The organism is Paenibacillus sp. 79R4 (assembly GCF_013393165.1).
Taxonomy (GTDB): domain Bacteria; phylum Bacillota; class Bacilli; order Paenibacillales; family Paenibacillaceae; genus Fontibacillus.
Window position 1 is genome coordinate 57,672 of record NZ_QJOT01000010.1, and the last position, 57,671, is coordinate 115,342.

Genomic DNA, 57,671 nt, shown 5'->3' on the forward strand with positions numbered 1-57,671 from the left:
ACCGCTGACCACCCAATAATTGACGTCATACAACTCAATCGCTCCGTTGACAGAAATTCCTGATGAGCTTGACGCTGTTCCTCCGCCATTAATAATCGGCCGTTGGTTAGGGTCGGTCGTATTATATTTAGTAAGCGTTATCGGATTTCCTTCTTCGCCGTTGCCACGCAGCCTGATTGGTTCATTCCATATACTGTTTGCATCCAAATAAATGGTAGAACCCGGTAAAAACACATATTCATTTATTTTGGAGATTGATTTCCAGGCTGTCTCCGGTGTGCGTCCATCGGCATGATCATCACCGTTATTGGAGATATAAAAGTCACGGACTTCACGAGGCGTAATAGTCAATTCGAATGTGATTTCGGCAGGGTTAAGGTCAAGTCGGATGATATATTTTCCAGGCACAATGTTGTTTCTGGCAAATGCATCTTTTTTGATCGTCAGCACATTGCCATTGACCGTATAATCCACGGCATGTTCAAGATCCACATCTCCGATTTTTACGCCCGCTAGATCTGCTAAATCAGGGTTTACAGTAACTTTATAATCATCCAGACCAATAACATAAGTGCTGTCCTCTGAGTGAGTATAGACTTTAGGCAAGAGCTTTAATGTTACCGATGCGGTTGCTGCCCGGGCTGTCACCTCACTATCCATGACATACACATCATCGATAAAATGCTTGTTCTGCATATCCTTGATCGTTCCGGCTTTATTGCCCCAGTTCGTAGCAAGCTGCAACCCATTAATATTTTTGATGCTGCTCACTACAGCTGTGTCGAATGGGCCGCCTTCTACGGTTTGTCTGTATATTTCTTTTCCATCAATTTTATAGGTTGTTCCCGCTGAGGTGACGAACCATTGGAATTTATGCCAGCCTTTGCTGCGCTTGGCGTCTACGGGATAGAATCTTCCGCTGGACCCGAACCTGACGGAATAATTCGTCATATTTTCCACCCAATTGCCATCCGTATTGCCATAATTAATTACGATATGCTCATTGGACGACGGAGTGAAGCCAAATACCGCGTGGTCACCGGAGGCCACTCCTCCATCATCGTAGTACCAGGCGGTAACAATCGTGGTCTTCCCATCAGCAGGAGCATAATTATAGGTGCCTGGGACAGTAGCCGCCTCGCCAGCCCCACTCGTTGTCGCCGCCTGCGTTCCGGTACGGGACATCACGCTGCTTTGAGCGTATCCGCCCACACCGGTTGTAAATTTCTTATCCCCTTCAAACCCATCGTAAAACATCATGTCAGACTTCTGGAAGTAATCGACCCTGACATTTACGGTGACCTCTTCGTTTTCTGTCGGAACATAACCTTTCTTAACCGTTACAAATCCGGCATCATCAATTTCAATTTTATCTTTGTCTTGATCCGCTGGACTGAAGCTGATGTGATCTGCAACGAAAACATCCGCCGTGTCGACGATGAGTCGCGCACTCTCTCCTGCCCGCAAGGTTTCATTCTGACGTACTAACGCAACATTGGCTGAATAAGCCGCACTCTCCCCTGATTCCTCAGAATCCAGGAAGCGCGTCGTTGCGCTGCCAATCGCCTTGACTTTAAACGTATCATTCAGGCTTGGAGACAGAGCCGCATCAGTTCCTGTTACAGCAACAGGGCTTCCATTAGCCGCTCCGCCACTGACAAGCTGAACCGAATACGCCGAAGCATTAGCGACGCGATCCCAGGTAGCATAGGTACCGTTCCATCTGACATTCACCGGTGCAGATAAGCTCTCGATCGTCAATATGCCGGCTGCCGCAGCTTCTTCACTGATATTTCCTTCCGCATTAATGACAATGGCTGTCACGGTGTAGTCGCCTGCCCCCATTGCCCTCGCATATGGCAGAACATGATGCCTTTCATGATTGTTAATCTGATCGAGTCCTCCATTTTTGGATAAATAATAACCAACGGGTTCGCCGTCTTTGAACAACGTGACAAGGGTATCACCGTAATTGGAGCCACCGGTATAAATACCCGTGTTCGGGTCAAGTATCGGATGAATTGGCGCATTCACCTGTGTATTTGTATGAATTAACAACGGTGCCGCTTGCGATTTCATCACGACCCCCTCGGCCGAAGACACCAGGCAATAATAAAACTTGCCTTGTTGTGCAGCCGAGTCCACGCTTGGCAGCGTTAATGCTGCAGCATTTCCTCCGGCGACCTGCGTCGCATTCAAACCGGTCTCATCATCAGATACATACCATTGGAATGCTGCGGCAGCCGCCGATGCCGCAACGCTAAATACAGCTGTTTCGCCTTGGTTCACTTTTGCCGCTGTGGGCCCAGTCAGAATCTCCAAATCCGATAATCCGCCCGGAGGCACTAAGTTCAATGTGAGCGTTCTTGTGCCTGTAACGGTGGGAGTATCTTTAACAACATAAAAGTCATCTATTAGATGCTTGTTATTAACATAAGCATTGTTGCCTGATTGGTTATTCCATCCTCCAGCTATTTTAGGTTGAATGGTGGTACCGCTCTTCATCGCTTTATAAATATCATGCTGGGCCGATTCGGATACTCGATTTCCGTCAATTTCCAAGGTCGCACCATTGGGTGTAATAAGCCACTCAAATTTATGCCAGCCTGTGGAACGTTCAACTCCGCTGTCTTTCCAGCGTTTCGCCGCTGATCCTGCGGATGATGGCGCATACGCCCAAGTATATTTGGTTGGGTTATGGATAACATCAGCCTGTGAACTTTGATAGAAGGTCCCGGCATAGGTGGCATTTTTGCCATCAAGAATGCCAAATTGGGTTCTGGCAGTCGCTGTCTGTTCCTCATCCGGATAAGGGTCGTAATACCAAGCCGTCATTTTATAATTGCTTCCAGCCGGTAAAGCTACGTCTTGGTTTACATTTTCAGTATTGGTTGTGCTCGCCGGTGTAATCGCTTTCAATCCGGAGCGGGATTGAGCATCGGATAGGGAAAATGATGTTCCTAGCTTGCTCGTTGACGTTAGCGGACCATTGTTGTTCTCGAAGTCCTCCATAAATAACACGTCAGCATCATGATAATAACTCGCTGTGGCTGTGAGTGTTACAGGAATGCCTGGATCCCCCGGGGCAGCAAAGGTATAACCGTTAGCCAATGTCACGTTTCCGTTATCATCGATGGTCAGCAGGCTTGGGTTGCTCGAATCATAGCTAAACTCATCGATCACCGGTCCTTTGACAAGACTGCTTACTGGCGAGCCTTTATAAGTAAGGTTCACTCGGCCTGCAAGCTCTGAAGCTTGCGTCAATTCCAGTACAACAGAGTCAAATGATTCTACTGATCCCCCTGCAGCTGAAACTTCAGCTGTAGACACCAAGCCAGGCAGACCAGAGAATGTCAAAGCTGCTGCAGTGACGATGGATAGAGCTTTTTGCATCCATTTTGATCGTCTCATTTGGCAATCTCCCTTTCTTAAATTAATATTTATATAATCAATCTGCATCTATGAAATAGACACAGAATTATATAAAGATAAGGACATAAGGATTTTATCTCATCGCTAATTCTCCGAAATCATTGCCGTTATACACGATCTTCGCTTTCTCAGCCCTGGTTGCAATGAACGTTCGCAAATCGGATTCTGCCCGTCCGTAAATGATCGAATCTTTCACTTCCTCTGGGGTAAGCCTGGTTATTTCCGGCTTGGTCAGCAAAGTGGCAATCGCATCCTCGCCCATATATTTGCCGGTGACCGTCTCGCCGACAGAAATCGCTGCTAATGACTCCCAGAAATCAAGAGATTCCGTATCCTCTTTGGAGATGTCCCAGCGATTTAATATTTTCTGCTCCATAGCCTGTCCATTCGTTGCAAACATTACCGCTAATTCATCTGCTATGCGAACGTATTCTTCGCTCCTTGAAGCATATTCAGCTTGCAACTCAGCAGCGCTCATTTTAGTTTTTTTGACCTGGGTTTCGACCAAATCCGGCCAGCGGGCGCTGCTTACATATTGCATGTATTGGTATTGATCAAATGCAGGCAATCCGTAGTAGGTCTCCCCTGTGTCTTCCAGGCCAACCCGCTTCTTGTTTTCGTCTTCCATGGCAGATTTCAGCTCAGCGAAGCTTTTGTACTGGGCAATCTTCCGTTCGTCGGCTATAATCTGCTCCTCTTTGGCCCTTAGCAAAGCGGTCATTGCAGCTTTTTTGGCATACTCGGATGGCGTTTCGTTATTATCGCCGTACCGACGTTCCCAGAAGCCCTGGTCTACTTCGGCCCCATAGGTTCTGTAGAAATAATCCACAGTGACTGCCCGCTGTTCGTTCAGATAGGATTGAAACTCCTCGTCTGTCACAGCATATCCATCTACCGTAAACAACCAATTCTCAGGCAAGATCTCTTTTTTGTTCGTGAACAGCATCATCAAGATAGCAAGCACGATTAGCATTACTGCGATAAGCAAAATAACTACGGTTGGTTTTCGTCTGATTACATCCATTCCCCCACCCTCCTAGTAAGATGAAGTTTGTTGATCATATTGATTGGATATTATAGAATGGGCGCTCCACAAATGTAAGCGCTTATTTTGACTGAAGAAAAACATATTTGACCAAAAAAATACCCCCAGTTCGCAATTGTGCGAATAACTGGAGGGTAACACTGAAATAAGTTGGCTACTCTTCTCCCTGAGCCTCCGGGGAACCCGAGTGATCGGCAAGACGATTCAGCCGCTCCAACTGGTAACCATATTCGTAAATTTCCGCAGATACAATCGATAACCGCAATGCCCCGTCAATGCGCTCCGCATATCTCTCCAGCATCTCTGATAGGAACCGATCGTTATTCTCGGCGAATTCCTTCGCTTCCAGTGAATTAGGCTTCAATTTGTTGTCAAATTTCAGCATAATATGCTCATGGAATTTAATCATTTGCTCCAGATGCGCATCAAACGCCTTGTTCAACTCGGCAGAGCGAACGGCCTGAAAATAATGCTGCTCAATCGCGTCCAATACTTCATAGCCTTTATGGAGCGTCTTCAGCATTTGCTTGTAAATGACCAGCTGGCGACTTTCACTAAACTTGGGCTTCCGCAGCCTTTTCTGGTCTTCCTCCATCAGCTTGTATTTCTCGCTCAGCGAGTTGACCGCATCCTCCAGGGAGCGCTTCTCCTGATGAATTACGGTCTCCTTGATCTCATCCGAGACGGCTGTTCGAAGCAGGAGGGAGAGCTGTTCAAAAGCTTTCCTGATCAGCCCTTCATATTGGACCTTAGGTTTCGGCGGAATAATAAGGATATTGATAATAAACGCCGATAAGATGCCAATCAAGCTGAGCGACAGACGATTCAGAGCAAACACCCATTGTCCCGAGGCCTCCATCACGGATATGACCGTTACTAAGGTAACGCCAATGGTCTCGCCCATTTTCAGTTTGAGACAGATCATGATCACGATAATACATACGAGTCCAACCGCAATCGGTTCATTGGAGAACAGCATCCCGCCCAGCATCGCTAATACCGCGCCGAGCACGTTCGTCTGCAGCTGATCGATTAGATATCGCCAGGAGCGATAAATCGACGGCTGCATTGCAAAAATAGCTGCGATCCCGGCCATCAAAGGCGGAGATAAATTCAGCCACATTACGGCATATAGCGCGAGCGTAACTGCGAGTCCTGTCTTGAGCATTCTTGCGCCAAATGTCATTTATATTCCTCCCAACGATGGCAACATCTACTTACATCATAAACGTTTTCATCGACATCATTCTTCTTTGCATTCAGTTTGCGGCAATTTTTTAGCTGATATTAAGCTTTCTTTCAGATATCATTCAGTTTTTTTGTCAAGACTGAGCAATAGCAAGACCCAAAATATTCTATACGAAGGGATGAGAAAAGTCTATGAAACAACTGCTTACCTTAGCGTTAAGCGGAGTGACAAGCATGCTGCTGTTATTCGGCGCTTTTGTACCTCTGGCATCTGCCGCATCTGCGGAAGGCGCTGCTGATCCGAATGCGACGCAGATCTCGCAGGACCACGGCAAGCATGGCCATCACCATGGCTGCCGCGGCGGACATATTCTTGGCGATTCCGCCAAGCTGCTTGGCATAGAGCCCAAAAGCCTTGTCCAACAATTAAAGCAGGGTAAGACATTGCTCCAGATTGCCCAGGCGAATAAAGGCTGGAGTGAACAGGAATTCATCAAGAGATTGACGGAGTCCGCGACGCTTCATATCGATCAGGCCCTCGCGCAGGGCAAAATTGATCAGGCCAAAGCGGATAAGCTGAAAGCCGGCCTTCCGGAAAAATTGAAGAAAGCCGTAAATCGTACCTGGAAAGATAAGCCTCGCAGCCAGCCAACTACAGATTATCAGAATAACAAAATTAACTGGATCCCGCCACAGGCTTAAGCAACAAAAACAGGAGTGTCGATCTTCTCATCGGCACTCCTGTTCTAATGGTGCATTTTATTTCAATTTCATGTCTAATTTACTTAGTCTTGGCAACCTTGCTTCTAAGCCGCTTCGGTGAAATATCCTCTACAGGAACCTCTAACACGTCCAGCAAAAACATGAAGACCGGTACGCCAACGATAAGGCCCCAAACTCCAAAGAAATGCTCGGATACAAGCAGGATCAAGAAGGTGTAGAAGATCGGTAAATGCGTCTTATTGGACATAAACTTCGGATTCAGGACATAAGTCTCCGCCGCGTGTACGATAGCAATCATGATCAGCACATAGATGATCTTGACCAGCCCGCCAATTTTAAAGGCAATCGCACATAGTGGAATCAAGGAAATAATAACCCCCATGACCGGAATAAGACCGAGCAGGAAGATCATAATGCCGAGGGCGAACAAATTCGGGAAACCAAAAATCCATAGAAATATCGTCGAAAGCAGTGAGTTCACCAACGCAATCAGAAATTGCACTTCAATTACTTTACCGAAGGAATGAACAAATTTCTTTCCGAAATACTCCAATTCCACGAAAAGACCAGACAGACGGCTCTCTTTGAATTTGGAAGTAAAATTCGTCACCTTTTCTTTTTCAAGCAGGAAGAACAAGCTTAAAATGATCGCGATGAACAGATTCAGGCTCCACTGGCCGATATCGGTAGCGGTCTTGAGCAGGAAATCAAAGCCCTGACCGAGATACTTCGTAATGTCGATGTCCTGGATCGATTCCACCAGGAAGTTAAGAATAATATTGTCCGGCAGATTAGTTGGAGGGTTGCTGTAAAAAGAGAGCACCTGGTTGACCAGATCGGTAAGCTCCTCAACAAAAACAGGCAGGTAATAATAGATCGTAGTCGCCAGCCCGCCGACCATTAGCACGTATATTAATAATACGGTAATTTTTCGATTAATCTTGAACAATTTGTCCACATGTCTCGTTATGAACCGATGCAGGCGATTAATCAAATAGGTGAGAATAAATGTAATGAGAATCATGTTAAGCATACTGCGGGATACGTAGAGCACGAAGATGGCGACCATTAGTGCCAGTACCCTGCGGAATCCGGGCATTTGAAACAACTCTTTAAAAAATGTCATTATAAGCGACCTGCTCCTTCATCAATGGACTAAAGCAAAATATAGATTAATCTTAAGCTAGCGCCTGCTACAAAGCAAGAACCAAGCTGTAATTTTACATTTTGTTAACATCGTTCTATATTACTTTAAAGTTATAACGCGTCTCCGTGTACGCTTGCCATTTTATAATCTCAGGCATATAATTTCGTAAATAACTTTTGAATATACTGTTAACCATGACAATGATGGAGAAAAGTAAGTGGATGCGTCCTGACAGGGACGGCGGTGCCGAAGATTGAGAGCACCCCGCGGGAGCCGCGCTGCTGAAGTTCACTCCGGAGTTGGTTCCTGAGCGCTTGCAATCGCAGGTAGGGAATTCCGGCCGCACACCGTTATCTGTGTCTAGAGCTGAGAAACAAGAAGGTTGTCTAACAAGGGTGGTACCGCGGAGAAATCCGTCCCTTGATGGACTGCCTTTTTTTGTTTAGAGAAGCGTTTCACGGGTTATCAGAGGACTCGCAAGTAAAAACATTAATCAAAATAAGAAAATGAGGAGTGTCGAAAATGAATGCTAATTTAGAGGAATTGCGCACTAAACTGGATACGGTCAACAAGGAGCTGCTGAGACTGCTTAATGAACGTGCAGAAGTCGTTCAAGCCATCGGAGAGATCAAGGAGAAGCAAGGCGTGCCTAAATTCGATCCGGTGCGCGAAAGAAAAATGCTGGATGAACTGACCGCTCTTAATCCCGGACCTTTTAGAGATGCCTCGATCAAGCATATTTTCAAGGAGATATTCAAAGCTTCTCTGAATTTACAAGAGGAAGAACACAAGCGTCAACTGCTTGTCAGCCGTAAGAAACAGCCGGAGAATACCATCATCGATGTTAAAGGCAATCTGATCGGCGGCTCGGCACAGGTGATGATCGCGGGCCCTTGCTCCGTAGAATCTTACGAGCAATTGCGTACTGTTGCCGCAGCTTTAAAGGAAGCTGGCATCAAAGTGATGCGAGGCGGCGCGTTTAAGCCAAGAACTTCCCCTTACGACTTCCAGGGCTTAGGCGTTGAAGGCCTGAAGATGCTGAAAGAGGTTGCCGATGAGTTCGGTCTGGCGACGATCAGTGAAATTGTTCATCCCGGACACATTGAGCTTGCTGAGCAATACATCGATGTCATTCAGATCGGCGCTCGCAATATGCAGAACTTCGAACTGCTGAAAGCAGCTGGCGAAGCAAAAATTCCGGTTCTGCTCAAGAGAGGCATCGCGGCTACGCTGGAAGAATTCGTACATGCAGCCGAATATATCGCAGTTAAGGGCAACACCCAGGTGATGCTGATTGAGCGCGGGATCCGCACTTACGAGAAATGGACTCGCAACACCCTGGACATTTCCGCTGTTCCGCTGCTTAAGCAAGAAACTCACCTGCCAGTGCTCGTCGATGTGACCCACTCCACAGGACGCAAGGACATACTGCTTCCATGCGCCAAAGCTGCGCTGGCGGCCGGTGCAGACGGGATCATGGTCGAGGTGCACCCCGATCCGCAGACCGCGCTGTCCGATGCCGCTCAGCAGCTTGACATTCCGCAATTCCAGCAGCTGTGGGAAGGAATGCGCACTTCCGGGTTGTTCACGGAATAAGTATTTAAGAAGTCCGCTTGTCAGCACCAAAGCTTATGGCATCCAACTGAAGCGTTGTTTTATACGCCTCAGTTGGATGAAGCCAGGGCCTGAGGAGCGAGCTCCAAGTTTTGCAGCAGTCCACAGACCACTTCGGATCATTCATTTCAGCCGTGCTGATGAAATTCTGTATCGCCAGAAAATCGGCCTTTGGGTCACGCTGCTGCTTGAAGGGCTCGATCGGTTTTCTTATCAAAATTGGACAGGTTTTACGCAGACCGGCTTGGATACTTCAGCCGCATGTCCGGTGAACGTCAGCTTGCCGCTGCTGCGATCGATTCGAAACAGCACCAGATTGTTAGAATCCCGATTCGCGGCAAGCAAATGCTCACCGTCCGGCGTAATCGCAAAGTGACGCGGATGTTCTCCCTCTGAGGAGATGAATTCAACCAAGGTCAACTTCCCGGTCTCCGCATCAATGGCAAATTGAACGATGCTGTCATGACCGCGGTTAGAACCATACAAGAAACGGCCATCCTGTGAAATTGCTACTTCAGCTGTCGTATTCTCTCCTTGGAAACCAGCCGGCAATGTCGATACTGTATGAAGTTCAGTCAAGCTTCCGCTTTCCGCATCAAAGCTAAACGCCGAGAGAGAGGAACCTACTTCATTAATAGAATAAAGCCACTTCCCCTTCGGATGGAACGCCATATGACGCGGACCGCTAGCCGGCTGCATCACAGCTTCATTTCGATACACCAGCTTGTCCTGTGCTTGATCCAGCTCATATACTTTAATTCGATCGAGTCCCAGGTCGGCCACCAGCGCAAAACGGTTATTCGGGCTGAATTGAACGGAATGCGGATGCGGGCGATCCTGCCGTTCTGGATCCGCTCCATGACCTGTATGCTGCTGTACATCGGACACGCCGCCCACCGTACCATCCTCTGCTATCTTCACCAAGCCTACATTACCACCATGATAGCCTGATACAGCCAAATAGCTGCTGTGATGATCCAACTGAATATGAGAGCTGGAAGGCTGGATCGTAAATCGACGATTAAGCTCTGTCAGCTTGCCCAACATAGGATCAATGGAATAACAGACCACTTCCCCAATCCTCTCTTCGTTCTCATTCTTCGTCTCCGCAATTGCATAGAGCTTCTTCCCCTGCTTGTCCACGCTTACAAAGGTGGGGTTCTTCAACCCGGCTGCCCTATCCAGACACTTCATTTCACCATTGGCCAAATCCAGCTCATACATATATATTCCAGGGTCGGTTGACTCGGCATAAGAACCGACGAATAACATTAATTTCTCTGACATCAAGATACACTCCTTCTTCTATAAATAACGTCTTGATATACGTCTTCTTATTTTTTCTTACTTTAGTCAAAAAGTCCAGCCCTATTCCCGGTTTGCCTCAAGATCGCTCAAAAAGTCCGCTATCCATGCTCATAGCATTGCAGCTTCAACAGGATAAAACCTAAAAAATTAGAGCTAAAAGCCCATAAAAGCAAAAATCCCCTGTTCAAAATAATTAAAATATGATATACTGTAAGCGCTTCCACAACATCTTCTGAAGGGGGTTTTAGAATGATGACTGTCGGACTAGAGGAACGGGATGTTTATGAGGATCTTGATCCGCATGACACGTATTTCTTCAAAATTGGGGGTCATGGCCTAGTTTGTTTTCATGGCAGAAACTACAGTATAAAAAAGAGACTCTCTGCCGAGCAAACCTCAACAATGATCTCGGATACTTCGTTTTATCGGATTAGCACGAACTGCTATGTGAACCTGTTCAAAATTTCTGAAATTCGAGACAACATGCTCTTATTCCGGGATGAAATCCATGGAATCAAGACCATTACGGTGCCACGCAGAAATTTGGAACAAATCCGGCGCTTGCTTCCTCACAACAGAGACACCCAAATCGATCCGATCCATCGGGTTGGATAGTGACTCTTGTGCTTAGGCACCGGGAAGCAAAGCGCAAAATAACAAACAGCCGGAAGGCGTCGCAATGACGCTCCGGCTGTTTGTTATTTTGCCACCAATATTGCCTGCCGATAATATAGTCCTTATTTGACCATATCCTTCAAATAAATTCTTGTCGTCTCTTCCCAAATCTCGCCTGGGGCGAGACTGAACAAGCCAACTTCATCGGCAGGAAGATCCATATTCGGCGCGTTCACCAGATTGATCTGCGGCTCAGGACAGAAGAACTTGCCAGAGGCCCCATTATTCCAGATCATCCATTGCTTATAAGAGGTGCCTACATCATATACCAGCGTAGTACCCAGCTTCGTATCGGTAAGCTCCATCCGGTTCCTTCCGTTTTGCGGCACAGCCGTATAGTGGTTATCCATGGACATAAAATAAGGCGATACGCCGCTGCTCTTCATCTTCAGCTCGCCGTCCGAGAGTGTCTGATATTGGCCGGTTGGCAATTGTCGTTCATTCAGCTCCCAGCGCTCTCCGATCGTCAGCTTCAAGGAGCAATCAGCCTCGGTGCTGCCCGGCGCAAATGGCGCGTTTATGGCCGTATGGAAAGCAAACAGGCAAGGCATCTCCGTCTCCCCGTCATTCTTCACGAACAACTGCTGCGACAGCCCTTCCCCGCTTAATGCATATCTCAGTTTAACCGTAAATTTAAACGGCAAATACGAATACATCATATGCTGCTCATCGATCGTCGCCTTAACAACAACATAGCTCTCCTCGGGGGTCTGACCCAGGTCTACAACTTCCCAAGCGCTTGTATGTAAATATCCATGCAGATGATTGCCGGTTGCCGGCTCATTAATCGGAAGCTGGTGTACCTTTCCTTGCCAAGGGAACCTGCCATCCTCATAGCGATTTGGCGGATAAAGCACCGGAATTCCGTGAACACCCGGATTGCTCTTAAACGCCTCCATCTCGGCTTCCTCAGGCTCGCGCAAAAAACGGTAACCGTTTTCTAAATCTCGAAATGCTATTAAGTTGCCGCCGATTCCCGGCAATAATGCCGCTTCATAGCTGCCATATCTAAGCCATACTGCCGGCTCTCCATGAAATTCCCCTTTAAAGGCTTGATGATTCATCATTTACGAAATCTCCCTTCCCTGCCAACTTGTCTGATTGGTAAGGATTATACAGAATCGATCCATAAAAGTCACCATCAATGCGCATAAAAGTCACTAATAATTACATACTTCAAATGACAGATATATCACCTCGCCCCAATGACGGTTCTTTTACCAACATTACTATCAGAAATGGAGGGTTACACCGCTAATGATCAGACCTGCTAGTCAAAAAGCTCTTCTCTGTGCAGCGGCATTGCTTCTGCTTACCGCTTGCATAGGCTGCTCCAGACAGCCTGCAGGACCTAAGGTCTCCTCTGTACCAAACCAGGCTGCCCATGAACATCTGATTCGGGCCGATCTGGTCAAGGATACGAACGGGATCAATTGGATTCCACTGCAATCCGTTGCCAAGGATCTTGGACTGCGAATTAAGGAAAAGGATGGGAAAGTCAAACTTGGCTATACAGATGCCATGTATGAACTGATGCCGGATCACTCCAAAGCTCTCTCTTACGGCAAAGAGATCATCCTCCCTGACGCGCCTATCCGCCAGAACGGAAGCATTTACGTTACAGCAAACTCGCTATCCAAGCTGCTTGGGACAAAGGTGCAGACCGATGGGCGGGATGGCCGTCACGTCAGGGTCGGGGCTTTAGGCAGCGCCAATCCGGTTCCCCATGCGACTGGTACGGACGAGCCGCAGAAAATCAACCGTTACAATATTTTTAGCGTTGGCGGAAACAGAGATGAGCTCGTTGCTTATGCCAAGAAATTCATGGGGGTTCCTTATGAATTTGGGGCGAAGCCCTATGAAGAATCGAAGAAATTCGACTGCTCCTCCTTCACCCAGCACGTATTCAAGCAATTTGGAGAATCGCTGCCAAGGCTAGCCAGAGACCAGGCTCAGCTCGGTTCATCCGTCACTCGCGACGAATTACAGAAGGGCGATCTTATCTTCTTTAGCGTACCAGGCCGATTCGAAAATGATAAAATCGTCGGACATGTAGGCATATATATCGGCAATGGCCAGATGATTCATACTTGGGGAGATCCCGGGGTGCAGATCAGCTCCGTTGATAGCGGATACTGGAAAGAACATTTACTGTCGATGCGCAGAGTTTCCTAAATTATCATTTCTTGAGTATGCGCCAGGGGGCTTATGAATCAGAGTCCCCTGGCTCTTTTGTGGAGGAAGAATGAATATTATGACCAGCATTTCCATTCCCGCACAATACACAGTATAATAATTAATAGAGTTAATCTCGCATTTACATAATCATAGTTCATAATCAGAGGAGATAATCATGAGTGATTTGAAGAAAGCCTATGAATTGCTGGGTCTCCCCGAAAATGCCTCGCGGGAAGAAGTTGAGCGGGTCTTTGATATCGAATTGAGGAAATCGCGCTCCAAATCTTCTGAGCAAGACTTCGATATGAAATTGAAGGCTTATAAGCTGATTACCGGTTCAGAAGACCGCCAGAAGATTGAAGAGAAAAGCCGCGAAAGGTTTCAGAAATGGGGCAGATTTGCCGGCACTGCAGAGAAGGTTGAAGAATTTTTCCGCATCTACAGAACCCATGTTATCGTTGGAATTATAGCTGTCATTGTTCTTACCGCTGCTACTGTCACCTTTGTCAATCATCGTCAGGAGCAGAAGCGCCTGGCTGCGCTGCCTCCGATCGACCTGTCGATCATGTATCTCGGCAACTTTATGAGCGATATGGATAAAGGCGGTGATGAAGGGCTCGAACAGGCGATGCTGGAGCAATTCCCGGAATGGAAGCGTCTCAAGCTGACGATGACTTACCTGCCTTCATCCGATCAGTCTATGGGTGGAGCGGATATGGCTTACCAGCAAAAAGCGATGGCCATTTTGGCTACGGAGAAGCCAGATATCTATATTCTTGATCAGTCCTCCTATGACTGGATCGGCGGCAGCGGTGTCCTGGAAAAGCTGGACGAGGAGGCTAACGGCATTCTCAAACCGTTGTTAAATGAAGAAAACCAAATTATCGGTCGCGGTGAAGAAGATACCGAGGACCATGTGTATGCGATTGACATCACCAACAGCAAGCTGGCCGATCAGCTTCCGCTCGGCAAACAGCAGATGATCGTTGGCCTCCGGGGAGGCTCGGAAAATCGTGATAATGCGATTCATTTCATAGAGCGTTATTTACAGGAAGCCACAACCAAATAATCATCTGCTAACATCCCGAAGTCACAAAAATTTCCGACTTCGGGATATTTTTATGCTAAGGTAAAATACGAGATTGATTTACAGTCGTTCATCAACTAAAATAATGGTATAAACGCGCGTTTATAGAAAGTAGGGATTACTAATGCGCAGCGAAGATATCGCTAAATTAGCTGGGGTTTCCCGCAGTACCGTATCACGGGTGATCAACAACTATCCCAATGTTCCGGAGACAACCAAAGCCAAGGTACTAAGAGTAATTGAGCAATATCAGTATGAGCCGAACAGCTTCGCTCGTGCGCTTGCCGGCAAACGGACGGACACCATTGGACTATTTGCGATCAGTATGAACGAGAAGGAGAATGCAACTCGCATTTATCAGAATAGCTATTTTGCTCCGATCGTCGATCTGGTTGTTGATACCGCCAACGCACGCGGCTTCTACGTACTCATTCATACGGTATACTCCCCTGGCGACTTCCAAAAGATCAAGCAGGCATTCTTGCAAAAGCGCATTGACGGCGGAATCCTGGTAGGAACCCAGAAGGATATCGAGCTTGTGCGCGAGCTGGTAAGCCAAGACGCTCCCCTTGTTCTGATTGACTATGACGTCTCAGAGATTATAGCTGAGCGCCTGAACAAGAACCATCTGGCGATTATCAACTCGATGGACTATGAGGGGACTGTCGAAGCGATCGAGTACCTGATTGGCCTGGGACACCAAGAGATTGGAATCCTCAAAGGAAGGATGAGTACCTTCTCCGGACGGGAGCGCTATGCAGCGTTTGAGACCACATTGCTCAACCATGGCCTTACACTGCGGCATGATTACGTTCTTGAAGGCGAATTTCTGAAGGAAACCGCCTACGAGGAAACTGAGAAACTTATCAAGCGTGGCAAACTGCCCACCGCTTTGTTCTGTTCCAATGATGATATGGCCATCGCAGCAATGGAAGCGTTCGCAAAACATGGAATCCATGTTCCGAACGATATCTCGATCATCGGCTTCGACGATACGCAGCTCGCTTCCACGATTAGCCCTAAGCTGACCTCCGTCCGCCTGCCTATTGACGATATGGCCAAGAGTGCTGTAGAGAAGGTCATCGGGCTCTGCAATAACGACGAAGCCAGCTTCAGCAATGTAAGCTTTCCGACCAGGCTCGTCATTCGGGATTCCTGCAAGCTGGCCGCTAGATAATACAGGCTAGCTCGTTGTTCATTAGAGTTCTTCCTCTTCCCTGTTGAAAGCAATAGGCGTCTTGCCATGAAGAGGAAGATATTTTTTAGCTCTTATTAACGCGCGTTCACAAATTGAAGGGAGAGCATCTGTTATGAAATTTGGACATTTCGACGATACCCGCAAAGAATACGTAATCAACACGCCGCAAACGCCTTACCCATGGATTAATTACTTGGGGAATGAGCAGTTCTTCGGACTTATCTCCAATACAGCTGGAGGTTATACCTTCTATCGTGATGCCCGTCTGCGCAGAATTACACGTTATCGCTATAATAACGTCCCTGTCGATATTGGCGGACGTTACTATTATCTGCGTGATCATGACAATGGCGACTTCTGGACGCCCGGATGGATGCCGGTCAAGCGGGAGCTGGATTTCTACGAATGCCGTCATGGTCTGGGTTATACGTCGATCACAGGTGAACGCGGCGGCATCTCCGTCAATCAGCTCGCTTTCGTCCCGCTCGGATATAACGGCGAGGTTCATCGCTTGACGGTCAGCAATACCAGCGATAGCGCCAAGACCGTCTCTCTCTTCTCTTTTGCCGAATTCTGTCTCTGGAATGCACAGGATGATATGACGAACTTCCAGCGCAATTTCAGTACAGGTGAAGTCGAGGTGAAGGATTCTGTTATCTACCATAAGACCGAGTATCGCGAACGTCGCGACCATTATGCTTTCTACTCCGTCAACCGCAGCATCGATGGCTTCGATACGGACCGTGAATCATTTGTCGGCCTGTACAACGGACTGCATGAACCGCAAGCGGTTATCGCAGGTCAAGCGAATAACTCAATAGCGAGCGGCTGGTCTCCGGTCGGCTCCCATCAAATCAAGCTGCCGCTGGCTCCTGGTGAGGAGCAGAACCTGATCTTCATTCTCGGTTATGTTGAGGTTGCTGAAAATGAGAAATGGGAAGCGCCTGGCATTATTAACAAGAAGCCTGCGGAGGCCATGATCAAGCAATTCTCCACCGATGCCGCTGTCGATCAGGCGATGGCTGACCTGGCTGCATACTGGGATGGGCTGCTCAGCAAATACCAGATCGAAAGCCAGGATGATAAGCTGAACCGGATGGTGAATATTTGGAACCCATATCAGTGTATGGTCACCTTCAATATGTCCCGCTCCGCATCTTACTTTGAATCCGGCATCGGCCGCGGCATGGGCTTCCGTGACTCCAACCAGGATCTGCTGGGCTTTGTGCATCAGATTCCGGAGAGAGCCAGGGAACGGATTCTTGATATCGCCGCGACTCAGTTCGAAGATGGCAGCGCCTATCACCAGTACCAGCCGCTGACCAAGAAAGGCAACAATGAGATCGGCAGCGGATTTAATGACGACCCGCTCTGGTTGATCTCGGGAACAGCCGCTTATATTAAGGAGACCGGCGATTTCAGCATTCTCGATGAACAGGTGCCGTTCGACTCCAACCCGGATAACACAGCTACGTTGTTTGAGCATTTGAAGCGCTCCTTCTATCATGTCGTCCACAATCTTGGCCCGCATCAATTGCCGCTCATTGGCCGTGCAGACTGGAACGATTGCCTTAACCTGAACTGCTTCTCCACCGAACCTGGTGAATCCTTCCAGACAACAGCCAACATTGAAGGCCGTGTCGCGGAATCCGTCTTTATCGCTGGTTTATTCGTATTCGTCGGTCCGGATTTCGTGGAATTATGCCGCAGTCGAGGGCTGGATGAGGAAGCGAACGAAGCCGTGAAGCATATCGACACGATGCGCGCCTTCACGCTGGAGCATGGTTTTGATGGGGACTGGTTCCTGCGTGCCTATGATCACTACGGTGATAAAGTCGGCAGCAAAGATAATCAGGAAGGCCAAATCTTTATCGAGCCGCAAGGCATGTGCGTCATGGCCAGAATTGGTGTTGAAGGCGGCCAGGCGGAGAAGGCGCTACGTGCGGTGGAACAACGGCTCGATACGAAATATGGCATCGTATTGCAGCAGCCGCCTTATTCCAAGTACTACATCAATCTTGGAGAAATATCCAGCTATCCTCCAGGCTATAAGGAGAATGCCGGTATTTTCTGCCATAACAATCCATGGATTATGATCGCAGAGACTGTGCTGGGTCATGGAGATCGAGCCTTCGAGGTCTATTCCAAGATCGCTCCGGCATATCTGGAGGACATCAGCGACATCCACCGGACCGAGCCTTATGTCTATTCGCAAATGATCGCCGGCAAAGATGCCGTTCGCCATGGTGAAGCGAAAAACTCCTGGCTCACAGGGACAGCCGCCTGGAACTACGTGGCAATTACGCAAGCGATTCTCGGGATTCAGGCGGATTTCACCGGCTTGAAGATCGACCCTTGTATCCCGGCTGACTGGGACAGCTTCAAGATCACTCGCGCGTTCCGCGGTGATACTTACGAGATCGAGGTCCACAACCCTGAGCATGTATCCAAAGGGGTGAAGAGCATTTCCATAGACGGCCAGTCTATTAAAGGAAATGTCATCCCCCCTGCCGGAGATGGCGCTGTACACAAGGTTAGCGTCGTGATAGGCAGCCATAACGATTAATTTGTACTTCTAATTCGTCCATTTTCGGGCGAGGTAGAAAAACCTGCAGATGGTATTATCCCCTTTAATCAGACCGGGGGAATACCGGACATGCAGGTTTTTTATTTTCCCATAAAATTTGAAATTCATATTGAAGAGAAATTATCCATCTGCTATAATCTGAAATGAAATTTCATTATACAATATATTTTTGACATAATATTTCTAAATGAAATTAACTTACAGAATATTGATTTATCTATCGATTTGCTTCTCCTCTGTTTGGATTGAACAACTATCACTATGGCAAGGAGGTGATCTCTGGCTCACAGTGCTTGGTTTCAGTTATCTGATCATTTGAAGGAGAGAGTTAATTGACCAATTATCCAAGTGTGAAACGTATGTTGGCCACAGTCCTCGTTCTTTTGCTGCTGCTGAGTTTATGCACGAACACTTTTGTAAGCGCTTCACAAAACAAGTCGAATTCTGCTGCATTAACCTATGCCTCCACAGTACCTAATGGCGAACCTTCCGATCCAGATCAAACAGAGCCCGCCGATCAAGTGATCCCCCCTGAAGACACAAATAATGGGCCTCCCGCTATAGAGGAGCCGGATACGGGAACAAGTCCTGATGACTCAGACTCCGGCATAGATAGCCCAGCTCCGGAGATAGAAACACCGCAGGTCCCCTCCCAGCCCACAGATACCGAGACCGCTGAGAATGAGAACAAACTCCATGTCCCTGCTGAACTCCTGGCCGAAGTAAGCAGGCTGGAAATCCAGTCGGATCATCTCATGATGGAATCAGGAACAAGCCAGCAATTTACCGTAAGTTTCTACGACGAGAACGGTCAGGAAGTAAGTGTAGCCGATGGACTCGAATGGTCCGCCGATCCGACTATCGGCCGAATCGACAGCAACGGTCTATTTACCGCGAACAGCATGGTAGGCGAGGTCCAATACGGTTACGTGACCGTAAGCTATGGCGCTTTATCTGCACAAGCGCTCGTCCTTGTTGGAAAGATTGCGGTCATCATTGAGGAATTTGAGTCCATGCAGCATAACGGAACCACAGTATTGTCAGCAGGCCTGATCAATAGTACGTCGTCCGGAGTCGAGTTGTCCAGCCGCCCTGAGCCGGTTATGTATGGGGAGCATGCCGCGAAGTTTACATACGACATGTCAGGCACCTCAGGAACTTCCGCTGCCTATGTCAACCTGCACAATCTGGATAACGGAGATTACTACAGGCCGCTCGAAGGCTATCCGACCAAGCTGGGAGTCTGGGTATATGGAGATCAGGGTGGCCATTGGTTCCGGGCCAGGCTCCGTGATGGAGCGAACGTTCTAAAAACGATTGATTTCACCACATCTGCCAACTTTACCTGGTCGGGATGGAAGTATGTCACAGCGACACTCCCGACGGATCTTGCCGGTCCGCTCAAGATCAGCGATCTTTACCTCGTGGAGACGAAAAATGAGAATAAGAATGCAGGTATTCTGTATTTTGACCGACTTAGTGCCTTCTATTCCAATACAGATATACTCGGCATTGATCTGGAGGGTCTAACCCCTATGAAAGTAAACGAGACCAAGCAGGCCGAAGTCTATGTCACGAAAAATAACAGTACTGCACCGGAACCTGTTCAGAACGGAGTAACCTTCCTGAGCAGTCATCCGGAGGTGGCCTCCATTGATAGCCATGGAATGGTTCAGGCCCACCGTACGGGTCAGACCGCTATTGTTGCGCTGTATGGTACCGGGCAACCGGCACTGTTCAAGCTTACCGTCGGCGAAGACGAACCGCCGCTGGAATCGATCGGGATTTACGGACCGGAGAGCATTGAGCAAGGTCGAACCGATAACGTCAAAGTCCTCGCCCGGTATGCCAACTACCCTGACACAATCGATGTGACAAATGCGGCGTTGTTCACCAGTTCAGATTCTTCCATTGCCAGTATAGCTGGGGGCGGAGAAATCACAGGACATGACACAGGTACGGTAACCATTACCGCCGAGTACAAGGGACAACAAGCGCAATATTCCTTGGACATCATCGAGGCGCGGCCTGTGCTTGACAAGATCGTATTGTCCGGGCTGAAAGCGATGAAGTTGGGCGAGCAGCAGCAGGCCAAGGTAACAGCCAAGTACAATATCCTTGACCAATACCGCGAGGATTTAGACAAGGATATAACTGCAGATTCCACCTACAAAAGCAGTAAACCGGCGGTTGCGGACATTAATGCCGAAGGAATTGTTACGGCAAAAAGTATAGGAGCGACCATGATAACTGCAACCTATCAAGGAAAGTCACATAGCTACGTACTCGTCGTGAATGTGAATGGAGAGGAAAGGATACCTAAGCGGGAACTTCGAGCCGCCTGGATTGCCACAGTGGAAAATATCGACTGGCCGGCCAAAGGAACTTTTAATGCCGAACAGCAAAAAGCCGATTTCATCGCTATTCTTGATGAATTGAAAGAGGCTGGAATGAACGCAATCGTCATGCAAGTTAAGCCGACGGCCGACGCTTTTTATCCTTCAAAATTCGCCCCATGGTCCAAATGGCTGACCGGAGAGCAAGGCAAAGATCCAGGTTATGATCCTCTCGCCTTCATGATTGAGGAGGCGCATAAGCGAAATCTGGAGTTCCATGCCTGGTTCAATCCTTATCGCGCAAGTATGGAGCCGGATGTCAACAGCCTGATTCCCGAGCATCCGCTGCGCCAGCATGAGGATTGGCTGCTTACCTATGGCGGCAGGCTAATCATGGACCCGGGCATCCCCGGTACGCAACAATATATTATCGACAGCATTATGGAGGTCGTACAAAATTATGATATCGATGCGGTACACTTTGACGACTACTTCTATCCGTATCCGGTCGCAGGCGTAAATTTCCCCGACGATGCCTCCTATAGCAAATATGGGAACGGGATGAACCGGGAGGATTGGCGCAGGCACAACGTGGATACCTTGATTCAAAAGCTATCCAAAGCAATCAAGGACGAGAAACCTTATGTTCAATTTGGCATTAGCCCCTTCGGCATCTGGAAAAACGTCGATTCCGACCCGGAAGGTTCGGATACTAGAGGCACCGAGAGCTACAACGCTATCTATGCGGATACCCGTAAGTGGGTACAGGAAGAATGGATTGATTACATCGCCCCGCAGATTTACTGGTACTTCAATTACGGTCCGGCTGGTTACGAGAATCTGATTGATTGGTGGGCGAAGCAAGTCGAGGGCAGGAACGTGCACTTGTACATCGGGCACGGCGCTTATCGGATCGGATCGGATGATCCGAACTGGCTTGATCCCGATCAGATGCCGAACCAGATTCAGTTTAACCGCAATTTTGACAACGTTAAGGGAAGTATTTTCTTCTCTACCCAAAGTCTTCGCGACAATCCTTTAGGCTTCAACGACCGGCTGCAGCAAGATTTATACGCTTATTCGGCTCTCGTTCCAGAGATGAACTGGCTTGGACAGAGCAAGCCCGCTGCACCTGCAGAGATGACCGGAACTGCTGCGGCTTCAGGAATCCAGCTCGATTGGCAGGATCCACAGGAGGAAGTCGCCTATTATGCAGTTTACCGGAGTATTGGGGATCAGGCTCCAGACATCAATAATCCCGCTAATATTTATGATCAAGTTCGAAAGCTCTCCAGCCATCATCAACAATATATCGATCATCTTGTAGAGCAAGGTAAAACTTACACCTATATGATTACAGCGTTCAACCGCGCACATCAGGAAAGCGACTCCACTCAGCAGGTGACTGTCGAAGCAAAGGAACCGGAACCGATCCGAACCATTGAATTTGATAAAATACCGGCACTATACACAGGCAAGAGCCATCAAGTGTCAATTAAAGCGATCTATAAAGACAGAACAGAGCAGCTGGCGATCAACGATCAGATGGAATTCACAAGCAGCAACCCAGGAATAGCAACGATTGATGATCAAGGACTCGTCAAAACCCTTGCCGCGGGCAAAACAAAACTTACTGTAAAATATCAATCGCTATCCGCCGAATATGAACTGACGGTCTTAAGCAGCACAGGTGGCGGCGATAATCCGGGCGGCGGTACTGGGGGAGGCGGATCAGGTGGAGATTCAGGCAGCACTCCGTCAACACCGCCATCCACAAGTCAACCAACAGATCCAACAGGTGAGGATACGGACAATAACCAAAATTCAGGCGAGGATAGCTCTGAAGAGCCCTCCAGCATCACCTTATCCGATATTTCCGGCCACTGGGCCGAGATATCCATTCAACAGGCGGTTCGGCAAAAATGGATTAATGGTTACAACGATGGGACGTTCAGGCCAAATCAACCCGTGGATCGTGAACAATTTGCCGTAATGCTTAGCCGGGCATTGAAGCTGGAAGGCAATGGAACAGATATCTCCTTTGCAGATGCAGACGAAATCGCAGCCTGGGCAAGACCGCACATCGCCAGAGTGCTCGAATCCAGCATCATCAACGGGTATCAGGATCATACCTTCAAACCGAATCAACAGATTACCCGGGCGGAAATGACCGCTATGATCGTAAGGGCATTAGGAGCAGAAGCTGATTTGAAGGGAAATCTGCCCTTCTCCGATGCGAACCTGATTCCAGCATGGGCCAGTCCGTATGTGGCCGCAGCCTATCATGCAGGCATCATTCAGGGCAGGAGCAATCAGACATTTGCTCCCAAGGAAAATGCGACCCGGGCGGAAGCCGTCCTGATGATCCTGAGATTGCTGAAATATATGGAGTAACGCAGAGCTAAAGATAGCCCCTGGTTGTATTAATCAACCAGGGGCTTTGCTTGGTCTGATCGTTTATGCCTTTACCGGTTTGGCGGCAATTTCCCCGGCGCCCTTCTCTCCTTGATCTATCTTCACCTTGCGAATGAAGAAAGACAAGACGAAGGCAACGGCCGTAATCCCTGTAGCAATGACGAAGGCATAATCGATGCCATTAATCGTCGCTTCCTTCGTAATATGCGCCAGTTGCTGAGCATTGGCCGGATCCTTCGGATTAATGCCGGCGGCGATAATTTGCGCTGTCACCTGGCTTTTGGTTCGCGTCGTCATCACCGACACAAGCAGTGCTGTACCCAAGGCCCCCGCAATCGTCCGCAAGGTGTTGGACATTGCCGTACCATGGGCGTTAAGCTTGGCAGGAAGCTGATTCAAGCCAGCCGTCTGAATCGGCATCATCAGCAGCGACATCCCGAACATCCGCACCGTATACATCAGCAGCAGATGAACATAGCTTGTACTATCCGTCAAATGACTGAATTCCCAGGTGGTTACGATCGTGATTCCTAAACCGACGACAGCCAGTAACCTCGCTCCGATCCTGTCAAAGATCATCCCCGTGATCGGTGACATAATTCCCATCAGCAGCGCTCCAGGCATGAGCAATAGTCCCGCCTGCAGCGGTGTAAAGCCGCGGATGTTCTGCAGGTATATCGGCAGCAACATCATCGCTGCATATAGCGCCATCGTCACCACCACGTTGATAACAGTCGTCAAGGCGAACATATCGTATTTAAAAACTCTGAATTCAAGCATAGGATGCTCGCTGCGAAGCTGACGTGTCATAAACAAGGCCAGAGCCACAACACCAACGGCCAAAGTGGCAATTACCACACTGGACCCCCAGCCCTTGCTGCCCGCTTCACTGAAGCCATACAATACGCCGCCAAAACCGATCGTTGACAATATGACCGACAGCTTATCCAGCTTGGGCCGTGAGACCTCCGTCACATTTTTCATGAATATAATACCCAAAATAATGGACAACAGGGCAAACGGTAAAATGATCCAGAATAAGGTATGCCAGGATTGATGCTGAATCACCCACCCGGACAACGTCGGTCCAAAGGCCGGAGCGAAGTTCATAGCGATCCCCATCGTTCCCATGGCCTGTCCGCGCTTTTCAATCGGGAATATCGTCAGGAACACGACGACCATCATTGGCATTAAAATACCTGCACCGGCAGCCTGAACAAGTCGTCCGACTAATACCATGGCAAAACTTGAGCCTATTCCGCAGACGACCGTCCCTAACGCAAATAGACTCATCGCCGAAATAAACAGGGATCTTGTGCTGAATCGCTCCATTAAATAAGCACTCACCGGAATCAGAACCCCGTTAACCAGCATAAATCCTGTCGTCAGCCATTGAATGGTTGTCGTCGTTACATTAAGATCGGCCATCATCTTTGGCAAGGCTACATTCATTAAGGTTTGATTTAAAATAGCGACAAACGCCCCGATCATCAGCGCCATCACAATCGGCCATCTTTTGAATGGCAATGCTGCTGTTTGTCCTTTATTGCTCATCGGTAGCTCCTTCTCTCACGTTGTCAAAAATCCCTTATAATTCTTCGTATGGTGCCCAACATCGGCCGCAATTCATTCTCGCCTAATCCGCCTAATATATCTATAATGCCGGAAACCGCCCTTGTATATTTCAGCTCTGCTAAATTACTCCACTCTACTCCACTTTGCTTCCCTTTCAAACCTCCTATATATTATGTTGCGCGGATTGAAGCCCAAATCATCCTTCTGTTATTAGCTATACAAAAAAATAATCTATGCGGCTTTGGTTCTACTGCGATGTTCCATAATAACCCGAACGTTTCAAAGTTTAGGAGAAATCATATAATTCGTTGTATCCCCTTTCACAACTCGATGATATAATTGTGGTAGGATTATCCTAATTTACAAGGAGGTCATTATCCCTATGTCATGGTTCAACAGACTACCCCTTAATCAGAAGATTACAGCAGCATGTTATCTTGTGGCCGCACTTTTTGCCGTTCCAACGCTTATAGCCTTTATTTTGGTTGGCAAAATTGTAGTCGGAATTTGTGTAATCGCTGTCTTGGCGGGACTTACCTATCCATTTACTCGCTATTTGCAGACTGCGCTTACGAGTTCCTTTGACGATATTTCGAATGCTTCGGCAAAGATTGCCAAAGGTGATTTCACGAGCCGAATCATGGAATCGGGGGGAATGGAGAACCTTAATCGTTCCTTTAACAGTATGGTGGACAAGCTGCGCAAGATCCTCCAGGAAACCTCGGACATCACCCGCAAGGTTATGGACTCCAGCCGATCCATCTCGGACCGGAATGAGGAACTTGTTGAGGTAATGAGCCAGGTCGCTCTTTCGTCTAATGAGCTTGCCCTTGGGGCGAACGAAATTTCCGAAGATGTAGGCGGTATGAAGGACTCTATCGGTGAAATCGAAACAAAGGTAAGCAACTACGCGGAGTCAACCCACGTAATGAATGAGCGTTCCTCTGATATGCTGAAGCTTGTGGAGAAAGGCCGTGATTCCGTCGCTATGCAGGCCAAAGGGATGAAGAAGAACATCGATGCTACCGAAAAGGTTGCTGAATCCATTGATGCGCTGGCCCGCAATGCCAAAGGCATCACCAAGATTACGGCAACGATCTCTGAGATCGCCGAGCAGACGAACCTTCTCTCACTTAATGCCTCTATAGAAGCAGCGAGAGCCGGGGAACATGGTGCAGGCTTTGCCGTAGTTGCCCAGGAAGTACGCAAGCTGGCGGAAGAATCAACCACTTCTACAAAGGAAGTATTCAACCTCGTTAGAAGCATTGAGCAAGACGTTCAGCGCGCAAGCCAGAATATCAAGATCAACGAGGAAGTCGTCCATCAGCAAAGCGAGATGATCCGTGAAGCAGAGCAGATCTTCCAGCAGATCGTACAAAGTGTTCAATACATTTCGGAACAGATCGCTGCTTTCACCCAAGAGAGCGAATCCATGCTGGAAAGTGCTCACAATATCTCATCCTCGATTCAGAATATCTCGGCTATTACTCAGCAGTCTGCAGCAGGGACAGAGCAAGTATCTGCTTCGATGAATGAACAGATCAATTCCGTTCAAGCTCTGGCGAAGGATATTGAAGAGATGAAAAATTCCGTATTCCAGCTACAAAAGACAATACATATTTTCAAATTTTAATAGCAAAAAATAAGGGCCTCACTCCCGCTGGGAATGAAGCCCTTTCTATTGGTTAACATCCGTGCAAATGGATTACTCGACTTGAGAAATCCCCTTCCAGCTGCATGGGGAGTCCAGCTGACATCAATCGATCTCCCCCATAAAGCGCCTCGCATCCTTCCAGTCGATAATTCCGCTGCGGATCAAGCCCCTCAAGCTTGATATAATGGATCGGAGCATTAGGCTCTGCCAATACTTGATAATAAAACAACAGCGCTTCCGACTGGTCTTCGCTCACGAACATCCATCCTGTCATTTGACCTTCAAACGGGCTTTTTAGGCGGAACATATCCCCTGTCTGAACAAGAGAACGCCTACGCTTATAAGCAGCGATCTGCGCTTTTGCAATCTCCTTCTCCTCAGCTGTGAATTTGCTCAAATCCAGCTCATACCCGAAGTTTCCTGACATCGCGACATCTCCGCGGAAAGCCAAGGAGGTAATCCGGCCCACCTGATGGTTTGGCACGGCCGACACATGGGCCCCCATCGCAGATACCGGGTATACAATGCTGGTACCATACTGGATCTTCAAGCGTTCCGCGGCATCTGTATCATCGCTGGTCCAGGTCTGCGGCATATAGTAGAGCATACCGGGATCAAATCGTCCGCCGCCACCGGAACAACTCTCGAACAATACCTGCGGGAATTGGCTCGTTATCCGTTCCAGCAATGCATAAAGTCCCAGCATATATCGATGAGCAGTTTCCGCTTGCCGCTCTGGCAAAAGCGCTGCGGAACCTATCTCGGTCATATTGCGATTCATATCCCATTTAACGTAGGAGATGGGCACATTTGATAATAGATCGCTTAGTCTGTCATACAGATAGTGTTGGACTTCCGGTCTGGACAGATCGAGGATCAGCTGCTGTCTGGCCTCGGTGCGGCGTCGGCCGGGAACATGCAGACACCAATCAGGATGGGCCCGGTATAACTCGCTGTCCGGCGAGACCATCTCAGGCTCGAACCATAGGCCGAATTGCAGGCCGTAGCCCTGAACACGGGCTGCCAGGTCGCCTAAACCTTGCGGCAGCTTGCGCCGATCCTCATACCAGTCCCCTAAGGAACTATTGTCCGAATCCCGATGTCCAAACCAGCCGTCGTCCAATACAAACAGCTCGATACCAAGCTCCGCGCCCGCGCTTGCAATATCCTCGATCTTATCAGCATTGAAATGAAAATAGGTAGCCTCCCAATTGTTGACGAGTACAGGACGCTCCGCGTCGCGATGTTGTCCTCGGCATAATCGGGTTCGGTACAATTTGTGGTACGTCCGTGACATCCCGCCGATCCCCTCCGCCGAATAGACCATGACCACTTCCGGAGACTGGAAGCTCTCGCCCTGCTGCAATTTCCAGCCAAAATCAAACGGTTGGATGCCCATGGAGAACCGTGTAGTTCCATATTGATCTACTTCCGCCTGAGCCAGGAAATTTCCGCTATATACCAGACTGAATCCGTATACCTCACCTTGACGTTCACTTGCATCCGGTCGGAGCAAAGCGAAAAAGGGATTCATATTGTGCGAGCTGGCCCCTCTGCGACTGCCGATCGCGGTAATTCCTGGAGCAAGCGGCTTCCTGACGACATGGCGTTCTCTAGCCCAAGCACCAGGCAAATACAAGCTGTCGAATTGATGATCCGGGAAATCAAGCGATACGCTCATCATCTGCCCCAATTGGATCTCTTCCTGTCCGGTATTCACAAATTTGGCGGATCTTGCAATGACATCGAGATTCGTAAATACGCTGTAGCTCAATGTGACAACAAGACCCGAATAATTGTCATACAGCTCCAGCTCCAGCGTCTCCGCCTCATCCTGCTGTTCCACATAGACGGCAGGCAGTCCCTTAAGAGCCGGCTTGCCCTGGATAATCCGATGTGATCTGTACAGCAGTTCAGTAATCCGCGTACCATCAGACAGTGTGACCTGATAAGCAGGATAGCGGAAATCCCCGGTTCCATACTGAGGGTATTCCTGGGGAAGAGCATCCAGCGACAACGACGGGTCCCCCGGAAGGCTCGGGCTGAAGGAAGCCCGTCCAGTATGTACTAACATCCCGTCCAGATTACTGTTCTGACGCAGCTTCTTCCCATAGTAGACATGTGCTGCATATCCCCGCACCAATTGAATTACATAACTTGAACCCAGCGTCTGTAAATGAAAGATTCCCTTTGCTTCATCAAAAAAAACAGGCATGTCGGCTCCTCCTAAGCATCGTTCAAAATACTGTGCGCACTCCCTTTATTCTACTATGCCACCTTGCTGCCGTAACGATAATAAAGTGATCTGGTATATGGACTTTTGTGTTATTTTACAAAAATAAAGACAGAACCTGGAAAGTCCCGCCTGGCTTTGGAGTTTATTCTCTCATATCATCCGTTCAATTCACGCTGCTCTTCTTCTTAGGCAAGCGGACTGGCTCTACCTTGCTTATTTCTCTGATCTTACCGCTGCTATAGACAGTATAACGATTTTTGCCGAGACGCTTGGCCCGGTACATGGCAATATCCGCTTCCTCTTGCATACGGCGCTGCTCGGCATGTTGTCCATCCGCCATGCTGATGCCGATGCTTCCGGTAATCGCGATATCCCGCCCTTCAATATAGTAGGGCCGGCATATTTTCCCCAAGATTAACTCAGCGAGAATTTCGACCGTATCCTGCTCACAATTTTTAAGAATGATTAGAAATTCATCGCCGCCGACCCGGTAGGCCTGTTGATGCTTGTTCGTTACCCGTCTCAAATCTTTGCCGACCGCGCGAAGCAGCATATCCCCCATATGATGCCCGAAGGTATCATTGACTTCCTTGAAGTAGTCAAGATCAAGGCTCATGATCGCCAGATTTCCCTTGCCATTATATTTCTTCCAGAAGCGATCCAACCCATTGCGATTATATAGACCGGTGACCGTATCACGATAAGCAAGACGTTTCAACCTGGAGCGTTCGCTAAAGGTAGCATGTAAGGCGATGCCTATTAGGATTAAGACGACAATGTTAACGATGTACGCCCAGCTTGGAATACTATCTACTAATCTACTCATTCGTTCACCACCAACCAAATCTATTTTCCACTCATGTTATGTAATAACCGTACTTCCGGACTGCACTTTCTAAATATACAAGTAAGAACGATCCAACTCAAGCAATAGTTGCAAAAGATGTTTATTAACCAGTTTTTATAAGTTGTTTGCAACAAAGTTTGTTTTTTTCCATTTTTTTATAGAATCAGAACTTTTTCATGTAGTTATATAAGCCTGGTTCATAATCTTAAAGACGTAAGACATCAGTAGGATAAACCATAATCTTTAGCGTACACAATACGGCTCTACAATTTCTCTACGGATAGAAAAGACGCCTGCCCCGTCCCTGATCCTTCCAGACCGCCAAGCAGTCTGATCTTCGATCAAAGCCCGGAAAAAGCGTCCACTGTGCCCTTCGGCCCCTACTACCTATTTACGAACCTACAGCAAGCAGCTCAGGCCCTTTTCCTTATCCATGCTGACCCTTCTTTACAAAGGCTGTCAACGGCTCGCACACTTGTTCAATCTGCTAATTTGTCACCTCATCCAGATTGTCGAGGATTTCATCCGCTCGTCTGATCGCATCATCAAGATCAACTGAATCTTGAGAGTTATATTCAGCAGTAGACATACTTGCTCCCTCACGGCCATCACGATCAGCCAAGCTGCAAGCCAGCGGCTGCCCTTTATTTAACGTGTAGAATCCATAGAATTTGCGATTATTTACCGCCTTGATTAACCAGTGGAAGAAGTCATGCAGTTCATCATCGGCCCAGTCTCCTTCTTGCAGGCTGATCTCCCGCATATAAGTGATTTGCATCTTTTGCCGCCCGTCCTGCGAGAAATGTACCGTGTTATTGAATTGATCGGACTCCAGGGTAAAGCGAAATGGCCTTTCACGCAAAAAATAAATATCCAGATTATAAAAAAAGGCGGGCCCTCCCGGAGTGGCAACAACCCCAACCAGATTGCCTTGACAATTGATATAGAACCCTCTGCAGTAATGAATGGTAGTTCTGCTCATGCTTTTGTACAATTTAATTTCTGTCAGAGAGTCAAGATCAAGGCCTATAGACTCGTCTCTGAAATTTCTGATGATATTCATACTCGTGGACTCTCCTCCTCAAATAGCAATTATTCATTCTTGCGAGCCCCACTGTCAGAAGTATATAATCTACGCCTATACAATTTCTGAACACCTGTGGAGCGGATAAAAAAAACAGCGAGACTCACTCCTTCATGATAGGAACCTCGCTGTTGTTCTGGCAGCCTGACCCGCCTATTGCTTCACTATTTGATTGCTCTCCTGCCACATCTTATACCATTCCGTAATGTAATCGCTCGGCGCCTCACCAAGCTCTTCCTCCAGCACTGATTCCAGCAATTGATATTGGCGATGCACCATCGCCGGCTGCTGCTCGGAATAGATAACCATCAGTTGATAATACGCCCTTTCTTCCAGAATATCATGGTAGATAATGTTCAGATAGCTGGCAGCCGCTTGTTCCAAATCGTTATTCTGATAGTACCAATCCCCCATATCATAGCTAAGTTTAAGCCATTGGCTCTTATAGCGTTGCCGTTCGCTCTCCGCCCACCAGTAATCGTATTCTTGCAAGTAATCTCCGGTATACAGCTTAATCAGCTCTTGATAAGCATCTATCGAATCCGCGGTTAATGACGGAAGCGTACTTATCCCGCGATCCCACTCGTTAATGTCCAGAACGATTTGATTCAAGTGCAGGACATAACCATCGGTAGTATTCGCAATTTGGAACCGATCTTTATAGGGCTCCAGCGCTTTACGTATATGATATACCGTAGTATACAGCTGGGAATAGATTTTCTCAGAATCGTGATCCTGCCACAGAAGATCAATCAGTACCGACTTGCGGACCAGTTGTTCACGATGCTGCAATAAATAAAGAAATAATTCCTGTGCCTTGGAGGTCCGCCATTGCAACAATGACATATTGCCGATCTCGCCCACGGTAACCTGTCTGAAGACATTCAGATGAATATCTCCGTTATGTATCACATGCAATTTTGCCCGGAGGTTCATCCGTTGCCTGATTCTGTCCAGCGTCTTGATCAATCTCTCCGTCTGTACCGGCTTCACGATATAATCAAGCGCATTCAAATCAAAGGCTTGTACGGCATATTCATTATATGCGGTCACAAAAATAATATTTAAATTCGGTTTCTTCTCTAGCAGCTGGTCGGCCAATCGAATCCCATCGAGCTCCGGGAGACTAATATCCAAAAATACGGCATCCACCTCCCGATGCAAAATCTCGTCACGGGCGATCAATGGATCCGTGTATTTGCCAACGATTTCAATATCGCCAACCTTAGATAATTGCCGCTCGAGAAATTCCAGGGCCAGCTTCTCATCATCCACGAGGATCATTCTCATGGTAGGATCATGCTCCTTACTGGGTTGAATTAACGGTATTCTATCAAAAAGTATATCATATGAAGCGGAATCGCTTATATCGAGATGCATGAATTACATCATATTAACGCTAAATGTGTCTGAAAGTTGCACAACAAAGACAAAAAAACGCCTGGTTAGGCGTTTCCCGCAGCAACATGTTCACTTCATGATATTAATTTGGCTTGTATGATAAGCCGATGGGTTGATACATTTAACGGAGTGCATGTGATCAGAGTTAATAGGCTGTTTTTCCCATCGCTGCTTAATACAGATACATCGGTTGGTTCAACAACCAATATATTGATAACCTCATAAGTATATATCTGGTCCCTGGTATGAATGATGATCTTATCTCCAAGCTGAACCTCATCAAGCCGGTTGAACAAACGACCGGTTGTCCTGGCGCGATGAGCTGCGATCGCAGCATTGCCGAATGAACCGAGCGAAGCCGTGTCCGATAAATGTACGGCAGAAGCTCGCATATTCTCCTTTGTCGCTCCTTCCAGAATCGGCAGCTTTACATCGATTGACGCAATCTCGATAATTCCAAGCAATCCTTCCTCATCAGGAACGGAAAGCGCACCGCCTTCCGAGTCATCGTCCTCTGATGCAGCTCCTTCCTGTAAGTAGCCTGACAGCTGTTCATAGCTGGCCATCAGACCCGGATCGAGCCGGGCTTCCCGCTGCTCCGCGGCCTGCAGCAGGCGCTCCTGTTCACGGTCGGCATACCGCTCTATAACCCTCGGCGCCGCAATCACTATTACGCCAAGCACAATACACAACCACCATAGCTTGCGAATTCCCTTCACCCCCCTGCTCGAATCTGGTTGGTGGAATGGTTATACCTTCTCATCTACCTTGGGAGTAAATAGAAGAAAAGGTATAACGCTGAGGTCAAATATCCCATTGCCTCTGTGTTCGCCTGGATCAGCAGGACGATTCGCTTCGTTGACTCCACCTAAGGCGATCCCCAAATTCCAATGCTGAAAACCAGCTGCCTTAACGAAGCAACGAACCCTACAGTCCTCCCATCAGATTGGTTCACAGCATGAGTGCTCCGGCGTCCGCTTGCCGAGTCCCTAGTTCTAACCTTTTTCTAGCAATAGCGCCTTCGACCTCGTCAACTATTTGCTCTCAATAGCTGCACTACTTCCGGTACCACGCTGATCTTGCGGCGACATCCTAATATTACTTAGAGCAGCTATACAAATTCTCAACACAGAGATTTACTTTGACTCTTTATCTGCATCAGGCTCAGCGATTTGCGTAACAGAATCATTTTTTTCGGCAGCTGAAGATGGTTGACTTTCCGTCAAAGACTCCGCTGCTTCCGGGTGATGGGCCTGCTTCTCTTCAGAAGCTGGAATCGCTTGATACTCGTAGTTTCTGTGGCGCCTCGCTCTAGTTCTTATCGCTCTTTGCAACAACCATACAATGGCAAAAATAATCCCGGCGATCACAATGACAGGAATCGCTCCTGCAAGAATAACAACCAGCCATTCGAACAGGGCCGAAACCACTTGAATGCTGCCTTGCAGCGATTTGCCCGCTCTCTCCAGCAAGGGAGATCTCTCTTGACCTGCATTTTGCAAGGCCTTTACATCCGGCTGATACAATCGGATTTCGACGGTGGAGAAAGAGACATTGCTATCAAGATACCGCATCCGCCCTTTAATCTGTTCAATCTCAGTCTGAATTCGTTCAAGTTCATTGACATACTCTACAAGCTGGCTGGTCTTCGTTGCCTCATCAATGAACTTGAGATACCTGGCTTCCATCGCTTCCTTCACCTTCAGGCGCGATTCCAGGTCTACGTATTCCTCGGATACATCCTGCCCTTGAATGCTGCGCTGTAAAGAGGTATGCTCCAGCTTCTCTAGTTGTTCCAAGAAGGAGGAGAAGCCCGTGGAAGGAACCTTGATCGTAATAGTTCCCCCCTGCTCTTCGAGAGAGCGATTCTCTGAAAAATCAACGATATATCCGCCTGCCAAAGCAACCTGATTGCGGATCTCCGATTGCGCCTTGCTATAGTCATCTACTTGCATGACGACATTCGCCGTGTAAATCAATTTCTTGTTCATGCCCGCCCGCATATCTGCGCCTTGAAACCCGGAGCTGCCTGGATTCCCAGAACCATCCGGAGCAAACTGCGGGTCGCCGCTCTGATGCTTTGAGACTGACTCTGTGGCGGCAGCGTCCATGCTGGTCGCCTTATCCGCTGCAGCGAAGTCGGCATCACTGCCCGTCTTTGACTCGTTGTGCGAAACGCCGGCGCTTCCGCATCCGCTTAATAATAGCGTTAGCACAAGCAAGACTGCCGTTTTCCAATTCCTCCATTTGCTCATCATCATGCCCCCATGCTCTTTGATATAGTTCGGTCCGGCCAATTCTCTGTCAGCTTCATGAAGGCCGACCTTATCAATCTTGACGGAGGTAGAATATGGAATGTTGCGCAAATATGCCTGGCCCGCTTAAGTTCCCTTCAATAGAATAAGCCCCAGTCCAATGTATGAACCGGGGCTAGAGGAATGATAAGTTTTACATATTTTTCAGCTTATAGAACTCGCCTTTTCTATCCAGCAATTGTTCGTAAGTGCCTGTTTCGACAATCTTGCCTTTCTTAAGCACGATAATACGATCGGCGTTCTTGACGGTCGAGAGGCGGTGGGCCACGATAAACGTTGTTCGTCCTTGCATCAGCTGCTCCATCGCATTTTGAACATGTCGTTCAGAAGCATTGTCAAGCGCAGAAGTAGCCTCATCAAGAATAATAATCTTCGGATCACGAACTAACGCGCGGGCAATGGCGATTCTCTGTCTTTGCCCACCGGATAGTCTGCCGCCATGCTCGCCAACCGATGTATCCAGGCCCTCCGGCAGACTGTCAATTACATCCTGCAAATTAGCCATCCATACCGCCCGCTGTAATTTCTCTTCCGAAATATGAGGCAGACCGTAAGTAATATTCTCCCGAATCGTACCGGAGAACAGGATGTTGTTCTGGAGTACAATGGCTAGCGATTGGCGATAACGCGACATGCTGAGCTCATTCATCGGCATTCCATCGATTAGAATGCTGCCGGATTGCGGCTTGTAGAAGCCGATAATTAAATTCAGAATGGTAGATTTACCTGAACCTGATTCGCCGACAAAGGCAATCGTCTCCCCGGGCTTCACATCCAGACTGAAATTATCCAGCACATGCCGGTCCGAATCCTTATAGCTGAAGCTGACTCCTTTGAACTGGTAGCCGCCGCTGAATTTTTCGGGTTTAACCTTCCCTTTGTACTCCTCCGTCTCATCAGACAACAGGACCTCGGTGACGGAATGAAGCGATTCGAAGCCCTTGACCAGGTTCGGATATACGTTAAGGATCGATGTCACCGAACCGATCATCATATTGAAAAAGCTCTGGTACATTACGATGTCGCCGATCTCCATATAACCCTGGTAGGAGAGATAAGCTGTAAAGAACAAGCAGCCCACCTGGAACAATTGAAAAATAACCCAGCTGGAGGAGCCGAAATAAGCTTCCAATACGTCCAGGCGATGTCCACGATCCCGGATATTCTCCAGCGCGGCGTCTACCTTGCGGATTTCCACTTCTTCGAGCCCGTGAGCCCGGGTTACCGGAATCATTTCGACGGTCTCGGATACTTTTCCTGACATCTCCTCGATGTTCTTCCGGACTTCGCGATTGCGCTGCGACATTTTAGTGTTGAAGAAGCGAACCAGATAAATCGCCGTTGGTCCCATAAGCAGGAAAAATAGAGCAACGATCCAGCTGTTATATAACGTGAGCACAACGACAATCGCCAGATTGATCGCGGCCGGGATGATTGTCATAAGCATTTGCCTAGACAGGAAGTCGACCGCTTCAACGTCACGCAGCACTTTGGACTGCAGCTTCCCCGCATTCATATCCCCATGATAGCTTAAAGATAGCTGTTGCATTTTGCGAACGAGCGTACTGCGCAGCCCTGCTTCCACATGACGAACCGCCTTGCTGATATAACTGACATGAAGGGTATGCGTCGGGATATTTTGCGCAATAACGATGATGACCAGAATCATATTGATCCAGAACTCACGGATCGAATGACGCTCAGGATAACTTACAATGTTAATGATGTTCGCTGTGACGATCGACAGCACCCAGGTTGGGGAGTTTTTAATTGTATAGAAAAATGCCGATAAGGCGACCTTCCCCACATGATTACGATATAGACGCGCAAGTAAACTAAACGGTTTGATTTTAGTTCCTTGTTCATTTTCGAATACTTTTGAATAATCCAGAGAAATCTCTGGTCTTGCCATAGGATTCACCTGCTTTTTAGATTATGATAGTGAGTGATGGATTCGGATCATTTGAACCAGGGATAACATCAGTGACTAGTATAGAACTCCTGTTACCTGATCTCTATAACATGATCGGTCTGTTTTTTATGGATTGTTTAACTAAATCGGACATCAAGGAGTGGATCTAACATGACCCCCGATTACCCGGAAATATATTTCCCCCATTGCCGTTCGGAGGCCTGCTTATTCTCCCCTCATACGAGAACTGTTGAGAACGGCTGGGTCTGCGGACGGCATGTTCACCATACTATGCTTGAGATACTCCTCGTCGTGGAAGGCACTTTGACTACGATTCTCGGCTGCAACGAATTCAGCCAGCAGGCCGGAGATATTATCATTGTCTCGCCTATGATGGTGCATGATTTTCAGGTCAGGCTGTCGGAGAGAGTATCGTTCTTTACCATGCACATCCATATCGAGGACACCGAAACTCTCCATCTCATCGGCGCCAACAATCAGGGCTTCTATCCGTCGGGTCATCCGTTGAACCAGCAGGTGAAGTCTTCCGTTGAGCGTATTATCGACACCTTGTTCCATCATAGCGGGGCTAAGATGTCTTTGATGCGTGAGGTTTATACCATTCTCGACGAGATGCAGCGATATTTCTCCGTAACCCATGATATAGGACCGCTGTCCTTCGATGCGGAATTGTCTAATCGGGTAGCGAAGGAGATTCAAGCGCTCGTTCTGCGAAATAACGAGGAGGCTGCAGCAGGGGTAACGACAGATAAGGATGCCAATAGTGACTGGCTTGAAGAGATATCGCGCAAGCTTGGGGTGAGCAGGCGGCATTGCCATCGGTTGTTCAGGCAAGCCTTTGGAATTCCCCCGCGCGAATATTTGATGGTGCTCAAGCAGCAGGAAGCGATGCAGATGCTTGTGACCAGCAACGATTCGATCGAACGTATTGCCCACAAAATCGGATATGAGAACGTCCAGAGCTTCAGTCGGCAGTTCACAGCCTGGGCGGGCTGTACTCCCAGCACTTTTCGCAAGAATAATCTGAACGAGCGTCATCATTTGGTCCCTATCAACTTACAAGAGCAGGTGCATTAAATTGAGTTCACACCATTCCGACCCCAAAATTGCGGAGATTAACCCATTGCGTTGTCCGTTATGCGGGCAGCCTAATCATTGCGCCTATGCTGCCGGACAACCACATACGACCTGCTGGTGCAATCATTTATCCGTTCCCAAGCCACTGCTTGAGCAGATTCCCGATCGGTTCCGCCGCAAAGCCTGTGTCTGCGAAAACTGCGTCAGAACGTATATTGCCAAGCACGGTGTGCATTAATCTGTATGTATGATATAGAAGCGATAGGCTGATAAGCTTATATGATCAGAAAAACCTGCATTTCTGCAGGCTTTTAATGCGTTTAGCTTTATATAGCGAGAATTCCTGCAAAAGAAAAATCCCTGCCATAGGGCAGGAATTTTTTCTATCCGCAACTCGATTTTGTTAGGCCGTCTTATTACGTTAACTTAATTCTCATCAGCCAATACGCTCATCATAATGACATCGTGATAGCTGCCATTTTTAAATATTTTCTTCCGCAGCCTGCCTTCTTCCTGAAAGCCGCAGCTGCGGTAGCAGCGATAAGCTCTCTCATTATAATCGTATACTTCCAGCTCTAGCCGATTCAAATTGAGGGACTGGAATACAAATTGCTTGAGCAAATGAATAGCTTCACGGCCAATTCCTTGCCCTAGCAAATCCTTGCGGCCAATCACGATACCAAGCGAGGCAGAACGGTTCTGCCAATCGATTCTGATCAGATCAATCTGGCCAATATAGTCGAGCGCAGCTTTATCCGCAATCACGAACCCTCGCATACTGTTGGATTTGCCTTCCATCATCATATTCAAAAAAGACTCGCTATCATATTCGGACTGCGGAAAGGTAAAGACCGTACTCAGTGTATCCGTAATATCCGGATCATTCACCCAATTACGAATGCTGGGCAGATCTTCCTTCCGATATTCTCTTAACACAATACGATCCCCAATAAGATGCGGCATAATAGACTTCCTCCCTATTCCTAGCTAAACTATGTAAAAAAATCATCCAATTGAATTGCTCCAACGCGATCAATAATTAGATCCGCCTGTGACAAATCCTGTGCTCCGGAGTTCGGATTCAAAAAGCCGATACACTTCATCCCCGCCGCTTTGGCCGCTGTAACCCCATGTCTCGCATCCTCAAGGACAACGCAGCGTTCGGATTCCACTCCCAATTGCCTGGCTGCTTCCAGGTAGACGTCGGGGGCCGGCTTGCCCTGAGGAACCTCTTCACCGCTTACGATACTGCCAAAATCATTTAGCATCTCAAACCGGGATAGAACGGCCTCGATAAACACTCTTGGTGAGGAAGAGGCAAGTCCAATCGCAATTCCGCGACGCTTGAGTTCAGCAATAAACGGCCTGATTCCATCCATCGGCTCCGCATCCATATTTTGAATCGCCTGAATCTTCTGTGCCAGCTGATACTCGATCAGCGCTTCCACAGTCTGGGCAATTCCGTATTCCCGCTTAATATCCGCCCACATTTCAGGGTTGGTCATGCCCACATACTTCTCAAATTGTTCCTTGCTAAGAGGATGTCCAAAATGCTCCACCGTCTCTATATCTACGGCAAAATGAAGCGGCTCGCTGTCAATAATGACTCCATCCATGTCGAATATAAAGGCTTGCTTGCTCATCGTTTTCCCTCCTGATGCTAGATTTCCAGCGCATTATATACAGCTCTGATCATGCCCGAATATATTTACTAATCGCCCACTCTCTCTCGATCTGCCTGGATTCTATTAAATCACTTGAACTAGCCAAGCTATGAGATAGGCCGCCGGAACAATAAATAGCTGTGCCAATAATGTCCCCAGAAACCTGGATAACATCAGCATAACATATATTTTGCCAAGCTGGTGCTTGGAGCCTTCATCATGAATGGCCCGATCAGTGATTAAACCAAGCTGCGGATCAATAAAAATGGTCAAGATGATCGTCGCTACCCCGTTGATGATTCCTGAAGCTTGAGAGGCCGTCGTACTAAATGCCGGCGAGAGATAAGCCGCGTAGAGCGATGACAATACTCCCACCGTATATATTCCCGTGACGATAGTATTTAGCAGCATGAAGCGTTTCGGGATGCCTAAAATTCGAAAATGGCGAAAACTGAACCGTGGCTTTTGCAAATAATGCCGGGAGTTTTTGATCTGTCCGATCGTGACGCTGGCGATTAAACGGGGCAGCGATCCTACGACCTCAAACTTGGCGATAATCCGCTCAAAGACGTTCACAAAAGTCGGGAACAAAAATAAGGCGACCAGTGTACCGGCAGAAGCCGCGAACAGAATAATCCGCAGACACCACAATACATCAAAGGAAGCATCCACCCTCGCATAATCGATAAATTTAGCCGTAAGCGGAGCCTGAATCATGTTCGCCGTTCTCGATACCAGCACAATCATGCCCGTCAGCGAGAGCGCGACCGCGATTTTATTCAATTTCACCCCGGCATAGCGAATCGAGTAGGACAACGTCTCAGACGTATGGATAATCATCGTCAGCACGAACACAATCGTTAAATTAATCGCCATACCGTTTTACCGCCACAATCACATAATATTTTGTCGCAATGCGATATTGTTGCCAAACTTTGTGCGAATCTCGGACCCACCCATCGAACCCTTCCTGCAGAGCATACTCATCATAATAACAATAACCTCTAACGACCTCGCTCATCCGGCGTCAGCCCCTTTAATCTACTATTGTATTTTCGTATTCATAGTTATTAACGAGCTAGTATATGTATTCCTTGATGGGAAATATAACCATAATCATAGTTGGATTTATTAAAAAAGACAACCCCATTTCCCCTTCATTCCCTCTGTTCATGGGGAAATAGAAACGGCCCCATCCTCAAGGTCGAGGCGGAGCCGCAATAAGTAGTTTATAGTGGATTCAATACATGGAAAAATACGTTCGGAGAAGCCATCCGGTAATAATAGCTGCACCAGCCGACGCCCATATGATTGAAACGATTATTGAAGCTGTAAATGAGACGCTCTTGCTCCAGCTCCTCAATTCGCTCCAGACGACCTTCAACATAGTCAAGCAGCCTTTCGGAAGCGGTATCGAGTCGGCTGATCACACCACCGTAGCGAATATCGATTACTTCCCAGCCAAACGGCTTGAAGATGCGCATCCACTGTCTACGATGAGCACGGCGCAGTTCCTGAACGGAAGCGGAGATTGCCGGAAGCACCTCGGCTGCGATATGCCGCAATACCTCGGTATTTCCTGAATCATACGCCTGCTTGAGCTGAATGCCGATCTCGCTCTTCTGTTTCAGTACGCCGGATAATTTCTCCGGCACCTCAAAGATATAGTCAAGCTCTGCCTTAGGGTCACGGATCTCACGCAATGCCTGCTCCAGGGCCGCATAATGCTCGTTAAGCTCCAGTCCTTCGATCTGTTTATCAAACAAGCCCAGCAATACGTCCTGATACAACAGGAATTTCGATGGATTGCTCTGTCTCGCATTATTGGGCTCGGAGCCCGGAACCTCGTCCAAATCCTTGAACTTGAGGAAGGCCTCCGCCTCGATCCCCGTGCAGAATTTCACCCTTTCCGTCACTTGTTCCCACGCCAGGCTGCCTTCTGTATATGCATGCTCGGCATATAGCTGAAGACCCAGCAAAGCAGCAACCGGGTTGCTCTCATTCCCGTCATCCCCCCACATCGTGGCGTAGATGTCTCGAATGCCTTCCCGCTTGCACACCTTCAGCGCAGAATCTGTAGCGCGCAAGGACAAGCCATAATTGACGCCAAATGTGTTAAACACCCAGACGGCCCCCGCAAATGCCAGATTGCATCCAAGCGGACGATGCTTGGCAATCTGCTTCTCGTAATCCTCCATCTCGGTGTGATAGTAATCCCAATACACCATTTCCACATTTTTCGGAATACGCTTAGCCATTTCTTCCGGAATTCCCGCTTCGGAGTTGTAATAATCCCGGCCATCCTCGGAAGCCAGCTTCAGGAACATATCACTCCACATCATCGGCTCCAGACCTAGTCGGGAGGTTACCTTCAAGATCTTCTCCAAATGACCGATCATGATATCGAACCGCGACTCATAACCATTCCGATCCAAATATTTACCGCGTCCAAGCTCTTCGGCTTCATCCATGCCAATGTGGATTCGTTTGCTTCTAAAAGGGGCGCTTACGCTTTCCAGCATATTTTCTACTAATCGGTCTACCTTCTCATCCCCCACCAGTAGAGCTCCCTTGGTATCTTTGTAGGCAGCTACCGATTCCCACTTCAGGAACTCTTCCAAGTGAGCTAAGGTCTGAATGCTTGGGAAAGCCTCGATCCCGAACTGATCCGCATAGTCATCGATTTCCTTCAGCTCGGCTGCGCTATAGCGGCCGCGCATATAACCGAAGTACGGCTCTCCGGAGATTTCGTAAGTATCCTCCATATACAGCATCACGGTGTTCAGGCCCATTAGCGCCATCTTGCGGAGTAGAAATTTGAAGCTGTCCAGCGTAAGCATACCATTGCGCGACAGATCAAACATGGGACCGATCGTGCCAAATTGTTGATTCTCCTTAATATGAAAGGGTCTTCCCGTTTGCCCCTGCTGAATCAGCAAGCCAAGTCCGCGGTAGAACTGATGCTTCTGACCGTAGCGGATGTAAGCATTCCCTTCCTCCAGTCCAACCTCAAGCACATCTTCGGCTGTCGAAGGCCCCACTTGAACTTTCCCTCCGTCATCAGACAAAGTAAATGAAAGCTCCTGAGATAATGCTTCAATCCCTGGCAATAGGTCAGCCATATCCCCTTCAAAATGAAGTTTCACGAATAATTCCTCCCACACTAGTAATATTATCGTTACGTTCATTGCTCTGGCCCTATTATATGTGAAAAATGCTCCCGATGGGGAACAATTTTTGTGATAGGAAATAACACATCTCCAATCGTATATCATTTAGGAATGTGCTGTCCTTAGAAATCGTATAGTTAACTTATGAATCCGACGGTTCGTCAGCTGGTCGAACCGACTGCCGGTCATTCATATTCAACAACTGTCCCTGGGCCAGCTCGCGGAAATACCGCTCATTATAAACAACGCTGGGATGATCAGGATTGTACATCCTGGCAGCCTCATGATGTATTTTGGCGTTAACTCGATCCCCGAGACGATCGTAGCAATAGCATAGTTGAATATGCGGGAGCAGCGTTGAAGTATACGTTTCCTGTACAGCCATGGGGTTCTGCGGCAAACCGATTAAAAGCGCCTGTCGGTACCAGTAGATCGCCGTGTCAAACCGCTCTTGCTCTACAAAATAAGCGCCTAATTTACAGCATAGCTCTGCACGTGGAGCATCGATCAGCAAGGTCCGAAGCAGCGCTTCCAGCGATTTCTCCGTCTCCCCAAGCTGTCTGTAGCATTCCTCCAGCTTATGGCAGGCCGCAATCCTGTCTTCTATCCAACCCAGCCCATCCTGCAAAAATTTCTCATATTGCACAGCAGCCTCATAATAACGTTGATGATCGTACAGCTCATTTGCAAAATAATATTGATCCCGCGGTGTAAACAGCTCCCCTTTCGCTCGCCGGTTTATATAAATGCGTAAATTACGATCAGAATATTCCTTCCGCTTGTTATGCTTGACAGCAATATCGCTGTGATAAATATTTCCCGACACCGCTAAATACTCATGAACAGCCCCGATCCATTTGAATCCGCAAGCTCGGCGGACCAGACGGTTTCGCCTTAAGGAATAAACCGCCTTCCCCGCTTCATCAAAAGTCAATTGGTAGGACATCGTCACACTGTCATATGCAAATTCCGTCCTTTCCTTCAGCTCTAGCAATTTCACACAGTCCTCGGGCCCCAGGACATCGTCCGCATCCAGCCACATCATATATTCCTTCGTCGCCTGTTCAAAGGCATAATTGCGCGCTGCGGCAAAGTCATCGATCCACTCGAAATCATAAATGCAAGCCCCGAACCTGGCAGCAACCTCCTTCGTGCAATCCGTTGACCCTGTATCCACGATGACAATCTCATCAACGATGGGGCAGAGCGGCGATAAACATGCTTCCAGGGTGTCTTCCTCATCTTTTACGATCATACATAAGCTTATAGTCATCATTAGCAACGGAACCCCCATACCGAGATTTGTATCAACATATGAGTCGAGATTTCTCGGTATGAATCGGAACCAGCATATTCCCATGGAATGAGAAATGATCAGCCAGCTGCGAACAAGTCAAAAAGTCCCGCATGGATCATCTCCATCGCAGGATCTTTGGGTCGTTTTATGCTTTATTTCATCTTTTCAAACTCCGGTTCGCAGGCTTGCACAACCATTACCTGCCGAATAGCAGATCCAGCGCCGATCCCAGCATCCCGGCTTTCTTCCCCTGGGTTATGGCATTCAGGACAACGTCCGCGAACGATCTGAATCTCGTGATGGCACCAAGGGCATTCAATCAACTGATTCATAGCGTCCCCTCCTTAAGTTCACTACAAATCCAGGCGAAGCCGGATCATATCACGACAGGGAAGCCCATCCTCTATGATCTCTTCCTCATAATGTCTAACGAAGAAATCGCGGTCCACCCCCGTCATCCGAAAACCGCATCTTTGATATAACCTCAGTTGAAGCAGACTGGAATTACCTGTGCCTATTTCCACAGAACGCGCTTTTAAGCGCCGGGCTTCCTCGATGGCCTGAAGTACCAGCCTCTTACCGATTCCACGTCCCTGCTGCTGCTCTGCAACAGCAATATTCACAATTTCCAGGGTTCCCGGGTGTGTTGGAATCAGCACAAATTCACCTACCAGCTCATCATTGATATAAGCGAGATAGCATTTTCCCCTTGCTATGTATTCCTCTACCAGCGACTTGGAAGGATCAGCGAGCAGCAGCAGCTCATACGGAACCTCTTGCCCGGCTTGCAAATCCAGCAGTTTATATACGATTTCCATTCTGCAATCCCCTATTCCAAAATAATCCTGTCTGAAGCATTATTTTCATCTTATCATGTTTCCCGCGTGGACCAAAAACAAAATTAGAAATAATCATACTTATTCATAGAAAGTTCACTTTCAAAAAGTAAGCAAATAACATATAATAATATTATGAATTAAAGAAATGATCCATTTGTTCATTATCATTTACATAAGGAGTGCTACTCATGGGTGACTTTGTCTCAATTATTGAAAATCGTCGTTCGGCGAATAAGTTTATTAAAGGGGTTCAACTCCCGGTCGAAGAGTTGGAAGAAATATTCAAGCTGGTCAAATTGGCTCCATCTGCGTTCAATCTACAGCATGCGCATTACGTGGTTGTCAATGACCGTGACATGATTGAGAAGCTGTACGTTGCAGCCAATAAACAATACAAGGTGCTTACCGCTTCTGCGGTGGTTCTCGTTCTGGGCAATTTGGACGCTTATAAGGATGTCGCCCGGATCAATGAAGGCTTTTTGAATCTGGGAGTCCTTAGCAAACAGGAGTATGACATGGAGATTGACTCTGTCACTGGCTTCTATGAAGGCGGCGGTAAGCAATTTATGCGCGATGAGGCGATTCGCAACTCCAGTCTGTCGGCACAGTTGTTCATGTACGTGGCCAAAGATAGAGGCTGGGATACTTGCCCGATGATCGGCTTTGATCCGGATGCGGTGCAAGAGCTGCTGAACATTCCCGACAATTATATTCCTACGATGATGATTACGATCGGCAAGGCCGATCCTTCCAGCCAGCGTCCGCGCGGCTACCGCAAGCCAGTGGGAGAGTTTGTGAGCTATAACGAGTTTGGCAGGCAATAATTGTAGTGGTTATTCAATAAATCCGCTTGGGATCAGAAAACCAGATCATCCAGCGAAATGTTTTGAAAAAGCGCTCTCGTAGTTATATACTTCGACGCTGAAAACCGGTCTTTTTGAACACACACTTCTTTATAGTAGAAAAACGGTGTAAAGATGGCCCGACGGCTGCCTTGCACCGCTTTTTTTAATAGATACCATTGCTATCCTTGAATCACTTCAGACAGAATCCTTTCTATTTATCTTTCTACGCCTTGAAAATTTGCTTGATGGTTCCCTTCCCGTTCTCCGTCTCCACTTCCGCATAGGCTCCGTTAATCAGCGTGACCTGCGGCGGAACATGGCCAAAGTCCATATCATAAATAATCGGCAGCTCTAATTCAGCAGCAAGCTCCTGATATAAATTTTCGGCCGTATAATGATCGATGGGCTGATTAGCACCGCTGCGACCAAACATAATTCCGGTACAGTGATCGAACCAGCCCGCTAACTTCATATGAACCAATGATCTGCGCAGATCAGCCGTATTCAGCTCGCAATTCTCCAAATACCAGAGTATTGGCTCATTATGGATGTAAGATTCCTGGAAATGACGGATGTCCCCGAACGGGGTACCGATCAGATGCCTGATCACATCGACACAGCCGCCCAGCAGTCTGCCTTCCAACCTCACCTTCTGTCCGGAGACCGTCTTCCAGCAGGTCGGTTCCGTCAAATGATAGACACAAGGTGAAGGGGCATCATGCTTCCATTCCTTCTGATAATACGGTGAAGAATGCTGCAGCACCTCTTCTCCCGGCTTCGTCCTCAGGACGGTCTCCCACATCGCTGTTGTCTCATCGGAGTACTCTCCGCGAAAATCAACCAGATTCGTTCCATGCGCAGTAGCGACTCCTGTTGTCAAAGTCACTGCCAGCAGCAGAACGCTGATGTCTGAATAGCCCAGAATCCATTTATTCTGAATCTGCTCGAAATTTATAAGCTCCAGTATCTCGATTAACAACTCTCCACCCCAGGGTGGAATGATCAAATCGATTTGCGCATCGCCTATCATCTTGTTAAGCTCATCAGCACGTACCCGGGCCGGAGCCGACTTCGCCTTATCCTGCGTCCAGGCCGTATCGCCAAAAACTACAGCATATCCCTTCGCTTCCATTCGGCTGCTGGCCTGTCTGAGTAATTCATGCAATTCTACAGGAACGCCTGACGAAGGAGCTGTCACGCCAATCGTAGCTCCCAAAGTTAAAGATGGATATTTAATCATCAACCTTCACCTCACGACTATAACTTCACTTTGATTATTCATCCATTCTAAATCAATTTATTGCCTTAGAACAATCTTATTATGAACTTCCCCTATTTCCCGTTCCTCGGCGTTCTGCCCGTTAGCTTGCGGTACGATTTGTAGAAGCTGGAATAGCTGGTAAAGCCGGCAGCGAAGCAGGCCTGGGTAGCGGTGAAACCCTGCCTCATCAGTTCATCGGCTTTCAGAATCCTTTTATAAGTAATATATTGATTAATCGTATAACCGGTCGTTTCTTTGAAAATATGGCATAAATAATATTTTGTTATATAAAATTGTTCAGCAAGATGGTCCAGCGAAAGCGATTCTTCAAGATGTTTGTTGATATATTCGAGTACCGCCGCGACCTTGGGCTCTCCGCGTTTGCTGCTTGGCGGATCATTCCGGGCCAGATCATTAATCAGGGAGGCGATTTGCACAATGATGCATTTGGCGACAACCTCATGTTCGGCACTCCCCTGCTCTAACGCCCGTTGAAGCTTATTGAACAGTTCGAGCAATCCGCTCTCCTTCACCGTTTTGGCGCTTAGCTGGTTATCTTGACCCAACCTGCGGTATTTAATCGTCCGAAACAGATCGACCCCGCTGGACATAAACGGAGCCATAAAGTTGCCATCCAGTGTAAGGACCGCCCGCTCATATGGCTGATCCTCGGAAATGTTGACGACATGAAGCTCATTGGAATTTATCATCAAGAGCGAATAAGGCTCCAGCTCATATTTACTGCCTTCGATGGTGAAGCTGCCCGAACCGCTGATAAACATGAAAATCTCATAGCCCTTCTCATAATGCGGCTTATAATGCAGCGGATTCGGTTGCTCGTCCCGGACATGGTGATACCAAAAAGAATCATCCTCCGCCCTGTAATGAAAATTTACCGTTCTATGTTCCACCCTAGCATTCACCTCTATTTCAACATACAGCAAGATTGGCATAGTTTCAAACAATTTGAGCGAAGAACTATGACAATATTAATGCTACATTCAAGGGGATAACAATATAAAAAGAGGTGATCTGCCCATGCCAGCATCCGAATTTACTCTTACAGGTTTTGCAGATGAGATCGACGAAAACTTTATGACCCAGTTGAAAGGACTTAGCAGTCTTAACCTTCGATTTATAGAGATACGAGGCGTAAATGGCAAGAACATTTCCACACTGACCCCGCCGGAGATCCGTGAGGTTCAGAACAGGCTTGATGAGTACGGGATCAAAGTATCTTCTATCGGCTCTCCCATTGGCAAAATAACGCTTCAAGACGACTTTGCCATCCATTTGGATATGGCCAAGCGTATTTTTGAAACCGCCCATACTTTAAATAGTCCCTTCGTTCGCATATTCAGCTTTTACATTCCGCAAGGCAGCGATGCAGCCGTATACCGGAATGAGGTGATGGAGCGTATGGGCGCCATTGTGGATGCCGCCAAAGGCAGCGGACTAACGATCTTGCACGAGAACGAAAAAGAAATCTACGGCGATATTCCGGAGCGTTGTCTTGATCTACTGGAGACGTTTGGCTCTCCTCATTTTGCCTGTGCCTTTGACCCGGCCAACTTCGTGCAATGCAACAGCGAAGCCTAACCGGCAGCCTATGAGATGCTGAAGCCCTATATCAAATATGTGCATATTAAGGATGCCTTGGCCGAAGATGGACGAAATGTGCCCGCCGGCATGGGAGCTGGACGAATTGAAGAAGTACTGCAGGACTTAAAGGCGAACGGATATAACGGCTTCCTGTCTCTGGAGCCTCATCTGGGCAGCTTCACTGGGTTGCATGAACTGGAGCATGCCTCATTGCCGGATACGCTTGAGACTGGCGGATTGCATAGCTTCAGGTTGGCGCATTCTTCCCTGCTGCAAATATTAGATCGTATCTAGTACTGCTGGAAAGCGATCCTTTTGAACCTGTATTTACTGTATCTAATAGGGAGGTTATAACCCAATGGAAAACGTTCGCTTAGGGATTATCGGGATCGGCAATATGGGTACGGCCCATAGCCTGCATATCCATGCGGATCATAAAGTACCGGGGATGGTGCTGACTGCGGTCTGCGACATAAGCCAGGAGCGGCGGGCTTGGGCCAATGAGTATTTGCCGGGCGTGGCCGTGTATGAGCAGGCTTCAGATATGTATCAAAGCGGTCTGATCGATGCGGTGCTGATTGCGGTTCCTCACTACGATCATCCCGCCCTCGCTGCCCTCGCGTTTGCTAACGGGCTGCATGTGCTCGTCGAGAAGCCGGCTGGCGTGTACACCAAGCAAGTATTGGAGATGAATACCGCCGCGGATGAAGCAGGCAAAGTATTCGGCATCATGTACAATCAGCGCACGAATCCTGTCTATCAGAAAGTCAGAGAGCTGATCCAAAGCGGTGAACTCGGATCGCTCAAGCGCGTCGTCTGGATCATTACCAACTGGTATCGGCCGCAGGCATATCATGATTCGGGCTCCTGGCGTTCCACCTGGAAGGGGGAAGGTGGCGGCACGCTTATTAACCAGAACCCGCATAATCTCGACCTGTTGCAGTGGATGCTGGGAATGCCAAGCCGCATTCGCTCCTTCTGCAGCTTCGGCAAATATTACGATATCGAGGTCGAGGATGATGTTACCGCCTATCTGGAATACCCCAACGGAGCAAGCGGAGTATACATCACCTCTACTGGCGAAGCCCCGGGAACAAACAGGCTGGAGGTTTCCGGGGATATGGGCCGGATTGTCGTGGAGAATAACCGGATCAGCTTCGACCGCAACCGGATCTCGGAGCGGGAGCATAACCGCGTCAATACTGAACCGTTCCAGGCACCCGAATGCTGGCATGTGGAAATTCCGGTTTCCGGAGACGGAGGAGAGCAGCATATTGGAATTTTAAAGAACTTTACTAACGCTATTTTGCATGGAGAAAAGCTGCTTGCTCCCGGCGAGGAAGGCATCTACGGCCTGTTGATCTCGAATGCCATTCATTACTCCACTTGGACGGATAGCTGGGCCCTGCTAGACAGCTTTGATCACGATCATTTCTATGAATTGCTGCAAGAGCGAATTAATCACTCCACTATACAGAAGAATGTCAGTCAGAAGGTTAGCGATGTTAAAGGTTCACATTAAGAGGAGGCCAGATCCATGTCCAAAATATTAGGCGCACAGCTGTATACGATCCGGAATTTCGCCGCTACTCCCGAGGAGCTCGACCGATCCTTGAGCAGGATCAAAGCGATGGGGTACCGGACGGTTCAGGTATCGGCCATGTGGCATCTGTCTGTCGACGAGATAGCGGCGATCGGCGCCAGCCATGGGCTGCAGATTGTCATCACCCATACTCCGTATGAACGCTTCATCGATGATCTTGACGGCGTGATCCGCGATCACCACAAGCTTGGCTGTGGCTTGGCCGGATTGGGCGGTCTGCCGAAGGAATACCAGAGCAAGGATGGATATTATGCCTTCGCCAAGAAATTCTCGGCCATCGCCGATGAATTGGCGCAGAACGGGTTGAAATTCAGTTACCACAACCATCATTTTGAATTTCAGAAGTATGATGGGCAGCTTGGTCTGGATATTCTTATCGAGCAGACGAATCCGGATCACTTCCTGTTCACGCTTGATACGTACTGGGTACAGGTCGGCGGCGGCAATCCAAGCCATTGGATCCGCAAGCTGAAGAATCGAATCGAAGCCATCCACCTGAAAGATTTGGCGATTATTGATTCCCAGCAGATTATGGCGGAAGTCATGGAAGGCAATCTGGACTGGCCGGAGATCCTGCAGGCTTGTGAGGAAGCGGAAGTGAAATGGTATCTGATCGAGCGTGATGACGGTCCAACCGATGCCTTTGACAGCTTGAAGATCAGTTATGATCATCTGAGAAAGCTGGGGTATGAATAAATGAGCCAGATCAATGCGGTTATTATCGGCTGCGGTGCTATTGGCCCGGTCCATGCCGAAGCGGTGAAAAATTCAGACGCAGCTCATCTATATGGGGTATGCGATATCCTTTCTGAGCGCGCTGAAGCGCTGGCCCAGCGTTACGGCTGCCGGGTTTTTACCAGCTACGCTCAGGTGTTGGCCGATGAAGCCGTGCATAGTGTCCACATCTGCACCCCTCATCACTTGCACGCCGAAATGGCCGTGCAAGCTGCCTCGCACGGCAAGCAGATCGTGCTGGAGAAGCCGGTCGCGATGAATGTCCCGGAGGCTCGCGTCGTAAACGATGCGGTCCGCACCGCTGGGGTGAGCTGCTGCGCCATTTTGCAGAATCGCTTAAATCCTTGTATTGAAGCGGCTAAGAGCCTGATCGATGAAAGAACCTATGGCGAACTGTTAGGAATTAAAGGCTTTCTGACCTGGAGGCGCACAGCGGAATATTACGGTTCCGCCGACTGGCGCGGCAAATGGGCCACTGAAGGCGGCGGCCTGTTGATTAATCAGGCGGTGCATATGCTCGACCTGCTATATTATCTCGGCGGTGAAGTCATGGCCGTAAAAGGCCATATCGATACCAGAGCGCTGCAGGAAGTGATTGAAGTGGAAGATACGGCGGAAGCCACCTTCTATTATAGGGATGGCAAACGCGGATGGTTTTACGCCACAAATGGCTATTCCGAAGACAGTCCCTTCTTCTTAGAGATACATCTTGAGCATGGTGTACTGCGCTATATCGATAATAAGCTCATCCTTAAGAGCCACGGAGAGGAACAGTTACTGGCGGATGACCTGCATAGCAGCAAATCTATGGTCGGCAAAGCATATTGGGGCAGCGGTCACGCCCGGCTGATCGATCAGTTCTATCAGAGTTTGGCCGGCCCTCCTGCAAACTACTCCACCTTGCAGGATGCGTCCTACTCCATGGGCATTCTCGATGCCATCTATGCTTCATCCAGGAATGATCGAAGGGAAATGATCGAGTTGTTCTAATCCAATAAAAGGCTGCCTTAAAGTCAACAGACTTAGGTCAGCCTTTTATTGCTTACTCTACTACTATATTAGTTGAACTAAAATGAAGATTGCGGAAGAGGGAGACATCATTCTGTTGAAGCGGAGCGTCGCCTTTGTGGGGGGACTTCTCTCCTTCTTGAATTAGGTTAGCAGAGAAATCCACGAGCAACAGAGATTGGGGGAATATTTCATCCGGCCGCCTGCATCCTCTTAGGAGTCATGAGTTCACCGAACATAAATCATATCCCGATCTCCCGCATTTTCGCGGTAACCTTCTCGACTCTATCCGCCATATCTGTCCCGTCCAACTTGGGGAGCCTCAGCTCACTGACGATTTTGCCATCGCGCATAAACATAACGCGTTCGGTACGCGCCGCAACCATAACATCATGAGTAACCAGCATTACGGCAGTTCCCTCCGCGTTGATCTCGGCCAGAAGATCCATAATCTCCTGTGCGGATTTTGAGTTCAGCGCCCCCGTGGGTTCGTCGCCAAAGATGATCCTCGGACTATTGATCAGGGCGCGGCAGATCCCTGCACGCTGGAGCTGGCCACCCGAGACCTGTGTGATGTCGCGCTTTTCCAGCTCGGCGATACCTATCCTTTTCATAAGCGCACGCGCCTGCTCCGCAATTTCTACCGTACTTTTTCGATGACCGCGCATCGCTGGAAGAATAATGTTATCGAGCATATTCAGATTTTTCAGCATCGTTGGCTGCTGGAACACAAACCCCATCGTTGTCCTGCGCAAATCCGAGAGTTCATTCTCGGAGGCCGCTGCTAAATCCTTGTTATCGAAAATAACCTTGCCGCTATCAATCCCGTCCGTTCCGCTTAGGGCGAACAGCAACGTTGATTTTCCCGAACCCGAGGGGCCCATAACCGAAGCGAACTCGCCCTCCGCAATTTCCACGGACACACCATCAAGAACATTGCGTTTCTCCTCGCCCTCACCAAAGGATTTTACGATACATTCGCCAACTATGATCTTCTTCATCTGCCTACTCCTTTATACTCTCGGAAATTTGTATTCGTCTCGCACCCGCTGTACCGATCATTGTGGCGATGAGTACCGAGCCGATCAACAGCAGCGGGCTAAGCAGATACGCAGATAGCGGATGAATCGCAAACTGAAATTTCGCCACTCCAAAGGAAGAGATCGCCACACCCGCAAGCCCCCCTCCAAGGGTATTGGCCAGCAGCGTGCCAAGCACAATTCCAACGATCAGAACGAATCCGGAACGCGTAAGATACTGTGTCCTGATATCCGTAGTTGTATATCCGAACACTTTCATGACAGCAATGGTGTATCTGTCTTTTGCCACAAGCATTTTCATAAATAGCAAAGCCACCAATACCACAATAATCAGAGCAACAAGAATTGAAGCATGGGAAGCCTTCTTGACGGAGCCAATCGTCGACCCGAAGGTTTGAGCAACAAATGCATCAATATCTGAGACCTTGGCGTAGCTATACCTGTCTGCATATTGTAAGGTTGTTTCTTCGATCAACGAGGGGTTCGATAACTCTGCGCAGATAACGTACCACATGACCCCGGCCGATTGATCCGCAAAGCCAGCTTTAGCGGTTTTGCCGCCGTTAGTAATATCGGAGTAGATTCCGCTGATCGTAAGGCTCCTCTCCCGTCCCTCTATCACCAGCGTGATCGGGTCGCCCAGCTTCTTGCCCAATTCATCCGCATTCAAAACGGATAGAGCAATTTCATCATCAGCCGCAGGCGCTTTGCCCTGAGCATATTGAATGGGGAAGATCGTATGATCCCCAAGCTCAACTTTTATATTTTCCTCCGATCCGCCTTCCCTTTTTACTTTGAAGGTTTTTGTGGCTAACACAGCATACTTGGCGATAGCGCGGTCATTGCGAAGCGCGCCTATCATTTCAGCGGCTCTCTCAGGCATATGATCCGTCTGTTGAATGTCGATGCGCATATCGTAGTTTCCAATCCCCATATATTGAATGAAGCTTTTGGAGGAAATTGTGTTGTACAAGTTCTGCGGAACTACCATGATGAACACGGATATGATCAGTACGACAAGCATCGTGGTATACAGTTTTTTTCGGGCGAGAACATCCTTGATCCCGAGAAAAATATTCGTGTTCAGCAGCTTGTTCCCACTTAAATGAAAATGCTTGGAACCGGGCGCCTTGTCCTGGGGAGTCCCCTGGCGGATTGCTTCTGCTGCCGAGATCTTCCGGAAGCGTCTGAGTACGCCATTAACATAACCGATAATTGCCAGGAAGACGAGTAATACACCAAAAATCCCTAAGGCGGCAGCAACAGAAGAGTTCTCACTTTCCCCCATATATAGCCGGATGTTCTCAAGCAGCACGCCTTTGAAGATCAAGGACAAAGCATAGCCGATTATACTGCCTGCCGCCGCTAGGACCGCATATTTTGCCAGATAGATTTTCTTGATGTCCGAGACGCGCAGTCCTATCGCCTTCATCACGCCGATTTCCCGGTAGTCGTCCTCCATTTTGGCAAGCAAGGTGAAGCGGATACACATTAAAGCTATAGCAACGACAAGTATGCTCACCAGAAGAATGACACCAATCATCATTCCGTCGGAGAGGGCGTTAATCATTTTAAAAAGCGGATATGTAATCGCCGGTCCATTCGCTTCCAAGCCTGCGGAGGCATATGCCGTCTCGAATTCCCCCAGCTTCGCCAAATCCTTCAATCTGAACTCAATCAAATACTCGATACTGCCCAGGTCCTTTAGCTGTTCAAAATCAGACCTGCTGATTAAAAATCTTTTGGAAGAGGCCAGCATGGAATTCATCTGGGAGTCCCGCAGAAAACCGGCAACCTGAAATTCCTTGCCACCTATAACAGCCTTATCGCCCATCTTAATGGTCTGTTCCTTCATATAGGTGACGGGAACATAAATCTCTCCGTCGGATACGTTAATGACTTTGCCGTTAAGGTCGAGCAGATAATCGAACTTCTCGCTCTGTACGCTGAGGCCATTATCCTGAATACTGTCCGTTAGCGAGTGATCACCGAAGCGAAATTGCGAGCCGTCCATATTCAAAAATTCCAGCACTTGAAATTGATCAACATGTTCATTCCGGTTCGCAAATAACTCCAAACGGGCAGAATCGATCTCCCCGGAGTGCATCTGCATAAAATGCGGAGTTCTGGCCTGGGTCATCATGGCATCCAGCGCCCCCGTCAGATTGACGATGAGAATTGCCGCCAGTGAGACGAGCATCGCTGCCGCGGCAATAAATATCGTGGTCGTCAGTGTAACCAGCCTGCTCTTCGACATGTCATTGCGGACTATTCTTAAATACATAAGTCCCCCTTATGTTCCAGCTTTCTTACGGATTTCATGTTATATAGAACTATCGAAACGACACTTAACACGACTCCGGCCACAATGATGAGGAAGCCTGTTCCTCTGCCGCTGCCCGTGCCTATAATCCTTCCAACACTGCCAGCAAGCGCTCCCCCTTCCACTAATAACGGAGTGAATAGATAATCCGCCATCAGTCCGGCAAGCGCATATGCGGCCACATAACCGAACTGGGTAATCAAACCGATCAGCGCCCATGCCCTTCCTTGCGCGGAATTATCAATATTAGTACGGATCAGATAATCCATACTTACATTAGCAAATGGAATCATGGCAAAAAAGAGAAATCCCGCAACACATATCAGCATAAGGTTTTCACGCAATCCGAACATAGCCATAAATATGCCTACCAGGAACATGGAGAACGATAATATTTTCACATAATCCTTCTTAATTGGAAGAAACCCGATGACCACACTCGTTACGAGCATGCCTGAAGCCACGATAGTCTCGACCGTTCCGATTACAGAGCTGTTCGAAAATGCCAACAGCATCGGAATGGAAAGCGTCTCAATGATTCCCAGCAAAAAGGTCAGCAATGTGGTCATGAAGATTAGGACAAGCACCCCTCTATTCCCGGATATAGCGCTCCAACCATCCTTAAAGTCCCGAATGAACGAATTCGCCTGCTCATAGGTCTTGGCAGCAAGACCGCTGCGAACTACAAGCGTTGTCGTGACCGTAACAAAAAAAGTGCAAATATCGATGATCAGCAGCAGCTTAATGTCCGAGATCACAAGCAAGTATCCGGCAATGATCGGTGAGATCAAAAATTTGGACGTGCTCGCGATCTGGACAAGGCCGCTTGCCTTCGTGTACTGCTCCTTCGTTAGCAAATCTGTAACTGTAGCCTTATAAGCCGGATCAAGCAGCGAGGAGAATACCGAGCTTATCGTTACCCCCACGCAAATCTGCCAGAGCAACACTTCTCCACGAAGCATGCATATCAAGATGAACACTAGGCCTATCGCAGAGAGACTATCGCCTAACACCATCAGCAGTCTGCGGTCATAACGATCGGCGAGCACACCGGCAAAGGCGCTTAGAAGCAGCGAGGGCATGAACGCCAGCAAGGTGACCAGCCCCATTGCAGAGGCCTTTCCCGTCAGCTGAAACACATATATTCCCAGCCCGAATGAAGTGAGTCCGTTGCCGATGGCAGAAATAAATTGTCCTGACCACAGCATAAGAAATTTTCCAAAAAGCTTGTTTGAATGATCCATCACTGCCTCCATTTAGCTGCCGAACATCTGCATGGCCTGCACAAGGCTTCCGCTCTCAGCGCCCAGCAGCCTCTCAATGTTATATACGAGCGCCTGCGCCCGCTGAGTGAGCTCCTCGTTCGTCATTGGAACCATATCCTTATCAAAAATCGTATTGGCATAAATCATGACCATCTCCATGCACTCATACGGAAACGGCGTATTGAACAGTCCCAGCGTGATGCCTTCACGAATCATATCCGCCAGGATGGGTGTAACACCGTTAATCAGCATCTTCTGTATTTTGTGATGCATCAGCGCGTTCTGTGGCTTATGAATATGCTCCATAATCTCCTGACTGCTTTCATCACCGCTGATATTCAGTGCCATGATCACACGGATTATACGCTCGACAACGGGGATGCCCCTGTCCACGGCAATTCCTTGCGCCGTCCCCAATAGCCGTACACTATATCGATCAATAAGCGCGTCCATAATATCTTCCTTGGACTTGAAATGATAATACAGCGTTCCCCGCGCAATCCCGACCTTTTCGAGAATGTCGTTTGTACTTGTGCCATCAAAGCCCTTCTGCGCAAACAGCTCATCCGCTGCATCAAGAATTTCATTTCTGCGCTCTTCAGCATCTTTGACGACCCTCATTTGCTGCACCTCCTTGATTAAAAAAGCTTGTAGACCGACTGTCTGTCGGTAATATAATAACACAAATTATGCGTGGAGGAAAGAGGTGACTTCTCTATGAGTTATCCAAGCCCTGAGTCGATCTGCCTCTCCAACAGATCGGCAAAAAGAGCGCGATTGGAATCGTTCCTTATCGCGCTCTCTTTTATTTTCACAAAAGTATTCGTAATTTTATCTAGCTCTCTGTATCCCTAATATCTGATATAACTCCTGAAGTGTACGAATTTCATAGGTTGGAACGATATCCGTATTATTCTCTTTTCCTATGGGATTGTACCAGCATGTATCCATACCTGCCAGCTGTCCGCCCTTAATATCCGAGCTTAACGAATCTCCGATAATTAATGCCCGCTGCGGGTTAAAATCAGGAATGCGGGCGAACACATAATCAAAGAACTCTTTCATCGGTTTCTGATAACCCGTATCCTCCGATACAAAAATATTCGTAAACATCGGATGCAGACCTGAATCACGAAGCCGGCGATCCTGTGTCTTCGACACGCCGTTCGTCACGATGTGCAGGTCATACCCGCCTTGCAGTGCCGAAATTAATTCCAGGGCCCCGTCGATAAGCTGGTGCCCCTGCTCCAGATAACTGCGATATCGCTGCTCTAGCAGAACGCCATCCACTTCATGCCCATACTCCTTCAATAGCAGAGCAAATCGAGTGTTTACGACTTCATCGCGATCGATACGCCCCTCTTCAAAGGCCCTCCATAACCCCTGATTCACGTGTTCATAATGCGCTTCGATTTCTTCCGTAAGCTCCATCTGCTGTTCCTCGAATAATAAGCGCAATGCCAGTCTTTCCGCTGCCTTAAAGTCCAATAATGTATCATCTACGTCAAATAATAATGTCCGATAAGCCTTCATCATGATTCTCTCCAATCCCAAATTCTCTACCTAGGTTATTATTATATATCTTCTTAAGCAGCCCGCCGGCTCCGAACCGTATTGCGGTTATCTCTGCGCCGGTCACCTGTCTTAAATATGATAATGCCGCCAACGATGACCAGCACCCCGATAGCTTGTTTCCCCGTAAAAGGAACCTTATCCAAGCCAAGCAGTCCCAGTGAGTCGAACAACAAAGCAATACCGATCTGGGACGCCATCACGATCGAGATCGCAAACGTCGGACCAAGCCGCTTCACTCCCTGTACCACCGAAAGAACCACACCTACCCCAATAATGCCGCTGAACCAGTACCACGTCTTCATATTAGACCAATCGAACAACTGCCTGCCTTCCACAGCCAGGCCAATACTGAAGGAAGCGAAAAATCCCATGGCAAGCACGATCACCGT

General features: G+C 48.2%; 44 protein-coding genes and 1 pseudogene (2 of these 45 cut by a window edge). 16 read left to right on the plus strand and 29 right to left on the minus strand.

The features are described from left to right. The 3 genes from DMN77_RS15495 to DMN77_RS15505 form a co-directional block, all read right to left on the minus strand. Positions 1–3,411: the 5' portion of a putative Ig domain-containing protein gene (locus DMN77_RS15495; protein WP_179015616.1), read on the minus strand. Its footprint begins 3,396 nt before the window's first position; only the first 3,411 of its 6,807 coding nucleotides appear in the window; its start codon is at positions 3,409–3,411; its stop codon lies off the left edge, out of view. A gap of 94 nt (positions 3,412–3,505) precedes the next feature. Further along, a complete protein-coding gene (locus DMN77_RS15500) occupies positions 3,506–4,456 on the minus strand; it encodes a hypothetical protein (protein ID WP_179015617.1) in 951 nt (316 codons plus the stop codon). A gap of 175 nt (positions 4,457–4,631) precedes the next feature. Continuing rightward, entirely contained in the window at positions 4,632–5,663 is a 1,032-nt protein-coding gene (locus DMN77_RS15505; protein ID WP_179015618.1) for an FUSC family protein, read from the minus strand. A 194-nt stretch (positions 5,664–5,857) separates the two neighbouring features. On the opposite strand from DMN77_RS15505, the gene DMN77_RS15510 reads away from it, so the two are divergent. Next, positions 5,858–6,367: a hypothetical protein gene (locus tag DMN77_RS15510; protein WP_068780637.1), complete on the plus strand. Its 510-nt coding sequence runs from the start codon at positions 5,858–5,860 to the stop codon at positions 6,365–6,367. Between the two features lie 79 nt (positions 6,368–6,446). Here DMN77_RS15510 and DMN77_RS15515 read toward each other — a convergent pair whose 3' ends face one another. Further along, the gene (locus tag DMN77_RS15515) at positions 6,447–7,514 is read right to left on the minus strand and encodes an AI-2E family transporter (protein ID WP_068780636.1); all 1,068 of its coding nucleotides are present in this window, start codon (positions 7,512–7,514) and stop codon (positions 6,447–6,449) included. Between the two features lie 543 nt (positions 7,515–8,057). Between DMN77_RS15515 and DMN77_RS15520 the strand changes: the two genes are divergently transcribed. Further along, the gene (locus DMN77_RS15520) at positions 8,058–9,131 is read left to right on the plus strand and encodes a bifunctional 3-deoxy-7-phosphoheptulonate synthase/chorismate mutase (protein WP_068780635.1); all 1,074 of its coding nucleotides are present in this window, start codon (positions 8,058–8,060) and stop codon (positions 9,129–9,131) included. 231 nt (positions 9,132–9,362) lie between these two features. Here DMN77_RS15520 and DMN77_RS15525 read toward each other — a convergent pair whose 3' ends face one another. Continuing rightward, positions 9,363–10,436 (minus strand): lactonase family protein, encoded by a 1,074-nt coding sequence (locus tag DMN77_RS15525; RefSeq protein ID WP_179015619.1) that lies wholly within the window; start codon positions 10,434–10,436, stop codon positions 9,363–9,365. 270 nt (positions 10,437–10,706) lie between these two features. On the opposite strand from DMN77_RS15525, the gene DMN77_RS15530 reads away from it, so the two are divergent. Further along, on the plus strand, positions 10,707–11,072 hold the full coding sequence (locus DMN77_RS15530; protein WP_068780633.1) for a LytTR family transcriptional regulator DNA-binding domain-containing protein: 366 nt from the start codon (positions 10,707–10,709) through the stop codon (positions 11,070–11,072). 122 nt (positions 11,073–11,194) lie between these two features. Here the strand turns inward: DMN77_RS15530 and DMN77_RS15535 are convergent, their stop codons facing one another. Then, positions 11,195–12,196, minus strand: a complete 1,002-nt coding sequence (locus DMN77_RS15535; RefSeq protein ID WP_179015694.1) for an aldose 1-epimerase — start codon at positions 12,194–12,196, stop codon at positions 11,195–11,197. Between the two features lie 193 nt (positions 12,197–12,389). Here DMN77_RS15535 and DMN77_RS15540 point away from each other — a divergent pair, with 193 nt between their 5' ends. The 5 genes from DMN77_RS15540 (at position 12,390) to DMN77_RS15560 (ending at position 22,912) form a co-directional block, all read left to right on the plus strand. Continuing rightward, on the plus strand, positions 12,390–13,307 hold the full coding sequence (locus DMN77_RS15540; RefSeq protein ID WP_068780632.1) for a C40 family peptidase: 918 nt from the start codon (positions 12,390–12,392) through the stop codon (positions 13,305–13,307). Between the two features lie 178 nt (positions 13,308–13,485). After that, positions 13,486–14,379 (plus strand): molecular chaperone DnaJ, encoded by an 894-nt coding sequence (locus DMN77_RS15545; RefSeq protein ID WP_179015620.1) that lies wholly within the window; start codon positions 13,486–13,488, stop codon positions 14,377–14,379. Between the two features lie 142 nt (positions 14,380–14,521). Further along, positions 14,522–15,574, plus strand: a complete 1,053-nt coding sequence (locus DMN77_RS15550) for a LacI family DNA-binding transcriptional regulator (protein ID WP_179015621.1) — start codon at positions 14,522–14,524, stop codon at positions 15,572–15,574. 133 nt (positions 15,575–15,707) lie between these two features. Next, positions 15,708–18,161: a glycoside hydrolase family 94 protein gene (locus DMN77_RS15555; RefSeq protein ID WP_179015622.1), complete on the plus strand. Its 2,454-nt coding sequence runs from the start codon at positions 15,708–15,710 to the stop codon at positions 18,159–18,161. Between the two features lie 353 nt (positions 18,162–18,514). Further along, a complete protein-coding gene (locus tag DMN77_RS15560; RefSeq protein ID WP_179015623.1) occupies positions 18,515–22,912 on the plus strand; it encodes a family 10 glycosylhydrolase in 4,398 nt (1,465 codons plus the stop codon). A gap of 63 nt (positions 22,913–22,975) precedes the next feature. Here DMN77_RS15560 and DMN77_RS15565 read toward each other — a convergent pair whose 3' ends face one another. Further along, positions 22,976–24,487, minus strand: a complete 1,512-nt coding sequence (locus tag DMN77_RS15565) for a DHA2 family efflux MFS transporter permease subunit (RefSeq protein WP_179015624.1) — start codon at positions 24,485–24,487, stop codon at positions 22,976–22,978. 403 nt (positions 24,488–24,890) lie between these two features. Here DMN77_RS15565 and DMN77_RS15570 point away from each other — a divergent pair, with 403 nt between their 5' ends. Further along, entirely contained in the window at positions 24,891–26,141 is a 1,251-nt protein-coding gene (locus DMN77_RS15570; RefSeq protein WP_068780626.1) for a methyl-accepting chemotaxis protein, read from the plus strand. Between the two features lie 52 nt (positions 26,142–26,193). Here DMN77_RS15570 and DMN77_RS15575 read toward each other — a convergent pair whose 3' ends face one another. The 7 genes from DMN77_RS15575 to DMN77_RS15605 form a co-directional block, all read right to left on the minus strand. Then, entirely contained in the window at positions 26,194–28,377 is a 2,184-nt protein-coding gene (locus DMN77_RS15575; RefSeq protein WP_179015625.1) for an alpha-galactosidase, read from the minus strand. Positions 28,378–28,561: 184 nt separating this feature from the next. Continuing rightward, on the minus strand, positions 28,562–29,224 hold the full coding sequence (locus tag DMN77_RS15580; protein ID WP_068780624.1) for a GGDEF domain-containing protein: 663 nt from the start codon (positions 29,222–29,224) through the stop codon (positions 28,562–28,564). Positions 29,225–29,732: 508 nt separating this feature from the next. Then, complete coding sequence (locus DMN77_RS15585; RefSeq protein WP_179015626.1) at positions 29,733–30,308, minus strand: hypothetical protein; 576 nt, start codon at positions 30,306–30,308, stop codon at positions 29,733–29,735. Positions 30,309–30,482: 174 nt separating this feature from the next. Continuing rightward, positions 30,483–31,619 (minus strand): response regulator, encoded by a 1,137-nt coding sequence (locus tag DMN77_RS15590; RefSeq protein WP_068780622.1) that lies wholly within the window; start codon positions 31,617–31,619, stop codon positions 30,483–30,485. 185 nt (positions 31,620–31,804) lie between these two features. Then, the gene (locus DMN77_RS15595; RefSeq protein ID WP_179015627.1) at positions 31,805–32,449 is read right to left on the minus strand and encodes a class D sortase; all 645 of its coding nucleotides are present in this window, start codon (positions 32,447–32,449) and stop codon (positions 31,805–31,807) included. A gap of 417 nt (positions 32,450–32,866) precedes the next feature. Next, complete coding sequence (locus DMN77_RS15600; protein ID WP_256872425.1) at positions 32,867–34,096, minus strand: DUF4349 domain-containing protein; 1,230 nt, start codon at positions 34,094–34,096, stop codon at positions 32,867–32,869. A gap of 82 nt (positions 34,097–34,178) precedes the next feature. Next, entirely contained in the window at positions 34,179–35,957 is a 1,779-nt protein-coding gene (locus tag DMN77_RS15605; protein ID WP_068780619.1) for an ABC transporter ATP-binding protein, read from the minus strand. A 171-nt stretch (positions 35,958–36,128) separates the two neighbouring features. Between DMN77_RS15605 and DMN77_RS15610 the strand changes: the two genes are divergently transcribed. Both DMN77_RS15610 and DMN77_RS15615 read left to right on the plus strand, forming a co-directional pair. Continuing rightward, the gene (locus DMN77_RS15610) at positions 36,129–37,055 is read left to right on the plus strand and encodes a helix-turn-helix domain-containing protein (protein ID WP_068780618.1); all 927 of its coding nucleotides are present in this window, start codon (positions 36,129–36,131) and stop codon (positions 37,053–37,055) included. 1 nt (position 37,056) lies between these two features. Further along, positions 37,057–37,293, plus strand: coding sequence for a cysteine-rich CWC family protein (locus DMN77_RS15615; protein ID WP_218652994.1), 237 nt, complete (start codon positions 37,057–37,059; stop codon positions 37,291–37,293). A 188-nt stretch (positions 37,294–37,481) separates the two neighbouring features. Here DMN77_RS15615 and DMN77_RS15620 read toward each other — a convergent pair whose 3' ends face one another. The 7 genes from DMN77_RS15620 to DMN77_RS15650 form a co-directional block, all read right to left on the minus strand. Beyond that, complete coding sequence (locus DMN77_RS15620) at positions 37,482–38,018, minus strand: GNAT family N-acetyltransferase (protein WP_068780617.1); 537 nt, start codon at positions 38,016–38,018, stop codon at positions 37,482–37,484. A gap of 29 nt (positions 38,019–38,047) precedes the next feature. After that, on the minus strand, positions 38,048–38,698 hold the full coding sequence (locus tag DMN77_RS15625; RefSeq protein WP_179015628.1) for an HAD family hydrolase: 651 nt from the start codon (positions 38,696–38,698) through the stop codon (positions 38,048–38,050). Between the two features lie 105 nt (positions 38,699–38,803). After that, positions 38,804–39,595, minus strand: coding sequence for a lipid II flippase Amj family protein (locus tag DMN77_RS15630; protein WP_179015629.1), 792 nt, complete (start codon positions 39,593–39,595; stop codon positions 38,804–38,806). Positions 39,596–39,948: 353 nt separating this feature from the next. Further along, entirely contained in the window at positions 39,949–41,865 is a 1,917-nt protein-coding gene (locus DMN77_RS15635; protein WP_179015630.1) for a beta-N-acetylhexosaminidase, read from the minus strand. Positions 41,866–42,031: 166 nt separating this feature from the next. Further along, positions 42,032–43,165 carry a glycosyltransferase family 2 protein gene (locus tag DMN77_RS15640; protein WP_068780613.1) on the minus strand — a complete coding sequence of 378 codons (1,134 nt, stop codon included), beginning with the start codon at positions 43,163–43,165 and terminating at the stop codon, positions 42,032–42,034. 173 nt (positions 43,166–43,338) lie between these two features. Next, positions 43,339–43,518 (minus strand): hypothetical protein, encoded by a 180-nt coding sequence (locus DMN77_RS15645; RefSeq protein WP_068780612.1) that lies wholly within the window; start codon positions 43,516–43,518, stop codon positions 43,339–43,341. Between the two features lie 21 nt (positions 43,519–43,539). Beyond that, entirely contained in the window at positions 43,540–44,004 is a 465-nt protein-coding gene (locus DMN77_RS15650; protein WP_068780611.1) for a GNAT family N-acetyltransferase, read from the minus strand. A 209-nt stretch (positions 44,005–44,213) separates the two neighbouring features. On the opposite strand from DMN77_RS15650, the gene DMN77_RS15655 reads away from it, so the two are divergent. Next, positions 44,214–44,849, plus strand: a complete 636-nt coding sequence (locus DMN77_RS15655) for a nitroreductase family protein (RefSeq protein WP_068780610.1) — start codon at positions 44,214–44,216, stop codon at positions 44,847–44,849. A gap of 244 nt (positions 44,850–45,093) precedes the next feature. Here the strand turns inward: DMN77_RS15655 and DMN77_RS15660 are convergent, their stop codons facing one another. Both DMN77_RS15660 and DMN77_RS15665 read right to left on the minus strand, forming a co-directional pair. Then, a complete protein-coding gene (locus DMN77_RS15660; protein WP_068780609.1) occupies positions 45,094–46,110 on the minus strand; it encodes a S66 family peptidase in 1,017 nt (338 codons plus the stop codon). Between the two features lie 92 nt (positions 46,111–46,202). Further along, positions 46,203–47,042 carry an AraC family transcriptional regulator gene (locus tag DMN77_RS15665; RefSeq protein WP_229521013.1) on the minus strand — a complete coding sequence of 280 codons (840 nt, stop codon included), beginning with the start codon at positions 47,040–47,042 and terminating at the stop codon, positions 46,203–46,205. A 184-nt stretch (positions 47,043–47,226) separates the two neighbouring features. On the opposite strand from DMN77_RS15665, the pseudogene DMN77_RS23970 reads away from it, so the two are divergent. The 4 genes and pseudogenes from DMN77_RS23970 to DMN77_RS15685 all read left to right on the plus strand — a co-directional run bounded on the left by DMN77_RS23970 (position 47,227) and on the right by DMN77_RS15685 (position 51,061). After that, a pseudogene (locus DMN77_RS23970) lies at positions 47,227–48,027 on the plus strand (sugar phosphate isomerase/epimerase family protein). Positions 48,028–48,091: 64 nt separating this feature from the next. Next, positions 48,092–49,255 (plus strand): Gfo/Idh/MocA family protein, encoded by a 1,164-nt coding sequence (locus tag DMN77_RS15675; RefSeq protein WP_179015631.1) that lies wholly within the window; start codon positions 48,092–48,094, stop codon positions 49,253–49,255. Positions 49,256–49,270: 15 nt separating this feature from the next. Next, positions 49,271–50,032 (plus strand): sugar phosphate isomerase/epimerase family protein, encoded by a 762-nt coding sequence (locus tag DMN77_RS15680; RefSeq protein ID WP_179015632.1) that lies wholly within the window; start codon positions 49,271–49,273, stop codon positions 50,030–50,032. Next, complete coding sequence (locus DMN77_RS15685) at positions 50,033–51,061, plus strand: Gfo/Idh/MocA family protein (RefSeq protein ID WP_179015633.1); 1,029 nt, start codon at positions 50,033–50,035, stop codon at positions 51,059–51,061. A 260-nt stretch (positions 51,062–51,321) separates the two neighbouring features. On the opposite strand, the gene DMN77_RS15690 is transcribed toward DMN77_RS15685, so the two are convergent. The 6 genes from DMN77_RS15690 to DMN77_RS15715 all read right to left on the minus strand — a co-directional run. Further along, complete coding sequence (locus DMN77_RS15690; RefSeq protein WP_179015634.1) at positions 51,322–52,080, minus strand: ABC transporter ATP-binding protein; 759 nt, start codon at positions 52,078–52,080, stop codon at positions 51,322–51,324. Positions 52,081–52,084: 4 nt separating this feature from the next. Next, the gene (locus DMN77_RS15695) at positions 52,085–54,403 is read right to left on the minus strand and encodes an ABC transporter permease (protein ID WP_179015635.1); all 2,319 of its coding nucleotides are present in this window, start codon (positions 54,401–54,403) and stop codon (positions 52,085–52,087) included. Then, a complete protein-coding gene (locus DMN77_RS15700) occupies positions 54,394–55,686 on the minus strand; it encodes an MFS transporter (RefSeq protein ID WP_179015636.1) in 1,293 nt (430 codons plus the stop codon). Before DMN77_RS15700 ends, DMN77_RS15695 begins: the two co-directional genes overlap by 10 nt. Before the next feature lie 12 nt (positions 55,687–55,698). Further along, complete coding sequence (locus tag DMN77_RS15705) at positions 55,699–56,328, minus strand: TetR/AcrR family transcriptional regulator (protein WP_068780600.1); 630 nt, start codon at positions 56,326–56,328, stop codon at positions 55,699–55,701. A 210-nt stretch (positions 56,329–56,538) separates the two neighbouring features. Beyond that, the gene (locus tag DMN77_RS15710) at positions 56,539–57,240 is read right to left on the minus strand and encodes a YjjG family noncanonical pyrimidine nucleotidase (protein WP_179015696.1); all 702 of its coding nucleotides are present in this window, start codon (positions 57,238–57,240) and stop codon (positions 56,539–56,541) included. A 53-nt stretch (positions 57,241–57,293) separates the two neighbouring features. Next, on the minus strand, positions 57,294–57,671 hold the 3' portion of the coding sequence (locus DMN77_RS15715; RefSeq protein WP_179015637.1) for a DMT family transporter. 102 nt of this gene lie beyond the right edge of the window; the window shows 378 of its 480 coding nt (coding positions 103–480); its start codon lies off the right edge, out of view; it ends in the stop codon at positions 57,294–57,296.

What these genes read in the sequence shown, in the direction of transcription:
- DMN77_RS15550 (WP_179015621.1), top strand. Translation starts at nt 14,522, where the DNA reads ATGCGCAGCGAAGATATCGCTAAATTAGCTGGGGTTTCCCGCAGTACC.
- DMN77_RS15590 (WP_068780622.1), bottom strand. Translation starts at nt 31,619, where the DNA reads ATGAGAATGATCCTCGTGGATGATGAGAAGCTGGCCCTGGAATTTCTC.
- DMN77_RS15710 (WP_179015696.1), bottom strand. Translation starts at nt 57,240, where the DNA reads ATGAAGGCTTATCGGACATTATTATTTGACGTAGATGATACATTATTG.
- DMN77_RS15515 (WP_068780636.1), bottom strand. Translation starts at nt 7,514, where the DNA reads ATGACATTTTTTAAAGAGTTGTTTCAAATGCCCGGATTCCGCAGGGTA.
- DMN77_RS15555 (WP_179015622.1), top strand. Translation starts at nt 15,708, where the DNA reads ATGAAATTTGGACATTTCGACGATACCCGCAAAGAATACGTAATCAAC.
- DMN77_RS15520 (WP_068780635.1), top strand. Translation starts at nt 8,058, where the DNA reads ATGAATGCTAATTTAGAGGAATTGCGCACTAAACTGGATACGGTCAAC.
- DMN77_RS15580 (WP_068780624.1), bottom strand. Translation starts at nt 29,224, where the DNA reads ATGAGTAGATTAGTAGATAGTATTCCAAGCTGGGCGTACATCGTTAAC.
- DMN77_RS15585 (WP_179015626.1), bottom strand. Translation starts at nt 30,308, where the DNA reads ATGAATATCATCAGAAATTTCAGAGACGAGTCTATAGGCCTTGATCTT.
- DMN77_RS15685 (WP_179015633.1), top strand. Translation starts at nt 50,033, where the DNA reads ATGAGCCAGATCAATGCGGTTATTATCGGCTGCGGTGCTATTGGCCCG.
- DMN77_RS15620 (WP_068780617.1), bottom strand. Translation starts at nt 38,018, where the DNA reads ATGCCGCATCTTATTGGGGATCGTATTGTGTTAAGAGAATATCGGAAG.
- DMN77_RS15605 (WP_068780619.1), bottom strand. Translation starts at nt 35,957, where the DNA reads ATGGCAAGACCAGAGATTTCTCTGGATTATTCAAAAGTATTCGAAAAT.
- DMN77_RS15535 (WP_179015694.1), bottom strand. Translation starts at nt 12,196, where the DNA reads ATGAATCATCAAGCCTTTAAAGGGGAATTTCATGGAGAGCCGGCAGTA.
- DMN77_RS15575 (WP_179015625.1), bottom strand. Translation starts at nt 28,377, where the DNA reads ATGCCTGTTTTTTTTGATGAAGCAAAGGGAATCTTTCATTTACAGACG.
- DMN77_RS15625 (WP_179015628.1), bottom strand. Translation starts at nt 38,698, where the DNA reads ATGAGCAAGCAAGCCTTTATATTCGACATGGATGGAGTCATTATTGAC.
- DMN77_RS15540 (WP_068780632.1), top strand. Translation starts at nt 12,390, where the DNA reads ATGATCAGACCTGCTAGTCAAAAAGCTCTTCTCTGTGCAGCGGCATTG.
- DMN77_RS15645 (WP_068780612.1), bottom strand. Translation starts at nt 43,518, where the DNA reads ATGAATCAGTTGATTGAATGCCCTTGGTGCCATCACGAGATTCAGATC.
- DMN77_RS15530 (WP_068780633.1), top strand. Translation starts at nt 10,707, where the DNA reads ATGATGACTGTCGGACTAGAGGAACGGGATGTTTATGAGGATCTTGAT.
- DMN77_RS15690 (WP_179015634.1), bottom strand. Translation starts at nt 52,080, where the DNA reads ATGAAGAAGATCATAGTTGGCGAATGTATCGTAAAATCCTTTGGTGAG.
- DMN77_RS15640 (WP_068780613.1), bottom strand. Translation starts at nt 43,165, where the DNA reads ATGATGACTATAAGCTTATGTATGATCGTAAAAGATGAGGAAGACACC.
- DMN77_RS15545 (WP_179015620.1), top strand. Translation starts at nt 13,486, where the DNA reads ATGAGTGATTTGAAGAAAGCCTATGAATTGCTGGGTCTCCCCGAAAAT.
- DMN77_RS15610 (WP_068780618.1), top strand. Translation starts at nt 36,129, where the DNA reads ATGACCCCCGATTACCCGGAAATATATTTCCCCCATTGCCGTTCGGAG.
- DMN77_RS15570 (WP_068780626.1), top strand. Translation starts at nt 24,891, where the DNA reads ATGTCATGGTTCAACAGACTACCCCTTAATCAGAAGATTACAGCAGCA.
- DMN77_RS15680 (WP_179015632.1), top strand. Translation starts at nt 49,271, where the DNA reads ATGTCCAAAATATTAGGCGCACAGCTGTATACGATCCGGAATTTCGCC.
- DMN77_RS15510 (WP_068780637.1), top strand. Translation starts at nt 5,858, where the DNA reads ATGAAACAACTGCTTACCTTAGCGTTAAGCGGAGTGACAAGCATGCTG.
- DMN77_RS15630 (WP_179015629.1), bottom strand. Translation starts at nt 39,595, where the DNA reads ATGGCGATTAATTTAACGATTGTGTTCGTGCTGACGATGATTATCCAT.
- DMN77_RS15525 (WP_179015619.1), bottom strand. Translation starts at nt 10,436, where the DNA reads ATGTCAGAGAAATTAATGTTATTCGTCGGTTCTTATGCCGAGTCAACC.
- DMN77_RS15660 (WP_068780609.1), bottom strand. Translation starts at nt 46,110, where the DNA reads ATGATTAAATATCCATCTTTAACTTTGGGAGCTACGATTGGCGTGACA.
- DMN77_RS15655 (WP_068780610.1), top strand. Translation starts at nt 44,214, where the DNA reads ATGGGTGACTTTGTCTCAATTATTGAAAATCGTCGTTCGGCGAATAAG.
- DMN77_RS15700 (WP_179015636.1), bottom strand. Translation starts at nt 55,686, where the DNA reads ATGGATCATTCAAACAAGCTTTTTGGAAAATTTCTTATGCTGTGGTCA.
- DMN77_RS15505 (WP_179015618.1), bottom strand. Translation starts at nt 5,663, where the DNA reads ATGACATTTGGCGCAAGAATGCTCAAGACAGGACTCGCAGTTACGCTC.
- DMN77_RS15650 (WP_068780611.1), bottom strand. Translation starts at nt 44,004, where the DNA reads ATGGAAATCGTATATAAACTGCTGGATTTGCAAGCCGGGCAAGAGGTT.
- DMN77_RS15565 (WP_179015624.1), bottom strand. Translation starts at nt 24,487, where the DNA reads ATGAGCAATAAAGGACAAACAGCAGCATTGCCATTCAAAAGATGGCCG.
- DMN77_RS15695 (WP_179015635.1), bottom strand. Translation starts at nt 54,403, where the DNA reads ATGTATTTAAGAATAGTCCGCAATGACATGTCGAAGAGCAGGCTGGTT.
- DMN77_RS15500 (WP_179015617.1), bottom strand. Translation starts at nt 4,456, where the DNA reads ATGGATGTAATCAGACGAAAACCAACCGTAGTTATTTTGCTTATCGCA.
- DMN77_RS15675 (WP_179015631.1), top strand. Translation starts at nt 48,092, where the DNA reads ATGGAAAACGTTCGCTTAGGGATTATCGGGATCGGCAATATGGGTACG.
- DMN77_RS15705 (WP_068780600.1), bottom strand. Translation starts at nt 56,328, where the DNA reads ATGAGGGTCGTCAAAGATGCTGAAGAGCGCAGAAATGAAATTCTTGAT.